At 67.7% G+C, this 56,726-nt stretch carries 51 protein-coding genes, 2 tRNA genes and 1 pseudogene (2 of these 54 cut by a window edge); 41 read left to right on the top strand and 13 right to left on the bottom strand.

What is annotated here, in order from left to right; translation table 11 throughout:
• A protein-coding gene (ccsA, locus tag D1793_RS15830) for a cytochrome c biogenesis protein CcsA (protein ID WP_119023000.1) crosses the window boundary here: on the bottom strand, window positions 1-28 show its start. Its footprint begins 773 nt before the window's first position; the window shows 28 of its 801 coding nt (coding positions 1-28); it begins with the start codon at window positions 26-28; its stop codon lies off the left edge, out of view.
• A 205-nt stretch (window positions 29-233) separates the two neighbouring features.
• Between ccsA and ffh the strand changes: the two genes are divergently transcribed.
• The 11 genes from ffh (at window position 234) to D1793_RS15775 (ending at window position 11,277) form a co-directional block, all read left to right on the top strand.
• Window positions 234-1,643, top strand: a complete 1,410-nt coding sequence (gene ffh / locus D1793_RS15825) for a signal recognition particle protein (RefSeq protein ID WP_119022999.1) — start codon at window positions 234-236, stop codon at window positions 1,641-1,643.
• A gap of 122 nt (window positions 1,644-1,765) precedes the next feature.
• On the top strand, window positions 1,766-2,014 hold the full coding sequence (gene rpsP / locus D1793_RS15820; RefSeq protein ID WP_110069981.1) for a 30S ribosomal protein S16: 249 nt from the start codon (window positions 1,766-1,768) through the stop codon (window positions 2,012-2,014).
• 37 nt (window positions 2,015-2,051) lie between these two features.
• A complete protein-coding gene (rimM, locus tag D1793_RS15815; RefSeq protein ID WP_119022998.1) occupies window positions 2,052-2,603 on the top strand; it encodes a ribosome maturation factor RimM in 552 nt (183 codons plus the stop codon).
• 29 nt (window positions 2,604-2,632) lie between these two features.
• Entirely contained in the window at window positions 2,633-3,394 is a 762-nt protein-coding gene (gene trmD / locus D1793_RS15810; RefSeq protein ID WP_119023722.1) for a tRNA (guanosine(37)-N1)-methyltransferase TrmD, read from the top strand.
• Window positions 3,395-3,550: 156 nt separating this feature from the next.
• Entirely contained in the window at window positions 3,551-3,907 is a 357-nt protein-coding gene (gene rplS / locus D1793_RS15805) for a 50S ribosomal protein L19 (protein WP_110069983.1), read from the top strand.
• 113 nt (window positions 3,908-4,020) lie between these two features.
• On the top strand, window positions 4,021-4,920 hold the full coding sequence (xerD, locus tag D1793_RS15800; protein WP_119022997.1) for a site-specific tyrosine recombinase XerD: 900 nt from the start codon (window positions 4,021-4,023) through the stop codon (window positions 4,918-4,920).
• Window positions 4,921-4,923: 3 nt separating this feature from the next.
• Entirely contained in the window at window positions 4,924-5,676 is a 753-nt protein-coding gene (locus D1793_RS15795; RefSeq protein ID WP_119022996.1) for a DsbC family protein, read from the top strand.
• Between the two features lie 163 nt (window positions 5,677-5,839).
• Window positions 5,840-7,156, top strand: a complete 1,317-nt coding sequence (locus tag D1793_RS15790) for a homoserine dehydrogenase (protein ID WP_119022995.1) — start codon at window positions 5,840-5,842, stop codon at window positions 7,154-7,156.
• A 3-nt stretch (window positions 7,157-7,159) separates the two neighbouring features.
• Window positions 7,160-8,548 carry a threonine synthase gene (gene thrC, locus D1793_RS15785; protein ID WP_119022994.1) on the top strand — a complete coding sequence of 463 codons (1,389 nt, stop codon included), beginning with the start codon at window positions 7,160-7,162 and terminating at the stop codon, window positions 8,546-8,548.
• 230 nt (window positions 8,549-8,778) lie between these two features.
• A complete protein-coding gene (locus D1793_RS15780) occupies window positions 8,779-10,581 on the top strand; it encodes a DHH family phosphoesterase (RefSeq protein WP_119022993.1) in 1,803 nt (600 codons plus the stop codon).
• Window positions 10,582-10,659: 78 nt separating this feature from the next.
• Window positions 10,660-11,277: a YitT family protein gene (locus D1793_RS15775; protein ID WP_119022992.1), complete on the top strand. Its 618-nt coding sequence runs from the start codon at window positions 10,660-10,662 to the stop codon at window positions 11,275-11,277.
• A gap of 3 nt (window positions 11,278-11,280) precedes the next feature.
• Here the strand turns inward: D1793_RS15775 and D1793_RS15770 are convergent, their stop codons facing one another.
• Entirely contained in the window at window positions 11,281-11,874 is a 594-nt protein-coding gene (locus tag D1793_RS15770; protein WP_119022991.1) for a GspH/FimT family pseudopilin, read from the bottom strand.
• Window positions 11,875-11,969: 95 nt separating this feature from the next.
• Between D1793_RS15770 and thiO the strand changes: the two genes are divergently transcribed.
• Window positions 11,970-13,073, top strand: a complete 1,104-nt coding sequence (thiO, locus tag D1793_RS15765; protein ID WP_119022990.1) for a glycine oxidase ThiO — start codon at window positions 11,970-11,972, stop codon at window positions 13,071-13,073.
• 8 nt (window positions 13,074-13,081) lie between these two features.
• Here thiO and D1793_RS15760 read toward each other — a convergent pair whose 3' ends face one another.
• Window positions 13,082-13,366, bottom strand: coding sequence for a PP0621 family protein (locus tag D1793_RS15760; protein ID WP_119022989.1), 285 nt, complete (start codon window positions 13,364-13,366; stop codon window positions 13,082-13,084).
• Between the two features lie 101 nt (window positions 13,367-13,467).
• Here D1793_RS15760 and D1793_RS15755 point away from each other — a divergent pair.
• Window positions 13,468-15,098: pseudogene (locus tag D1793_RS15755) on the top strand (NAD+ synthase).
• Window positions 15,099-15,181: 83 nt separating this feature from the next.
• On the opposite strand, the gene D1793_RS15750 reads toward D1793_RS15755, so the two are convergent.
• Window positions 15,182-17,050: a sensor domain-containing diguanylate cyclase gene (locus D1793_RS15750; protein ID WP_162899988.1), complete on the bottom strand. Its 1,869-nt coding sequence runs from the start codon at window positions 17,048-17,050 to the stop codon at window positions 15,182-15,184.
• 132 nt (window positions 17,051-17,182) lie between these two features.
• Window positions 17,183-18,007 carry an outer membrane protein assembly factor BamD gene (locus tag D1793_RS15745; protein ID WP_119022987.1) on the bottom strand — a complete coding sequence of 275 codons (825 nt, stop codon included), beginning with the start codon at window positions 18,005-18,007 and terminating at the stop codon, window positions 17,183-17,185.
• Between the two features lie 138 nt (window positions 18,008-18,145).
• Here D1793_RS15745 and rluD point away from each other — a divergent pair, with 138 nt between their 5' ends.
• The 5 genes from rluD to ilvN all read left to right on the top strand — a co-directional run bounded on the left by rluD (window position 18,146) and on the right by ilvN (window position 25,321).
• Window positions 18,146-19,105, top strand: a complete 960-nt coding sequence (rluD, locus tag D1793_RS15740) for a 23S rRNA pseudouridine(1911/1915/1917) synthase RluD (protein WP_119022986.1) — start codon at window positions 18,146-18,148, stop codon at window positions 19,103-19,105.
• A 24-nt stretch (window positions 19,106-19,129) separates the two neighbouring features.
• A complete protein-coding gene (gene pgeF / locus D1793_RS15735; RefSeq protein WP_110069996.1) occupies window positions 19,130-19,885 on the top strand; it encodes a peptidoglycan editing factor PgeF in 756 nt (251 codons plus the stop codon).
• A 151-nt stretch (window positions 19,886-20,036) separates the two neighbouring features.
• Complete coding sequence (gene clpB, locus D1793_RS15730; RefSeq protein ID WP_119022985.1) at window positions 20,037-22,619, top strand: ATP-dependent chaperone ClpB; 2,583 nt, start codon at window positions 20,037-20,039, stop codon at window positions 22,617-22,619.
• A 486-nt stretch (window positions 22,620-23,105) separates the two neighbouring features.
• The gene (locus D1793_RS15725; protein ID WP_119022984.1) at window positions 23,106-24,830 is read left to right on the top strand and encodes an acetolactate synthase 3 large subunit; all 1,725 of its coding nucleotides are present in this window, start codon (window positions 23,106-23,108) and stop codon (window positions 24,828-24,830) included.
• Window positions 24,830-25,321, top strand: a complete 492-nt coding sequence (gene ilvN, locus D1793_RS15720; protein WP_110070877.1) for an acetolactate synthase small subunit — start codon at window positions 24,830-24,832, stop codon at window positions 25,319-25,321. The genes D1793_RS15725 and ilvN overlap by 1 nt, the downstream gene beginning before the upstream one ends.
• Before the next feature lie 65 nt (window positions 25,322-25,386).
• Here the strand turns inward: ilvN and ilvY are convergent, their stop codons facing one another.
• Entirely contained in the window at window positions 25,387-26,274 is an 888-nt protein-coding gene (gene ilvY / locus D1793_RS15715; protein WP_119022983.1) for an HTH-type transcriptional activator IlvY, read from the bottom strand.
• A gap of 172 nt (window positions 26,275-26,446) precedes the next feature.
• On the opposite strand from ilvY, the gene ilvC reads away from it, so the two are divergent.
• From ilvC to D1793_RS15685, 5 genes are all read left to right on the top strand, one after another.
• Window positions 26,447-27,463: a ketol-acid reductoisomerase gene (gene ilvC / locus D1793_RS15710; protein WP_119022982.1), complete on the top strand. Its 1,017-nt coding sequence runs from the start codon at window positions 26,447-26,449 to the stop codon at window positions 27,461-27,463.
• A 156-nt stretch (window positions 27,464-27,619) separates the two neighbouring features.
• Window positions 27,620-28,501 (top strand): CDP-diacylglycerol--serine O-phosphatidyltransferase, encoded by an 882-nt coding sequence (pssA, locus tag D1793_RS15705; protein ID WP_119022981.1) that lies wholly within the window; start codon window positions 27,620-27,622, stop codon window positions 28,499-28,501.
• Window positions 28,502-29,390: 889 nt separating this feature from the next.
• Entirely contained in the window at window positions 29,391-30,413 is a 1,023-nt protein-coding gene (gene gap, locus D1793_RS15695) for a type I glyceraldehyde-3-phosphate dehydrogenase (protein ID WP_119022979.1), read from the top strand.
• A 164-nt stretch (window positions 30,414-30,577) separates the two neighbouring features.
• Window positions 30,578-30,654: transfer RNA gene (locus D1793_RS15690), tRNA-Val, on the top strand.
• Window positions 30,655-30,675: 21 nt separating this feature from the next.
• Window positions 30,676-30,752, top strand: a tRNA-Val gene (locus tag D1793_RS15685).
• Window positions 30,753-30,910: 158 nt separating this feature from the next.
• Here the strand turns inward: D1793_RS15685 and D1793_RS15680 are convergent.
• The 4 genes from D1793_RS15680 to D1793_RS15665 form a co-directional block, all read right to left on the bottom strand.
• On the bottom strand, window positions 30,911-31,378 hold the full coding sequence (locus D1793_RS15680) for a GAF domain-containing protein (protein ID WP_119022978.1): 468 nt from the start codon (window positions 31,376-31,378) through the stop codon (window positions 30,911-30,913).
• A gap of 104 nt (window positions 31,379-31,482) precedes the next feature.
• A complete protein-coding gene (locus tag D1793_RS15675; RefSeq protein ID WP_119022977.1) occupies window positions 31,483-32,277 on the bottom strand; it encodes a MetQ/NlpA family ABC transporter substrate-binding protein in 795 nt (264 codons plus the stop codon).
• Between the two features lie 238 nt (window positions 32,278-32,515).
• On the bottom strand, window positions 32,516-33,169 hold the full coding sequence (locus D1793_RS15670; protein WP_119022976.1) for a methionine ABC transporter permease: 654 nt from the start codon (window positions 33,167-33,169) through the stop codon (window positions 32,516-32,518).
• The gene (locus D1793_RS15665) at window positions 33,150-34,208 is read right to left on the bottom strand and encodes a methionine ABC transporter ATP-binding protein (protein WP_119022975.1); all 1,059 of its coding nucleotides are present in this window, start codon (window positions 34,206-34,208) and stop codon (window positions 33,150-33,152) included. The genes D1793_RS15670 and D1793_RS15665 overlap by 20 nt, the downstream gene beginning before the upstream one ends.
• A gap of 406 nt (window positions 34,209-34,614) precedes the next feature.
• On the opposite strand from D1793_RS15665, the gene D1793_RS15660 reads away from it, so the two are divergent.
• From D1793_RS15660 to D1793_RS15595, 14 genes are all read left to right on the top strand, one after another.
• Window positions 34,615-35,244, top strand: a complete 630-nt coding sequence (locus D1793_RS15660) for a riboflavin synthase subunit alpha (protein WP_119022974.1) — start codon at window positions 34,615-34,617, stop codon at window positions 35,242-35,244.
• A gap of 228 nt (window positions 35,245-35,472) precedes the next feature.
• The gene (locus tag D1793_RS15655) at window positions 35,473-36,774 is read left to right on the top strand and encodes an NCS2 family permease (RefSeq protein WP_119022973.1); all 1,302 of its coding nucleotides are present in this window, start codon (window positions 35,473-35,475) and stop codon (window positions 36,772-36,774) included.
• 42 nt (window positions 36,775-36,816) lie between these two features.
• Window positions 36,817-37,362, top strand: a complete 546-nt coding sequence (locus D1793_RS15650; protein ID WP_119022972.1) for an adenine phosphoribosyltransferase — start codon at window positions 36,817-36,819, stop codon at window positions 37,360-37,362.
• 4 nt (window positions 37,363-37,366) lie between these two features.
• On the top strand, window positions 37,367-37,846 hold the full coding sequence (gene gpt, locus D1793_RS15645; RefSeq protein ID WP_119022971.1) for a xanthine phosphoribosyltransferase: 480 nt from the start codon (window positions 37,367-37,369) through the stop codon (window positions 37,844-37,846).
• 18 nt (window positions 37,847-37,864) lie between these two features.
• Window positions 37,865-38,548 carry a uracil-DNA glycosylase gene (gene ung, locus D1793_RS15640; protein WP_119022970.1) on the top strand — a complete coding sequence of 228 codons (684 nt, stop codon included), beginning with the start codon at window positions 37,865-37,867 and terminating at the stop codon, window positions 38,546-38,548.
• 117 nt (window positions 38,549-38,665) lie between these two features.
• Complete coding sequence (gene upp / locus D1793_RS15635) at window positions 38,666-39,295, top strand: uracil phosphoribosyltransferase (protein ID WP_119022969.1); 630 nt, start codon at window positions 38,666-38,668, stop codon at window positions 39,293-39,295.
• A 312-nt stretch (window positions 39,296-39,607) separates the two neighbouring features.
• Window positions 39,608-40,699 carry an ABC transporter ATP-binding protein gene (locus D1793_RS15630; protein WP_119022968.1) on the top strand — a complete coding sequence of 364 codons (1,092 nt, stop codon included), beginning with the start codon at window positions 39,608-39,610 and terminating at the stop codon, window positions 40,697-40,699.
• Window position 40,700: 1 nt separating this feature from the next.
• Entirely contained in the window at window positions 40,701-41,801 is a 1,101-nt protein-coding gene (locus D1793_RS15625; protein WP_119022967.1) for an ABC transporter ATP-binding protein, read from the top strand.
• On the top strand, window positions 41,794-42,678 hold the full coding sequence (locus tag D1793_RS15620) for a sugar ABC transporter permease (RefSeq protein WP_119022966.1): 885 nt from the start codon (window positions 41,794-41,796) through the stop codon (window positions 42,676-42,678). The genes D1793_RS15625 and D1793_RS15620 overlap by 8 nt, the downstream gene beginning before the upstream one ends.
• Window position 42,679: 1 nt before the next feature.
• Complete coding sequence (locus D1793_RS15615) at window positions 42,680-43,573, top strand: carbohydrate ABC transporter permease (RefSeq protein WP_119022965.1); 894 nt, start codon at window positions 42,680-42,682, stop codon at window positions 43,571-43,573.
• A gap of 13 nt (window positions 43,574-43,586) precedes the next feature.
• Window positions 43,587-43,859 (top strand): DUF2160 domain-containing protein, encoded by a 273-nt coding sequence (locus tag D1793_RS15610; RefSeq protein ID WP_119022964.1) that lies wholly within the window; start codon window positions 43,587-43,589, stop codon window positions 43,857-43,859.
• A gap of 62 nt (window positions 43,860-43,921) precedes the next feature.
• Window positions 43,922-45,658, top strand: coding sequence for an ABC transporter substrate-binding protein (locus D1793_RS15605; protein ID WP_119022963.1), 1,737 nt, complete (start codon window positions 43,922-43,924; stop codon window positions 45,656-45,658).
• Between the two features lie 188 nt (window positions 45,659-45,846).
• Complete coding sequence (locus tag D1793_RS15600; protein WP_119022962.1) at window positions 45,847-47,490, top strand: glycerol-3-phosphate dehydrogenase/oxidase; 1,644 nt, start codon at window positions 45,847-45,849, stop codon at window positions 47,488-47,490.
• 76 nt (window positions 47,491-47,566) lie between these two features.
• On the top strand, window positions 47,567-48,811 hold the full coding sequence (locus tag D1793_RS15595) for a uracil-xanthine permease family protein (RefSeq protein WP_119022961.1): 1,245 nt from the start codon (window positions 47,567-47,569) through the stop codon (window positions 48,809-48,811).
• Window positions 48,812-48,894: 83 nt separating this feature from the next.
• Here the strand turns inward: D1793_RS15595 and D1793_RS15590 are convergent, their stop codons facing one another.
• Both D1793_RS15590 and D1793_RS15585 read right to left on the bottom strand, forming a co-directional pair.
• Window positions 48,895-49,797: a carbon-nitrogen hydrolase gene (locus D1793_RS15590; RefSeq protein ID WP_119022960.1), complete on the bottom strand. Its 903-nt coding sequence runs from the start codon at window positions 49,795-49,797 to the stop codon at window positions 48,895-48,897.
• 162 nt (window positions 49,798-49,959) lie between these two features.
• The gene (locus D1793_RS15585) at window positions 49,960-51,003 is read right to left on the bottom strand and encodes an agmatine deiminase family protein (protein ID WP_119022959.1); all 1,044 of its coding nucleotides are present in this window, start codon (window positions 51,001-51,003) and stop codon (window positions 49,960-49,962) included.
• Window positions 51,004-51,168: 165 nt separating this feature from the next.
• Between D1793_RS15585 and D1793_RS15580 the strand changes: the two genes are divergently transcribed.
• The 4 genes from D1793_RS15580 to D1793_RS15565 all read left to right on the top strand — a co-directional run bounded on the left by D1793_RS15580 (window position 51,169) and on the right by D1793_RS15565 (window position 56,308).
• Complete coding sequence (locus tag D1793_RS15580; RefSeq protein WP_162899987.1) at window positions 51,169-51,969, top strand: hypothetical protein; 801 nt, start codon at window positions 51,169-51,171, stop codon at window positions 51,967-51,969.
• Window positions 51,966-54,224, top strand: coding sequence for an EAL domain-containing protein (locus tag D1793_RS15575; protein WP_119022957.1), 2,259 nt, complete (start codon window positions 51,966-51,968; stop codon window positions 54,222-54,224). The genes D1793_RS15580 and D1793_RS15575 overlap by 4 nt, the downstream gene beginning before the upstream one ends.
• A 97-nt stretch (window positions 54,225-54,321) precedes the next feature.
• Window positions 54,322-55,563 (top strand): lipoprotein-releasing ABC transporter permease subunit, encoded by a 1,242-nt coding sequence (locus D1793_RS15570; protein ID WP_119022956.1) that lies wholly within the window; start codon window positions 54,322-54,324, stop codon window positions 55,561-55,563.
• A 7-nt stretch (window positions 55,564-55,570) separates the two neighbouring features.
• Complete coding sequence (locus D1793_RS15565; protein ID WP_240407693.1) at window positions 55,571-56,308, top strand: ATP-binding cassette domain-containing protein; 738 nt, start codon at window positions 55,571-55,573, stop codon at window positions 56,306-56,308.
• A 116-nt stretch (window positions 56,309-56,424) separates the two neighbouring features.
• Here the strand turns inward: D1793_RS15565 and D1793_RS15560 are convergent, their stop codons facing one another.
• On the bottom strand, window positions 56,425-56,726 hold the 3' portion of the coding sequence (locus D1793_RS15560; RefSeq protein WP_119022954.1) for a DUF2062 domain-containing protein. 241 nt of this gene lie beyond the right edge of the window; the window shows 302 of its 543 coding nt (coding positions 242-543); its start codon lies off the right edge, out of view; the stop codon is at window positions 56,425-56,427.

Genomic DNA, 56,726 nt, shown 5'->3' with positions numbered 1-56,726 from the left:
CCAGGAAGGCCAGGGAGAGCGCCTGCATCGATTGCGTTCCGTGCGCCGGTGGAAATGAATGACGTGAGCGTTAATGGCGAGGGCTACTATAACCAATCCCTCGGGCAGCGCACAGCGTGGCGGGTGCGTCACCCTGCCGCCAGGGTCCGCGGCGGATGGCGCGCGCATGGAGACTGCCGGCCACAGCGCGTATAATCGGCGCCACTTTCGGGCCGTCGTCTCTGGAGAGGCCAATGTTTCAGAATCTCAGCGAGCGTCTGTCGCAGACGCTGAAGTCGATCAAGGGTCAGGCGCGCCTGACCGAGGAGAACATCAAGGAGACCCTGCGCGAGGTGCGCCGGGCGCTCCTCGAGGCCGATGTCGCCCTGCCGGTGGTCAAGGACTTCATCGAGCGGGTACGCGAGCGCGCGGTGGGGCAGGAGGTCTCCAAGAGCCTCTCGCCGGGCCAGCAGTTCGTCAAGATCGTCCAGCAGGAGCTCGAGGCGACCATGGGCGAGGCCAACGAGGGGCTGACCCTCAAGGGCTCGCCCGCGGTGGTGCTGATGGCCGGCCTGCAGGGCGCGGGCAAGACCACCTCCGTGGCCAAGCTGGCGTGCTACCTGAAGGAGCGCGAGAAGAAGAAGGTGCTGGTGGTGTCGGCGGACGTCTACCGTCCGGCGGCCATCGACCAGCTCGAGACCCTGGCCAGGGAGGTCGGCGTCGACTTCTTCCCGTCGCGCTCCGACCAGAAGCCGGTCGATATCGCCGAGGCGGCGATCAAGCACGCCAAGATCCAGTTCCACGACGTGCTGCTCGTCGATACCGCCGGCCGCCTGGCCATCGACGAGGCGATGATGGCCGAGATCCAGGCGCTGCATAAGGCGGTGGCGCCCCAGGAGACGCTGTTCGTCGTCGACGCCATGACCGGCCAGGATGCCGCCAACACCGCCAAGGCCTTCCACGAGGCGCTGCCGCTGACCGGGGTGATCCTCACCAAGGCGGACGGCGACGCCCGCGGCGGCGCGGCGCTGTCGGTGCGCCACATCACCGGCAAGCCGATCAAGTTCATGGGCGTGGGCGAGAAGGTCGACGCCCTGGAGCCCTTCCACCCGGATCGCATCGCCTCGCGGATCCTCGGCATGGGCGACATGCTGTCGCTGATCGAGGAGGCCGAGCGCACCGTCGACAAGAAGAAGGCGGAGCAGCTGGCGAAGAAGGTCAAGAAGGGCGAGGGCTTCGACCTCGAGGACTTCCGCGACCAGCTCCAGCAGCTCAAGAAGATGGGCGGCATGGGCGGCCTGCTTGGCAAGCTGCCCGGCATGGGCCAGATGGCCGAGCTGGCCCAGGGCCCCGGCCCGGAGAAGGAGCTGGGCAAGCTCGAGGCGTTGATCAACTCCATGACGCCCCAGGAGCGCCGCCGCCCCGAGATCATCAACGGCTCGCGCAAGCGGCGCATCGCCGCCGGCGCCGGCCTGCAGGTGCCCGACCTCAACCGCCTGCTCAAGCAGCACAAGCAGATGCAGAAGATGATGAAGAAGGCGGGCAAGAAGGGCGGCATGCAGAAGATGATGCGCGGCATGTCCGGGATGATGGGCGGCGGCGGCCCCGGTGGTCCCGGTGGCATGGGCGGAATGGGCGGCCCCGGCGGGATGCCCTGGCGGTAGGCCCGAAAAAGGTTCCCAAGCGGGGCTGTTTTCCGTAGAATGCTGCCTCTTCACTGGCAGGACCGCGATGTCGCGGTCATTGTTGTGACCGAATTCAACTCAACCGAAGGACTGACTAGGCCATGGTTACCATTCGTCTGGCTCGTGGTGGCGCCAAGAAGCGTCCCTTCTACCACCTGACCGTTACCGATTCCCGCAACTCCCGCGACGGCCGCTTCATCGAGCGTCTGGGCTTCTTCAACCCGATCGCCCGCGGTCAGGAAGAGCGCCTGCGCGTCGACCTCGAGCGCGTCGCTCACTGGCAGAGCCAGGGCGCCATGCTCTCCGACCGCGTCGCCGAGCTGGTCAAGGAAGCCCGCAAGCAGGCCTGAGCCTGACTTGCTGTTGTCAGTGATCACGAGGTCGTCGATGAGCGAACACGCTACCGTGCAGCCCGCTGACGATCATGTGGTGCTGGGCAAGCTGACCAGCCCCTATGGTGTCAAGGGCTGGCTCAAGGTGTACTCGTACACCAGCCCCATGGAGGGCGTGCTCGACTACCCCGAGTGGGTGTTGCGGTGTGGCGAGCGTCTGGAGCGCCGGCGCCTGGTACAGGGGCGTCGTCACGGTAAGGGCCTGGTCGCGCTGCTCGAGGGGTGTGATACCCGCGAGGGCGCCGAGGCGCTGGCCGGGGCGGAGATCCTGCTGCCCAAGGCCGAGCTTCCCGACCTCGACACCGGTGAACTCTACTGGCACCAGCTCGAGGGCCTGCGGGTCGTGACCCGCGAGGGTGTCGTGCTGGGTCGCATCGACCACCTCTTCGAGACCGGCGCCAACGACGTCATGGTCGTGAAGGGTGCGCTGGACCCCGAGGCCGTCGACGGTGGAGAGCGGCTGCTGCCCTACCTGCCCGAGCAGGTGATCCTCGAGGTGGATCTCGAGGGTGGGGTGATGACCGTCGAGTGGGATCCCGATTTCTGATGGCCGAGGGCTCCCCCGAGCAGGCGGCGATGTGGATCGGTGTCGTCTCGCTGTTCCCGGAGATGTTCGAGGCGATTACCCGCCACGGCGTCACCGGGCGAGCGGTGGAGAAGGGGCGCATCGCGCTGGAGTTCTGGAACCCTCGCGACTTCGCCACCGACCGCCATCGCACCGTGGATGACCGCCCCTACGGCGGCGGCCCCGGGATGTTGATGAAGGTCGATACCCTGCGCGCGGCCATCTTCGCCGCTCGCGAGCGGGCCGAGCGGGCCACCGGGCAGCGCCCGAAGGTGGTCTACCTGTCGCCCCAGGGGCGACGGCTCGACCAGGTCGGCGTGCAGGAACTGGCGTCGGGTCCCCCCCTGGTGGTGGTGGCCGGACGCTATGAAGGCATCGATGAGCGCGTGGTGGAAGCGGATATCGATGAGGAGTGGTCGATCGGTGACTACGTGCTGAGCGGCGGCGAGCTGCCGGCGATGGTGCTGATCGACGCCGCGGCGAGGCTGGTGCCCGGGGTGCTGGGCCATCAGGACTCCGCGGTCGAGGACTCCTTCAACGACGGGCTGCTGGACTGTCCGCACTACACCCGCCCCGAGGAGATCGACGGGCGCTGCGTGCCGGAGGTCCTGCTCAGCGGCAACCATGGTGCCATCCGGCGCTGGCGGTTGAAGCAGTCCCTGGGGCGCACCTGGCAGCGTCGCCCCGACCTGCTCGAGGGCAGGACGCTGGACCGGGAGCAGCGCGAGCTGCTCGCCGAGTTCATCGAGGAACACGCCCTGTCGACCCGCTAGGACAGGGCGGAGGTGCGGGACACGACAAGCCCCCGAGGCCGTGGACCCGTGTCACCCATCATCTCCCGCGCTCTCGAGCTCGCTCGGGCGCCGGGATCACGATTCATCGGCACTCCAAGCCGACTGATGAATCAGGTTATCAAGGAGTTAGTTGTCATGAGCAGCAAGAACAAGGTGATCCAGGCGCTCGAAACCGAGCAGATGAGCAAGGAAATCCCGGCCTTTGCCCCCGGCGACACCGTCGTCGTCCAGGTCAAGGTCAAGGAAGGCACCCGCGAGCGTCTCCAGGCCTTCGAAGGCGTGGTGATCGGCAAGCGTAACCGCGGCCTCAACTCCGCCTTCACCGTGCGCAAGATCTCCCACGGCGTCGGCGTCGAGCGTACCTTCCAGACCTACAGCCCGCTGGTCGACTCCATCAGCGTCAAGCGTCGCGGCGACGTGCGCCAGGCCAAGCTGTACTACCTCCGCGAGCGCAGCGGCAAGTCTGCCCGCATCAAGGAAAAGCTGGCCTGAGGCTGCCGCCTCGGCCGCTGGTGGGTCGGGCGTTGCCCGGCCCCGCGAGACCCCGTCACCGCACCCGCGGGGCGGGGTCTCGTGCCATCTGGGCCACGCCTTCCTGACGCGCCATGCCCTCGCCCGACAACGCTTCCCGCATCGATGCCTTCCTCGACGCCCTGTGGCTCGAGCAGGGCGTGAGCGAGCATACCCTGGCGGCCTACCGCCGCGACCTCTCGGCCTGGGCAGGGCGTCTCGACGCCCGGGGCGAGGCGCTGCTGGCGCCGGCCCCGGAGGCGCTGCCTGGCTGGCTCGATGAGCGCCGCGAGGCGGGCTATCGCCTGACCAGCAACGCCCGGCTGCTCTCGAGCCTGCGGCGTTTCTACCGCTGGGCCCTGGAATCCGGGCTCGTCGAGGGCGACCCGCTGGCGGAGGTGCGCCTGCCACGGGTGCGGCCGGCCCTGCCGGACACCCTGGAGGAGGCCGAAGTGGAGCGGCTGATCGCCGCCCCCGATATCGCCACCGACCTGGGGCTGCGCGACCGGGCCATGCTGGAGGTGCTCTACGGCGCGGGGCTGCGGGTCTCCGAGCTGGTCGGCCTGACCACCGATGCGGTCAACCTGCGCCAGGGGGTGGTGCGGGTGCGCGGCAAGGGCGACAAGGACCGGCTGGTGCCGCTGGGCGAGGAGGCGGTAGAGTGGCTGTCACGCTACCTGCGTGCGGGGCGTGGCGGCCTGATGCGCGACGTCACTCGTCCGGCGCTCTTCCCGGGTCGGGATGATCGTGCCATGACCCGCCAGGCCTTCTGGTACCGGATCAAGGCCCACGCGCGCAGCGCAGGTATCGAGCGACCGCTGTCGCCCCACACCCTGCGCCATGCCTTTGCCACCCATCTGTTGAATCATGGGGCCAACCTGCGTGTCGTACAGCTGCTGCTGGGTCACAGCGATCTCTCGACCACGCAGATCTATACCCATGTGGCGCAGGCGCGCCTGGAGCGCCTGCACGCCGACCATCATCCCAGAGGCTGAACGATGAATATCCCTTTCCGGACCCTGCTTGGCGGCCTGCTGGCCACCACCCTCGGCGTTTCCCTGCTGGCTCAGGCCGACGCTCCACAGGGCCAGGCCGAACGGCTGGCCGAGCGCCTGGCGGTCAACGGCCAGCCGATGCCGGTGCAGAGCGTCAGCGAGACCCCCGTGGCCGGCTTCTTCGAGGTACGCCTGGAGACCGGCGAGCGCTTCTACAGCGACGCCGAGGGGCGCCACTTCCTGGTCGGCGACCTCTACGAGAACGGCGCGCAGGGGCTGGTCAACCTGACCGAGCAGGGCCGCAACGGCGAGCGCGCCGCGCGCCTGGCCGAGGTGCCGGAGGCCGAGCGGGTGATCTTCCGCGGCGCCGGTGAGAGCCGTGCCGAGGTGGTGGTCTTCACCGACACCACCTGCCCCTACTGCCGGCAGCTCCACGAGGAGGTGCCGCGGCTCAACGAGCTGGGCATCGAGGTGCACTACCTGGCCTTCCCGCGCACCGGCATGAATGCCCAGGGTGCCCGCACCCTGCAGCAGATCTGGTGTGACGCCAATCCCAGCGAGGCGATGAGCACCGCCAAGCGGCAGGAGTCGCTTTCCGGGGCCGCCAGCTGCGACAATCCGGTCGAGGCGCAGTATCATCTGGGCCTGGAGCTCGGCGTCCAGGGCACCCCGGCCATCGTGCTGCCCGATGGCCGTCTGGTCCCCGGCTACGTGCCGGCGGAGCGCCTGGCCGCCATGCTCGGCATCGAGGGCTGAGCCCCGCGATCCATTAAACGACAGACACCGGCTCGAGCCGGTGCAGCGGCCTGCCTCGGGGCAGGCCGCACCCGCTGAGACACAGCGTCCGGCCACCTGGCCTGGCCACAGCGCCAGGCCAGGTGGCCGGACCACAAAGAATCATCCGAGCAGGAGCGAGACATTGAAACCGGTGAGAGTAGGAATCTGTGGGCTGGGTACCGTCGGCGGCGGTACCTTCAACGTATTGACGCGCAACGCCGACGACATTGCGCGGCGTGCGGGCCGCCCGATCGTGATCGAGCAGGTGGCCTACCGTACTCCCAACCCCGAGTGCGACCTCACCGGCATCCAGACCACTGCCGATGTCTTCGAGGTGGCCACCAACCCCGACGTGGATGTGCTGGTGGAGCTGATCGGCGGCTATGACGTGGCCCGGGATCTGGTGCTCACCGCCATCGAGCACGGCAAGCACGTGGTCACCGCCAACAAGGCGCTGATCGCGGTGCACGGCAACGAGATCTTCGAGGCCGCCCACCGCAAGGGCGTGATCGTGGCCTTCGAGGCCGCCGTGGCCGGCGGCATCCCGGTGATCAAGTCGCTGCGCGAGGGCCTCGGCGCCAACCGCATCGAGTGGGTGGCCGGCATCATCAACGGCACCGGCAACTATATCCTCACCCATATGCGCGACGAGGGCCGCGCCTTCGAGGACGTGCTGGCCGAGGCCCAGGCGCTGGGCTACGCGGAAGCCGACCCCACCTTCGACGTCGAGGGCATCGACGCCGCCCACAAGCTCACCATCCTCGCCTCCATCGCCTACGGAGTGCCCCTGCAGTTCGAGAAGGCCTTCACCGAGGGCATCTCCCGGGTCACCGCCGAGGACGTGGAGCAGGCCGACAACCTGGGCTACGTGATCAAGCACCTGGGCATCTCCAAGCGCACCGACCAGGGCCTGGAGCTGCGCGTGCACCCGACGCTGATCCCCAAGGAGCGGCTGCTGGCCAATGTGCACGGCGTCAAGAATGCCATCGCCGTGATGGGCGATGCCGTGGGCCCGACCCTCTACTACGGCGCCGGCGCCGGCGCCGAGCCCACCGCCTCCTCGGTGGTGGCCGACATCCTCGACGTGGCCCGCGATATCGCCACCGACCACCACTATCGGGTGCCCTACCTGGCCTTCAGCGGCATCAGCGAGGACGTCAGCCAGCTGCCGATCATGCCCATGGAGGAGATCATCTCCGCCTACTACCTGCGGCTGCTGGCGGTGGACCGCCCCGGCGTGCTGGCCCGGGTGGCCACCATCCTCGCCGAGCAGGGCATCTCCATCGAGGCGCTGATCCAGAAGGAGGCGACCGAGGGCGAGCTGGTGCCGATCATCCTGATGACCCACCGCACGATCGAGAAGCAGATGAACGAGGCGATCCGCCAGATCGAGGCCATGGCCGATATCGCCGGACCGGTGACCCGGATCCGCGTGGAATCACTGGACGAGCAGGAATAACTCATGCGCTACATCAGCACCCGCGGGCAGGCGCCCGCGCTCTCCTTCGAGGAGGTCGTGCTCACCGGCATGGCCAGCGACGGCGGCCTCTACGTGCCGGAGACCGTGCCTCAGCTCTCCCACGACGACCTGGCCGCCATGGCGGGCCTGTCGTACGCCGAGATCGCCTTCCGGGTGATGCAGCCCTACGTCAACGGCGAGATCGATGACGAGACCTTCCGCACCATCGTCACCGAGGCCTATGCCACCTTCAGCCACGACGCCGTGGTGCCGCTGAACCAGCTCGACGCCAACCACTTCCTGCTCGAGCTCTTCCACGGTCCGACCCTGGCCTTCAAGGACGTGGCCCTGCAGCTGCTCGGCCGGCTGCTCGACCACTTCCTGAAGAAGCGCGGCGAGCGTGCGGTGATCATGGGCGCCACCTCCGGCGATACCGGCTCCGCGGCCATCGAGGGCTGTCGCCACTGCGACAACCTCGACATCTTCATCCTCCACCCCTACCAGCGGGTCTCGGAGGTGCAGCGCCGCCAGATGACCTCGGTGCTGGCCGACAATGTCTTCAACGTCGCCATCGAGGGCAACTTCGACGACGCCCAGGCCATGGTCAAGGCGAGCTTCGCCGACCAGTCCTTCCTGAACGGCACCCGGCTGGTGGCGGTGAACTCCATCAACTGGGCGCGCATCATGGCCCAGATCGTCTACTACGTGGCCTCCGCGGTGGCGCTGGGCGCGCCGCACCGCAAGGTGAGCTTCTGCGTCCCCTCGGCCAACTTCGGCAATGTCTTCGCCGGCTACATGGCCTACCGCATGGGCCTGCCGGTGGAGCGCTTCGTGATCGCCACCAACGCCAACGACATCCTGCACCGCACCCTGGCCGCCAACGACTTCTCCAAGCAGGAGCTCAAGGCGACCCTGGCGCCCTCCATGGACATCGTGGTGTCGTCCAACTTCGAGCGCCTGCTGTTCGAGGCCTACGGTCGCGACGGCGCCGCCGTGGCGGCGCTGCTGGAGCGCTTCCAGGCCGAGCCGACCGCCCTGGCGGACGCGCCCCTGGCCCGGCTGCGCGAGCTCTTCGCCAGCCACAGCGTGGATGACGCCAGCATCCTCGAGGTGATTCGCGAGGCGCACCACCGCACCCAGGAGATCCTCGACCCCCACACCGCTACCGGCTACCGCGCCGCCGAGCGCGAGCGGGGCGAGGCGAGCGTGCCGATGGTGACGCTGGCCACCGCCCACCCGGCCAAGTTCGCCGAGGCGGTGGTCAAGGCGGGCTTCCCGGGCGTGCCGCTGCCGCCGCACATGGACGACCTGCTGGAGCGCGAGGAGCGCTACACCGTGCTGCCCGCCGAGCTCTCCGCGGTTCAGCAGTTCGTGGTCGACAACCGCCGCTAGCTTTTCCTTGCGGAGTTGATCCGAGCTCGCATCACCGTCACCAGGGGTGGCCTTAGCATCAGCGAAGGGCGCCGGGGACAGGTCTGGAGGGGGTCTTTTTCCAGGGAAGGAAAAAGTAGCGTACAGGGAAGTATTCACAGCGCCCCCGAACAGGCCTGTCGCCGGATCAGCCCCGAGCGGGCTGCTGCCTCTGCGCTCTTAACTGCCAGCACTATCTGCAGGAGTCAGGCGTGAACGCCGCAAGCGATCCCATCGAACTGAGTGAGCGCCTGAGGCCGCGCATCCTGCCGCGGCCCCGGGACGCTGCCCTCTACGCCCGCGCCCAGCGCGAGGGGCTCACCGAGCTCCAGGCGCGGATCCTCGCCGGGCGCCTGGCGGGCTTCACGGGCGAGATCGGCCCCCTGGTCGCGCCCAGCCTGCGCCACCTGGCCCACCCCGACCGGCTCGCCGATGGCCGCCGTGCCGCCGAGCGCATCGCCCGCGCGGTGGTCGACGGCGAGCATATCGGCATCCTCACCGACTACGACGTGGACGGCATCACCTCCCACGTGGTGATAAGGCGCACCCTGGTGGAGCTCTTCGGCGTGCCGGAGGCGAAGCTGCACAGCCTGATCGGCCACCGCATCCATGACGGCTACGGCATCAGCCTGCCGCTGGTGGAGCGCACCCTCGCCCTCTCGCCCCGCCCCAGCCTGGTGATCACCGCCGACTGCGGAAGCTCCGATGAGCCGCGCATTGCGCGACTCGCCGCGGCGGGCATCGACGTGGTGGTCAGCGACCACCACGCCCTGCCGGTGGAGGGGCCGCCGCCCTCGGCTCACGCCGTGGTGAACCCCACCCGGGAGGACTGCGCCTACCCCGACCCCACCATCGCCGGCTGCATGGTGGCCTGGCTGGTGATGTCGCTGGCCCGCGGCGTGCTGATCGAGTGGGGCGTGCTTGCTGAAACCACGCCCAAGCTATCGCCCTGGCTCTCCTATGTGGCGCTGGGCACCGTGGCGGACTGCGTCTCCCTGGGCGGCAGCCCCGCCAATCGCGCCGTGGTGACCCACGGGCTGGCCCTGATCAACCGCATGGAGGCCGCCTGCTGGCGGGCCATGGCCGAGCGCCTGGGCGCCGACAGCGTGCCCTTCGACGCCGAGACCCTGGGCTTCCAGATGGGGCCGCGGATCAACGCCCGCTCGCGGCTCGACGACCCCTATGCGGCGCTGCACTTTATGCTCGCCGAGCAGGATCATGTCGCAAGCCGCTACCTCGACGTGCTCGACCAGGACAACCAGTCGCGCAAGGCGATCGAGGCCGACATGGCCGAGGAGGCGAGGGCGCTGGCGCTGCCGGCGCTGGCCGCCGACGAGCCCGCCGTGGTGGTCTTTCTGGAGAGCGGCCACCCCGGCGTGCAGGGCATCGTGGCGTCCCGCCTGGTGCAGGCCTACGGGCGCCCGGCGCTGGTGCTGACCCCGGCGGCGGCCCCCGGCATGCTCACCGGCTCCGGGCGCTCCATCGAGGGGCTGCACCTGCGCGATGCCCTGCAGCGCACCTACGAGCTGGCCCCGGAGGCGCTGCCCCGCTTCGGGGGCCACCGCGGCGCCGCCGGCGTCGGCGTGCCGGTGGACCGGCTCGAGGCCTTCAGGGCGGCCTTCCTGCAGGCGGTGGGCGAGCAGCTGGGCGGCGCGGCGCTCTACCCGAAGATCCTCACCGATGGCGAGCTGGCGGCGGATCAGCTGAGCCTGGCGACCCTGGACGAGCTGCAGGCGCTGGGCCCCTACGGCCGCGAGTTCGAGGCGCCGCTGTTCCAGGGCGACTTCGTGGCGGAGGCGCTGCGGCCGGTGGGGGCCGATGGCACCCACCTGATGCTGGAGCTCTCCTCCGGGCCGGTCAGCCTCAAGGCGATCTGGTTCCGGGCCCTGACCCCCGGCGAGATCCCCGCCTTCGGCGTCGGGGATCGGCTGCGCTGCGCCTACAAGCTCAACCGCAACCGCTGGCGAGGCCGCGAGAGCCTGCAGCTGATGGTGGAGCACGCCGCGCCGAGCTGATCCCGGGATCTGGATCAATCACCCCCGGTCAGCGTTTCGCTACACTGCCCCTCCGTCATCCGCCGCCAGAGAGGCGCCATGGACCCGCAAGAACAGCCCACCGACCCCCATCGCCACTACGAGGATGCCCTGGCGCTGCTGATCGGCACCCTCTTCGTGGCCCTGGGCGTCACCCTCTACAGCCAGGCGCTGCTGCTCACCGGCAGCACCGCCGGTATCGCCTTCCTGCTGCAGTACGCCAGCGGCTGGTCCTTCGGGGTCTGGTTCTTCCTGATCAACCTGCCGTTCTACTGGCTGGCCATCCGCCGCATGGGGTGGTCCTTCACCCTGCGCACCTTCGCCGCCATCGGCCTGGTGTCGCTCTTCTCCGAACTGACCGGACGCTGGATCGTGATCGAGGCGGTGGCGCCGCTCTATGCCTCGCTGATGGGGGGCTGCCTGATCGGGCTGGGCATGCTGGTGCTGTTTCGCCATCGCGCCAGCCTCGGCGGGGTCAATATCCTGGTGCTCTACCTGCAGGACCGCCATGGCTGGCGTGCCGGCTATGTGCAGCTCGCCATCGATGGCGCCATCATGCTGCTGGCCCTCGCCCTGCTGCCCCTGGAGCGGGTCGGCCTGTCGGTGCTGGGCGCCGTGGCCCTCAACCTGATCATCGCGCTCAACCACAAGCCCGGGCGCTATATGGGGGTCAGCTGAGGCTCAGCATTCTGGTCGATCATCTTCAGGGACCCTGACGCGCCCCATATTGTTGACGATGATCTTGCGGCCATCGCCGTGGCGACCGCAGACGGTGAAGGTGCCGTTGTGGCCGCGGCTCCAGCCGGTGGCCTGGTAGCGCACCGGGTAGTCGCGGTTGAAGGTGATGGTCGGCCCGCGGCTGGGCTCGAGCACCCGCAGTACCTCGACGTCGGCCAGGTTGCCAGCGGTGGCGTGGCCGTCGAGGATGGCGATGGGCAGCGTCCAGTCATGCTTCTCGCAGTGGGTGGCCTCCGGGCCGGTGACCGGGCAGAGGGCGATCACCTGGCGCCGGGTGACCGCGGTATTGCGGGCCAGCGCCAGGGCGGTCTTGATGCGCATCACCTCGGCGGCCACCTCGTTGCGGGCGGTAAACTGCTGATAGCGGGGAATCGCCGCGGTGAACAGAATGAGCAGCACGGCGATGGCCACGATCAGCTCGATCAGCGTCAGGCCGTGCTGGTGGAGAGCGGGCCAGGGCGGCGCGGAGCGCCCTGCCTGGTGGCCGCTGGCTTCGACAGGGTAGCGGACGATGTGGCGAGGCGTGATGGGGCGCATGTGGCCCTCCCGGAGTGGACTCCCTGACCCGTGGGTAGTCTCTTCACCCTAGCCAAGCGACGCGTTCTCCCTGTCAGACAAAACGGACAATGACTGTGAGCGAATTCCTGATTGTGGGGGGCGGGGTCATCGGCATGATGACCACGCTGCAGCTGGCCGATGCGGGCCACTCGGTGACCCTGGTCGAGCGCCGCCGCTGCGGCCAGGAGGCCTCCTGGGCGGGGGGCGGCATCGTCTCGCCGCTCTATCCCTGGCGCTACGGCCCGGCGGTCTCGCGGCTGTCGCGCTGGTCGGAGGGCTTCTACCCCGAGCTGGCCGAGCGCCTGCGGGAGGAGAGTGGCATCGACCCGGAGTACCGCCAGAAGGGGCTGCTCTACCTGCGGGTGGAGGATGAGGCGCGCGCCCTTGAGTGGGCCCGGGAGCAGGGCAAGCGGCTCGAGCGCGTCGATGCCGACTTCCTCTATGCCCGGGAGCCCCAGGCGGCGCCGGGCTTCCGGGAGGCGCTGTGGATGCCGACCCTGGGCAGCATCCGCAACCCGCGGCTGGTGCGCTCGCTGCGGACGCGGCTGGCGGCGATGCCCCTGGTCACCCTGCGCGAGGAGGTCGAGGTGACGGGGTTCGAGGTGGCCGGCGGCCGGGTGCTGGCGGTGAAGACGACCCGCGACGACCTGGCCGGCGGCCAGGTGGTGGTGTGCGGCGGGGCCTGGGCGGCGGGGCTGCTCGAGACGCTGGGCGTTGCCCTGCCGGTGCGTCCGGTGAAGGGGCAGATGATCCTGTTCAAGGCGCCGCCGGGGCTGGTGCAGCGGGTGGTGCTGATGGACGGCCGCTACGTGATTCCCCGCGCCGACGGTCGCGTGCTGGCCGGCTCCACCCTGGAGGAGTGCGGCTTCGACAAGACGACGGATGCCGAGGCGAGGGCATCGCTGCTGACCAGCGCCACGGCGATCATCCCGGCCCTGGCCGACTGCGAGGTGGAGCACCACTGGGCGGGACTGCGCCCCGGCTCACCGGACGGGGTGCCCTTCATCGGGGCGGTGCCGGGCATCGACAACCTGCACGTCAATGCCGGCCACTACCGCAATGGCCTGGTGCTGGCGCCGGCCTCGACGCGGCTGCTGGTGGATCGGCTGCTGGGCCGCGAACCGATCCTCGACCCGGCGCCCTATACGCTGGAAGGGCGCCTCTGGGAGACGTCTTAAGCCAGAGCCTACTCTCGGTCGTCCGGCCCCTGCTCCTTCTGCTCCTGGAGGTAGCGATCGAGGTGGGCGCTGGAGCAGAACCACTCGCCCTGCTCGCGCAGGGCGTCGCTCTCGGGGACGTGCACCTTGCACCAGCTGCAGCGCACCATCTGGCCGCCCTCCTGGTGGGCGTCGTCGTCGTGCTCCAGCAGCTCCTCACGGTCGAGCTTCCACTCCCGGTACATGCGGTAGAGCTTGAGGCCGGCGAAGAACAGCACGGCGAAGATGATCAGGCGGATGATCAAGAGGTTCATTCCGTAGGGGACTCCCAGGTGGGGGCGGGACGGCTTTGCCAGCCGGCGGCCCTTGCGGGACAATGGGTGTATTCGTCGATTCTCGAGAGATTTCCAAGCCCATGCAAGACCTGACGCTGGTGATGGCTCAGCTGGACCCCCTGGTCGGGGACATTCCCGGCAACACCGATCGCGCCATCGAGGCGGTGCGCGAGGCGCGCATCGAGCATGGTGCCGATATCGTGGTGCTCCCCGAACTCTTCCTGACCGGCTATCCGCCGGAGGACCTGCTGCTGCGCCCCTCCATGGAGGCCCGCCTGCGGGCGGCGCGCGCGCGCATGGCGCAGAAGGTGGTGCGCGACGTGCTGGTGATCGTCGGCTACCCGGGGCGCCGCGAGGGGCGCACCTGGAACCTGGCCGGCGCCCTCTACAACGGCGAGTGGCTGGGCGAGTATGCCAAGCAGGCGCTGCCCAACTACCAGGTGTTCGACGAGCAGCGCTACTTCGCCGCCGGCAGCCAGCCGCTGGTGCTCGATCACAAGGGGGCGAAGCTGGGCCTGCTGATCTGCGAGGACCTGTGGGAGGAGGCACCGGCGCGCCAGGCCCGGGAAGCCGGCGCCCAGGTGCTGGTCAGCCTCAACGCTTCCCCCTTCCACCAGGACAAGCCCGCCGAGCGGCTGCGTCTGCTCGAGGCGCGGGCCGCCGAGGTGGGGCTGCCCATCGTCTACGTCAACATGATCGGCGGCCAGGATGAGCTGGTGTTCGACGGCGGCTCCGCCTGCGTGGATGCCAAGGGGAGCCTGATGATCCAGGCGCCCCACTGGCAGGTGGGGCTGATGCCGGTGCAACTGGTCAGGGAGAAGGGCCGCTGGGTGCCGCAGCCGGGCGAGACCGAGCCCGAGGTCGAGCCCGAGGAGACCCTCTACTGCGCGCTGGTCACCGGGCTTCGCGACTACGTCAACAAGAGCGGCTTCGAGGGGGTGGTACTGGGGCTCTCCGGGGGCATCGACTCGGCACTCTCGCTGGCCATCGCGGTGGATGCGCTGGGCCCCCAGCGGGTGCAGGCGGTGATGATGCCCTACCACTACACCGCGGACATCTCGAAGGAGGACGCCGCCAGGCAGGCCGAGCTGCTCGGGGTGCACTATGAGGTGCTGCCCATCGAGCCCATGGTGGAGGCCTTCATGACGACCCTGGCCGGGGTCTTCGAGGGCAGCGAGCGCGACACCACCGAGGAGAACCTGCAGTCGCGCTGCCGCGGCGTGCTGCTGATGGCGATCTCCAACAAGAAGGGCCTGATGGTGCTCACCACCGGCAACAAGAGCGAGATGGCGGTGGGCTATGCGACCCTCTATGGCGACATGGCGGGGGGCTACAACGCCATCAAGGACGTCTACAAGACCTGGGTCTACCGCCTGGCCCGCTGGCGCAATACCCAGTCGCCGGCGATCCCCGAGCGGGTCATCGAGCGGCCGCCCTCCGCGGAGCTCGCCCCGGCCAGCAGGACAGCGACTCGCTGCCGGACTACGACACCCTGGATGCCATCCTGGTGCGCTATATCGAGGGTGACATGAGCGCCGAGGCGATCATCGAGGCGGGCTTCGACCGCGACGCCGTCTACCAGGTGGTGCGGCTGGTGGACCGCTGCGAGTACAAGCGCCGCCAGGCCGCGGTGGGGGTGCGGGTCACCCGGCGCGGCTTCGGTCGCGATCGCCGCTATCCCATCGTCAACGGCTGGCAGCCCGGCGACTAGCCCCGCGCCTGCCGCGCATGACACCGGAACGCCACCTCCCTGCGGGAGGTGGCGTTGCCTTATCTGGGCGGATCGGGGGCGGCTCAGGAGGAAGCGCCGGTGCGCAGCACCTCGTCCAGGGTGCGATCGTGCAGGCGCCAGGTATTGCGCCCGGCGTCCTTGGCCCGGTACATGGCCACGTCGGCGGCCTTGAGCAGCGCCTCGCCGTCGGCGCCGTCCCCGGGGTAGAGGGCCACCCCCACCGAGACCCCGATCGCCACCCGCTCACCTGCCACCGTGAAGGGCTCGAGCAGCGCCTCGACGAGGCTCTCGGCCACCCGGGCGGCGGGTGCCGGCCGGCTCAGCCCCTCCAGCACCACCACGAACTCGTCGCCGCCCAGCCGCGCCAGGGTGTCCCGCTCACGCAGCCGCCCGCCGAGCCGCCTGGCGACCTGCTTGAGCAGGTCGTCCCCGGCCTGGTGGCCCAGCGTGTCGTTGACCGGCTTGAAGTGGTCCAGGTCCAGGAACAGCACCGCCAGGCGGTGCCCTCCCTGCCCGGCGCGGTGAATGGCGCGCTCCAGGCGGGCCAGCAGCAGGCTGCGGTTGGGCAGGCCGGTCAGCTCGTCGTGGAAGGCCTGATGGCGGATCTCCTCCTCGGCGGCCTTCTGCTCGGAGATGTCGTTGAAGATATGGATATGGCGCAGCAGGGTGCCGTCCGCGTCGCGCACGGCGCTGATCGTCTGCAGGGCCACCAGCGTCTCGCCGCTGGCGCAGCGGTAGCGTATCTCCCCCTGCCAGACATCCTCGCGGTCGAGGGTCTCCAGCACCTGCCGGGTCGCCATCGCGAGGTCCTCCCGGGGAGCCAGCAGCTCGGTCAGGGGGCGACCGATCAGCGGCCGGCAGGGGTGGCCGGTCAGTTGGGTGAAGGCCGGGTTGACCTCCACGATGGCGTGGTGCCGGTCGGTGATCAGGATCGCCTCGCGGGCGTGGCGGAAGACGCTGGCGGCCAGCCGCAGCTCCTGCTCCGAGTGCTCGAGCCTCTGGGCCTGGCGGGCCACGCGGGCCAGCACGGGGTGCAGGGCGCGGCTGACCAGCAGGGCGCCGCCGAGGGTCAGCAGCAGCACACCTAGCGCCGGCCACAGCAGCACGCTCAGGGCCTCGTCACGGAAGCGCTGGGCGGGGACGGAGACCAGCAGCCGCCAGTTCTGATCGCCCAGCGGCGCCTCGAAGGTCACCTGGGTCGCGGCGTCGCTCCCCGCGGCGGGATCGACGGCGATCAGGACGGGGCCAGACTCGTCGAGCGTCAGCTCGAGGTGGCCATTGGCCTCGCGCAGGTGCAGGCTGGCGTCCCTCCCCAGCCGCTCGCTGTTGGCCAGCAGGGAGAGCAGGTGCTCGGCGTGGAAGAACACCAGGTCGTAGCCGATCCGCTCGCCCTCTTCATCGAGGATGGGTGCGCAGGCCTGTACCAGCAGCTCGTTGTCGGCCGTGACCCGCAGGCGGCAGGGATAGCCGCTGCCGGTGCCCCCGTTGGGCGCCAGGGGCGTCTCCTCGGGCACCTGGCCGAGAATCGCCACCACTTCGCCGTCGGGGCCGAAGCGGATCAGCCCGGCCACCTCCGCCGCCTGGCCCATGGCGTCGGCGAGGCGCGGGGTGCTGAAGTCCGAGAGGGCCGCAAGCGACAGCTCTCCTCGGGCATAGGCTGCCAGGCGCTGGCGAATCTCGGTGCGGCTGGTGAACTGGTTCGCCACGTCCTGGTAGCGCCTCAGCTGGTGGTGCAGGGCCTCTGCCTGCGCCTCGGCGTTCAGTCGGGTCATCGACTCCAGGCTGTCCCGGGAGCTGAGATAGAAGGGCAGCGCGGTGGCGAGACCGGCCAGCAGCGCCGTGGCCAGGATGCCGAGGGCCGCCAGCACCCTGACCCGGCGGTGCAGGCGCTGGATGCGGTGAGAGGCAGAGGAGGAGGAGCGGATGGGCATCGGGTGGCCTCTGGTCGCCGCGCGGGTTCCCTCAGAATACCTAGATGGCGGGCTCGAGGCATCGTCCATAGGATCAAGAAGCCCCGTCAGCGGTGGCTGACGGGGCTTCCTGGTGGTGCCGGCGGTTCGCGATCAGGTGGAGAGCGACTGGGCCTGCACGTGCCGGGGCTGGAAGGTGCGGCCGCGCAGCTGGTCGTGGCGTGGGTCGTTGTCGATCAGCACCTCGAGCACCTCGCGGGCGCGGTCGCGCATCTCCAGGCCCAGATAGCCTTCGACCATCACCGCCAGGGCGTCGCGGGTCGCCTCGCTCTCCGGGTAGTTCTCGATCACCCAGCGGCCGCGTTCCACGGCGGCCAGGTAGGCGCCCCGGCGCAGGTAGTAGTCGGCCACATGCAGCTCGTGGCGGGACATCAGGTTGCGCAGGTAGACGATGCGCTGCTGGGCGTCCGGGGCGTACTGGCTGTTGGGGTAGAGCCTAACCAGTTCGCTGAAGTCGGTGTAGGCGTCGCGGGAGGCGCCCAGGTCACGCCGGGAGATATCGATCAGCTTCAGGCGCTCGAGGCTGAAGCGGCCGGCCTGCCAGGCGGCGAGCGCGCGCATGTAGAGCGCATAGTCGGCCTGAGGGTGGCTCGGGTGCAGGCGGATGAAGCGGCTGGCCGCGGCCCGGGTGGCCTCCCAGTCGCTGCTCTCGTAGTAGGCGTAGATCAGCTCCAGCTGCGCCTGTTCGGCGTGGCTGCCGAAGGGGAAGCGGGTGTCCAGGGCCTCGAGCCGGGTGATGGCCGCGGTGAAGTTGCGCCGCTCCAGGGAGCTGCGCGCCTCTTCGTAGAGCTCGCGTTCGGCGATCCCGGCGAACTCATCCTCTTCTTCATCGGTGGAGCCGCTGCTGGCGCAGCCCACCAGCAGGCTGGAGGCCAGCAGCAGGGCCGCAAGACGGGCGGTAGGGCGAAAAACGCGCATCGTGATCCTCGTGGCAAACAACGCGAACGGGCCGTGATAGAATCGACCAAAACCCGCTCACTATAAAGCACTGTGCGTCAAAACGCAGTCACCGCGCGGTGTTCCCCTCTCACCCTGCTGACTGGCCGCCCCTCGACCATGCCCCAGACCCTGGAAGCCCAGCACCGCATTCCCGATGCCATGGCCGGCCTGCGCCTCGACCAGGCCGCCGCCGAACTCTTCGCCGACTACTCCCGCGAGCGCCTCAAGGCCTGGATCAAGGCCGGCGACCTGACCCTGGATGGTCGGCCCGCCAAGCCCAGGGAGAAGGTCTACGGGGGCGAGTGGCTGCGGCTGGCCACCGAGATCGAGGAGGAGACCCGCTTCGCGCCCGAGGAGATCCCGCTGGACGTGGTCCACGAGGACGACGAGGTGCTGGTGGTCGACAAGCCGGCCGGCCTGGTGGTGCACCCCGCGGCGGGCAACCCCGACGGCACCCTGCTCAATGCGCTGCTGCACCACTGCCCCAGGCTGGCCGGCGTGCCCCGGGCCGGCATCGTGCACCGCCTCGACAAGGACACCACCGGCCTGATGGTGGTGGCCAAGACCCTGGCCGCCCAGGCGGCCCTGGTGGCGCAGCTCCAGGCGCGCACGGTCTCCCGCGAGTACGATGCGGTGTGCGTGGGGGTGATGACCTCCGGCGGCACGGTGGATGCCCCCATCGGTCGCCACCCCAAGGATCGCAAGCGCCAGGCGGTGACGGTCTCCGGCAAGCCGGCGGTGACCCACTACCGGGTGGTGGAGCGCTTCCGCGCCCATACTCATGTTCGCTGCCGGCTGGAGACCGGACGCACCCACCAGATCCGCGTGCACCTGGCCCACCTGCGCTACCCCCTGGTGGGGGACCCCACCTACGGCGGTCGCCTCAAGCTGCCGCCCGGTGCCGCCGAGCCCCTCAAGGAGATCCTGCGCGAATTCCCGCGCCAGGCGCTCCACGCCCGCAAGCTGGCCTTCGTGCATCCCGGCAGCGGCGAGACCGTGACCTTTCGCTCGCCGCTGCCGGATGACATCCTGATGCTGCTGGACTACCTGCGCGATGACCACGAGACCATGCGCTGACCCCTCCTTGCCGAGGACCCGCCGATGAGCGATGCCCCCGACCTGCGGCCGACCCTGATCCTGCCCGACTGGCCGGCGCCCACCTCCGTGGGCGCCTTCGTCACCACCCGCGAGACCGGCCCGAGCCAGGGCGACTTTGCCTGCTTCAACCCGGCGGACCACGTCGGCGACAACCCCGACCACGTGGCCCTGTGCCGGCGCCTGCTGCAGAAGCAGGTCGACGAGGAGCGGCCGCTGCTGTGGCTCAACCAGGTCCACGGCGCCCGGGTGCAGCAGCACTTCGAGGCGACGCCGCCCGAGGCCGATGCCGCGGTGGCGGTCAATCGCGACTACGCCTGCGTGGTGCTCACCGCCGATTGCCTGCCGGTGTTCTTCAGCGACCTTCGCGGCACGCGGGTGGCGGTGGCCCACGCCGGCTGGCGCGGGCTGGCCGGCGGGGTGCTCGAGGCCACGGTGGCGGCGCTGGGCGTGCCGCCGGAGGAGCAGTTGGCCTGGCTGGGGCCGGCGATCTCCAATGCCCAGTTCGAGGTGGGGCCCGAGGTCTACCAGGCCTTCGCCGGCGTGCACCCCGAGGCGGCCGACGCCTTCGACCCGAGCCCCTATCGCCTGGGCCACTACATGGCCGACCTCTACCGCCTGGCGCGCCTGCGCCTGGAGCGGCTCGGCGTCGCCCACATCAGCGGCGGCCACTTCTGCACCGCCTGCGAACCGCGCTTCTACTCCCATCGCCGCGACGATGGCCGCACCGGGCGAATGGCCAGCGTGATCTGGCTGCGCTGACGCGGGCTTGATCCGCGTCAACTTGCCACGTGCTTCCCCTGGCGGCCGACTTGAAAGCCGGCCAGCCTGACTCCATTGAGTGTGTCAAGACGAATTGACCGGGCCGAGCGGGGCGTCCGACCGCCTCGCCACCCCGATGGAGGAAGTTCTCATGCGTTTCGACAAGTTCACCGCCAAGCTGCAGAGCGCCGTGGCGGATGCCCAGTCCCTGGCGGTTGGCCGCGGCCACAACCAGCTGGAACCCGGCCACCTGCTGCTGGCGCTGCTGGACGCCCGCGATACCGGCGTGAAGGCGCTGGTCCAGAAGGCCGGCGGCGACGCCGCCCGGCTTCGCGACGCCCTGGTGGGCCACCTCGACGACCTGCCGAAGGTCGCCCACTTCGACGGCGAGGTGCAGCCCTCCCGCGAGCTGATCAAGCTGTTCAACCTCACCGACCGCGAGGCCCAGAAGCGAGGCGACCAGTACATCGCCAGCGAACTGGTGCTGCTGGCCGCCCTCGAGATGGGGCACGCGGTCACCCGTCTGCTGACCCGGGCGGGGGTGACCCGCAAGGCCCTGGAGGCCGCCGTCGACGGCGTGCGCGGCGGCGAGCGGGTCGATGATCCCAACGCCGAGGAGTCCCGTGAGGCGCTGGAGAAGTACACCCTGGACCTCAACGAGCGCGCCGCCAGCGGCAAGCTCGACCCGGTAATCGGCCGCGACGACGAGATCCGCCGCACCATCCAGGTGTTGCAGCGGCGCACCAAGAACAACCCGGTGCTGATCGGCGAGCCCGGCGTGGGCAAGACCGCCATCGTCGAGGGGCTGGCCCAGCGCATCGTCAACGGCGAGGTGCCCGAGGGCCTCAAGAACAAGCGCGTGCTCTCGCTGGACATGGGCGCGCTGCTGGCCGGCGCCAAGTTCCGCGGCGAGTTCGAGGAGCGTCTCAAGTCGGTGCTCAAGGAGCTGGCCCAGGAGGAGGGCCGGGTGATCCTCTTCATCGACGAGCTGCACACCATGGTGGGCGCCGGCAAGGCCGAGGGCGCCATGGATGCCGGCAACATGCTCAAGCCGGCCCTGGCTCGTGGCGAGCTGCACTGCGTGGGGGCCACCACCCTGGATGAGTACCGCCAGTACATCGAGAAGGACGCCGCCCTCGAGCGCCGCTTCCAGAAGGTGCTGGTGGATGAGCCCAGCGAGGAGGACACCGTGGCGATCCTGCGCGGCCTCAAGGAGCGCTACGAGGTGCACCACGGCGTCGATATCACCGACGGCGCCATTATCGCCGCGGCCAAGCTCTCGGCACGCTACATCACCGACCGCCAGCTGCCCGACAAGGCCATCGACCTGGTCGACGAGGCCTCCTCGCGCATCCGCATGGAGCTCGACTCCAAGCCCGAGGAGATGGACCGTCTCGATCGCCGGCTGATTCAGCTCAAGATGGAGCGCGAGCACCTCCGGAAGGAGACCGACGAGGCCTCGAAGAAGCGCCTCGAGGTCCTCGAGGAGCAGATCGAGGCGCTGTCGCGGGAGTACGCCGACCTCGAGGAGATCTGGAAGGCCGAGAAGGCCAGCATCCAGGGGGCGGCCCAGTTCAAGGACGAGCTCGAGCGCGCCCGGGTCGAGCTGGAGCAGGCCCGCCGCCAGGGCGACCTGGCGCGGATGTCCGAGATCCAGTACGGGGTGATCCCGGCGCTCGAGAAGAAGATCAGCGAAGCCGGCGAGGGCGAGGCCGATACCTCTCGCCACCAGCTGTTGCGCTCCAACGTCACCGAGGAGGAGATCGCCGAGGTGGTCTCTCGCTGGACCGGCATCCCGGTGGCCAAGATGCTCGAGGGCGAGCGCGACAAGCTGCTGCGCATGGAGGAGGCGCTCCACGAGCGGGTGATCGGCCAGGAGGAGGCGGTGACCGCGGTGGCCAACGCCGTGCGGCGCTCCCGGGCCGGGCTCGCCGACCCCAACCGCCCCAATGGCTCCTTTCTGTTCCTCGGCCCCACCGGGGTGGGCAAGACCGAGCTGTGCAAGGCGCTGGCCCATTTCCTCTTCGATACCGAGGAGGCGATGGTGCGCATCGACATGTCGGAGTTCATGGAGAAGCACTCGGTGGCGCGGCTGATCGGCGCGCCTCCCGGCTACGTGGGCTACGAGGAGGGCGGCTACCTGACCGAGGCGGTGCGCCGCAAGCCCTACTCGGTGCTACTGCTCGACGAGGTGGAGAAGGCCCACCCAGACGTCTTCAATATCCTGCTGCAGGTGCTCGAGGATGGCCGGCTGACCGACGGTCAGGGCCGCACGGTGGACTTCCGCAACACCGTGATCGTCATGACCTCCAACCTGGGCTCGGAGATCATCCAGCGCCTGGGCGGGGACGACGCCGACTACGAGGAGATGAAGAGCACGGTGATGGAGGTGGTGGGCACCCACTTCCGCCCCGAGCTGATCAACCGTATCGACGAGGTCGTGGTGTTCCACGCCCTGGGCCAGGAGCAGATCCAGGCCATCGCCGCCATCCAGCTTGCGCGGCTGCGCGCGCGGCTGGCCGAGCATGACCTCGGCCTCGAGGTCAGCGATGCGGCCATGGCGCAGCTCGCTGTGGTGGGCTTCGACCCGGTCTACGGCGCCCGTCCGCTCAAGCGGGCGATCCAGGCGCGGCTCGAGAACCCGCTCGCCCAGGACCTGCTGGCCGGCAAGTTCCTGCCGGGAGATGTCATCCACGTGGAGGCCGAGGGCACCCAGCTGGTGTTCCAGAGCTGAGGCGAACAAAGCGTTACGCTGACGGCCGGGTGCGAACCCGGCGACGGTCTACACTGAGGTCAGGTTGCGTCCTGTAACCCCCTTGCCCGCCCGGTGTTCTACCCGGCGGGCTCTTTTATGCCCATGCCCTCCGCGGACTCTCACACTTTTTATGCGGTTGACACCGTTGCGTCGCTAATGGAATCTTGGCCCTTCCTGATTTGCGGGCGCGGAACTCTGCGGGCAACCCCCTCATCCCCGCGCGATGGGTAGGCCAGAGGGCCTCTACCCGCCGAAGGACTTCCGGGCACGGGCCAACCGCCCGTCCCGGCCAACGCCCCGACGCGGCGATCCGCCGCGATGAGAGTGCAGGCCCCAACAGGGTCTTTAACTGCCAGGGTTTGGCATCAGGTGCCGGCATGTCCGGCAGCGGCATACCGCCGCACTCGACCCCGCGCCCGCTTCGGGCGCGGATCGCACTCGAGACCTCCAGGGGAGAAACACAACGTGGAACTGCTTTCCGGCGCGGACATGATCGCCCGCTTCCTGCAGGATGAGGGCGTCGAATACATCTACGGCTATCCAGGCGGGGCGGCGCTGCATATCTACGACGCCCTGTTCCGTCAGGACAAGGTCAAGCACATCCTGGTGCGCCACGAGCAGGCGGCCACCCACGCCGCCGACGGCTATGCGCGCGCCTCGGGCAAGCCCGGCGTAGTGCTGGTCACCTCCGGCCCCGGCGCCACCAACGCCGTCACCGGCATCGCCACCGCCTACATGGATTCGATCCCGATGGTGGTGCTGTGCGGCCAGGTGATGAGCCACCTGATCGGCGACGACGCCTTCCAGGAAACCGACATCATCGGCGTGACTCGCCCCATCGTGAAGCACAGCTTCTCGATCAAGCATCCGACCGAGATTCCCGAAGTCCTCAAGAAGGCCTTCTACCTGGCCTCCACCGGTCGTCCCGGCCCCGTGGTGGTGGACATTCCCAAGGACATGACCGCCCCCACCGAGCGCTACGAGTACGTCTACCCGAAGAAGGTCAAGATGCGCTCGTACAACCCGGTCACCCGCGGGCACACCGGCCAGATCAAGAAGGCCGTGGAGATGATGCTCAAGGCCAAGCGCCCGGTCTTCTATACCGGCGGCGGCGTGGTCACCGGGCGGGCCAGCGAGGGGCTCACCGATCTGGTCAAGCAGCTGGGCTTCCCGATCACCACCACCCTGATGGGCATCGGCGCCTATCCGCAGGGCGACAGGCAGTGTCTGGGCTGGCTGGGCATGCACGGCTCCTATGAATCCAACATGGCCATGCACCATGCCGATCTGATCATCGCCATCGGCGCGCGCTTTGACGACCGGGTCACCAACAACACCTCCAAGTTCTGCCCCACGGCCAAGATCATCCATGTGGACGTCGACCCGAGCTCGGTCTCCAAGACGGTGCGCGCCGACGTGCCCATCGTGGGGCCGGCCGGCAGCGTGATCAGCGAGATGATCAGCCTGGTGCAGGGCAAGGAGATCGCCAACCCTGAGGCCCTGGCCGAGTGGTGGCAGAAGATCGACGGCTGGCGCGAGGAGCGTGCGGGCAAGCTCTACGAGCCCTCGAAGCCCGGCGAGAAGATCAAGCCTCAGGAGGTGGTCGAGGCGCTGTGCCGGGTGACCCGCGGCGAGGCCTATGTCACCACCGACGTGGGGCAGCACCAGATGTTTGCCGCCCAGTACTACAAGTTCGACAAGCCCAACCGCTTCATCACCTCCGGCGGCCTCGGCACCATGGGCTTCGGCTTCCCGGCGGCCATGGGCATCAAGCAGAACTTCCCGGAAGAGCAGGTGGTCTGCGTGACCGGCGAGGGCAGCTTCCAGATGATGATGCAGGAACTCTCCACCTGTAAGCAGTACGGGGTGGGCGTGAAGATCATCAACCTGAACAACGCCTCGCTCGGGATGGTGCGCCAGTGGCAGGACCTGAACTACAAGTCCCGCCATGCCCACTCCTACATGGAGTCGCTGCCCGACTTCCAGAAACTGATCGAGTCCTATGGCTTCACCGCGCTGAAGGTCGAGACCCTCGACGAGCTTGAGCCGGCCCTGGAGCGCTTCCTGGCCGACAAGCACGAGCTGGTGTTCCTCGACGTGGCGGTCGACCCGCACGAGCACGTCTATCCGATGCAGGTGCCCCTGGGCGCCATGCGTGACATGCTGCTTTCCAAGACGGAGCGGACCTGATGCGCCATATCATCTCGATTCTGATGGAAAACGAACCGGGCGCCCTGTCTCGCGTGGTGGGGCTCTTCTCTCAGCGCAACTTCAACATCGAGACGCTGAACGTGGCGCCCACCGAGGAGCCGACCCTGTCGCGCCTCACCGTCACCACCGTGGGCGATGACCGGGTGATCGAGCAGATCACCAAGCACCTCAACAAGCTGATCGACGTGGTCAAGCTGGTGGACCTCACCGAGGGCAACCACATCGAGCGCGAGCTGATGCTGGTGAAGGTCAAGGCGCTGGGCGCGGCCCGCGACGAGGTGAAGCGCACCGTGGATATCTTCCGCGCGCAGATCGTCGACGTGTCGCCGAGCCTCTACACCGTGCAGATCACCGGCGATGCCGGCAAGCTGGACGCCTTCCTGCAGGCCATGGCCCCGGTGGGCATCCTGGAGGTGGCGCGTACCGGGGTTTCCGGTATTGCCCGTGGCGACAAGGTGCTGTCGCTGTAGATCGGACGGTTGCCAGACCGCCAAGGCCGCCCCTCGGGGCGGCCTTGCTGTTTTCGGGGGAAGCGTCAGCGCTCGATCACCTCATCCCATAGCGCCTGGATCAGCGGGCTTCGCAGGCGTCGCTCCAGCACGCAGAGGCCCACGTCGTAGTGGGGCAGCTCCGGCTTCACCGGCAGCACCCGCACCCGCTCCTGGAGCGGGCTGTTGTCGAGCACGATCTTCGGCACCACGCCGATGCCGAAGCCCAGTCCCACCATGCTGACGATCGCCTCGTGGCCCGCCACCTGGGCGTAGATGCGTGGCGCCACCCCCAGTGCCTTGAACCAGGTGTCGGCAAACTCCCGGGAGAGGCCCGCCTCGGAGAGGATCATCGGCACCTCGCGCCACTGCTCGGCGCTGGGCGACTCCGGGGTAGAGGGAATCCACGGGGCGGCCTCCCGCGGCGCGATGAACACCAGCGGGGCACGGGTCAGCGACTTGAAGGCCAGCGCCTCGGGGGTGCGTCGCGGGCGGGGGGTGATCGCCATGTCCTCCTCGCCGGCCAGCACCCGCGCCATGGCCTCGGCGGGGTCGCCGGTATGCAGCTTCAGCTCGATGCCGGGGTGGTGGGTGCGAAACTCGCTGAGCAGCGCGTAGAGGAAGCTGTAGCTGGCGGTCACCGAGCAGTAGACGCTGATCTCCCCGGTGAGTCGCAGCGCCTCGCTCTGCAGCGAGAGGCGCAGCTGCTCCCACTGCTCGAGGGCCTCTCGGGCGTATGCCTGGAAGGTCTCGCCCTGGCGGGTGAGGGCCACGTGACGGTTGTCGCGCTCGAAGAGCGTGACCCCCAGGCTCTCCTCGAGCTGGCGGATCGAGCGGGAGAGGGTCGAGGGGCTGACGTGGCAGGTCTCGCTGGCGCGGCCGAAGTGCAGGCTGTCGGCCAGGGCGAGGAAGTGCTTGAGGAGGCGCATGTCCATGGGGTCAGTATTGCACGATCTGGTATGTCACGTTGCAAATATCGCGTTTTACGCAATGGTGGGGCTGGCGTATGGTGTCCCCATCGGATGCCGCGAACTCAGTCCCGCGTCAGACGGGGCGGGTGGCCATCAACGCTGACACCCACATTCATCGACGTTCCAGGAGCCTCACATGCACGTTTACTACGACAAGGATTGCGACCTCTCCCTCATCCAGAGCAAGAAGGTCACCATCGTGGGTTACGGCTCACAGGGCCACGCCCACGCCAACAACCTGAAGGAGTCCGGCGTCGACGTCACCGTCGCCCTGCGCGCCGGTTCTTCCTCCGCCGCCAAGGCCGAGGCCGCCGGCCTCAAGGTCGCCAGCGTGCCCGAGGCGTGCAAGACCGCCGACGTGGTGATGATCCTGGCCCCGGACGAGAACCAGAAGGCGATCTACGAGAACGAGGTCGAGCCGAACCTGAAGCAGGGTGCCACCCTGGCCTTCGCCCACGGCTTCAACATCCACTACAACCAGATCGAGCCGCGCAAGGATCTGGACGTGATCATGATCGCGCCCAAGGCCCCGGGCCACACCGTGCGCTCCGAGTTCGTCAAGGGTGGCGGCATCCCCGACCTGATCGCCATCCACCAGGACGCCTCCGGCACCGCCAAGGAGCTGGCGCTCTCCTACGCCGCCGGCGTCGGCGGTGGCCGCAGCGGCATCATCGAGACCACCTTCAAGGATGAGACCGAGACCGATCTGTTCGGTGAGCAGGCCGTGCTGTGCGGCGGCGCCGTCGAACTGGTCAAGGCCGGCTTCGAGACCCTGACCGAGGCGGGCTATGCCCCCGAGATGGCCTACTTCGAGTGTCTGCACGAGCTCAAGCTGATCGTCGACCTGATGTACGAGGGCGGCATCGCCAACATGAACTACTCCATCTCCAACAACGCGGAGTATGGCGAGTACGTGACCGGCACCGAGGTGATCAACGAGCAGTCCCGCGAGGCGATGCGCAACGCCCTCAAGCGCATCCAGACCGGCGAGTATGCCAAGATGTTCATCCAGGAAGGCAACAGCAACTACCCGTCGATGACGGCGCGTCGCCGCCTGAACGCCGAGCACCAGATCGAGATCGTGGGTGCCAAGCTGCGCGGCATGATGCCGTGGATCGCTGCCAACCAGCTGGTGGACAAGTCCAAGAACTGATCACGATCGGTTGTCGGACAGACGAAGAGGGCGCGGGCATCCGCGCCCTCGTTCATTGTGAGGCCGGGCCGATGCGTGGCGTTGTGGGGGCGTGCCGGGCGTGTAGAATGAGGGTGCGCCCTCGCGGCGCCTCAATTTCGGCAATGGACGAGACGCATGAGTCAGGACCCCCGTACTACCGACCACGACCCTGCCCGGCCGGATGCCGAGCCGGACGCCCAGGCGTCACCCGAGCGGGTGCCCCAGGCCGAGGAGGATCTGGCTGCGGCCTTCGTGCGCGAGACCGAGGTGATCGAGGAGGCCGTGGAGGATGGCAAGAAGGTTCGCCGCAAGGGAATCTATCTGCTGCCCAACCTCTTCACCACCTCGGCCCTGTTCGCGGGCTTCTTCGCGATCGTTGCCGGCATCAACGGCGACTTCACCGCAGCGGCGGTGGCGATCTTCATCGCCATGGTGCTCGACGGCCTGGATGGCCGTGTGGCGCGCATGACCAACACCCAGAGCGCCTTTGGTGCCGAGTACGACAGCCTCTCGGACATGCTCTCCTTCGGGGCGGCGCCGGCGCTGGTGGCCTTCACCTGGATCCTCCAGGACATCGGCAAGACCGGCTGGGTGGTGGCCTTCCTCTACGTCGCCTGTGCCGCGCTGCGCCTGGCGCGCTTCAACGTGCAGATCGGCAGCGTCGACAAGAAGTGGTTCATCGGCCTGCCCAGCCCCTCGGCGGCGGCGCTGGTGGCCGCCAGCATCTGGACCTTCCACAGCTTCGATGCCGAGGCCTTCGGCTTCAAGCTGCTGATGCTGCTGATCGTGGCCGCCGCCGGCGTGCTGATGGTCAGCAATATCCGCTATTACAGCTTCAAGGAGGTGGACCTCAAGGGGCCGGTGCCCTTCGTGGTGCTGTTGGCCATCGTGCTCGGGTTCGTGGTGATCTCGATGCAGCCCTCGGTGATGCTGCTGCTGCTGTTCGGTGCCTACGTGGCCTCTGGCCCGGTGATGGCCGTGATGCGCAAGATGAAGCACGCGCCACCGGCCGGCTGATCGCCAGCGTCTGGTAGCCACAGCGCCCGCCCCGTGCGGGCGCTGTCGTCTCGGTGCCGTGGCTTGTCCACAGCCCCTTTCGCCGCGGCGCTGTGGATGGTTTGGGTCGGCGCGCTGACTCTCCGGATTCGCCGTTATGCCATCATCCTGAAACTTTTTTACAGAGAGGGCTTGCCCCGGGCCGGGGGAAGCCGTAAAGTACGCATCCGCTGCCGGTGACCAGCAAGGTTGCAGGCGGTAACAGGTGGTAGAAGTGGTTGTTCTGCTTGGGGTTTTTGACAGTTTCGAAAATCTACTCGCTTGACACTCGCCGCGGATGCGCTAGAATGCGCACCACTTGTTCTGCAGGGCTCGCTGAGGGCTCTATTCGCAGCGCCTCGGCAAGATGAGGTGAGCAGTCAGCGAAAGTCGGACGGGGTGCCACGCGCCGCCAACCGCCGCTTGACACGCAGAAGCGAATCGGTAGAATACGCCTTCCTCGCAGGGCGCTGGCGACAGGGAGTTCACTCTCACCAGCACGCCCTCGCGGTCGCTGGCCGGGCCCAGGGTGGCAACGATCTTGGTGCGGCGGATGGGGGGCGTGGGGAGCTGGCTCGGCATTGCGACCTCCGGTCGGCTGGGTGAGAGTTAAACGTAAACTTACAACCTAAATGGTCGTTAGTGAAGATTGATGGCTAAATTTACGAACATATTCTCGGTTTTCCAAGTAGTTTTTTGCTAAAAATAACAAAAATTGCTTGAGCGGCTCTCTTCCATCGGGCATATTGAGGGGCAAGGACGAGCCCGTGGGCACAGCGAACGGCCTCTGGTCGCCATCCGCGCCGGTCGGGCTCCCTCCGTCTCATGACAACACAACACAGCGCATGGCAGCGCCATGGAGGAGAGACCCATGACCCTGAAGATCGCCATCAATGGTTTTGGACGTATTGGCCGCAACGTGCTGCGGGCCCTCTATGAGAATGGCTATCGCCATCGTGTGGAGGTGGTGGCCATCAATGATCTCGGTGCGCCGGCTCTTAACGCCCATCTGCTACGCCACGACACCGTGCACGGGCGCTTCCCCTGTAAAGTGGAGCACGATGAAGCGAGCATGAGCGTGAATGGCGACCGCATTGCCATTTTTTCCGAGCGCGATCCGGCCGCTCTGCCCTGGAAGTCGCTTGGCGTTGACCTGGTGATGGAGTGTACTGGGCTCTTCACCAGGCGGGCCGCTGCCGCTAAGCATCTTGAGGCCGGTGCCAAGCGGGTGCTGATCTCAGCACCGAGCCCCGACGCCGACGCTACCGTGGTCTATGGGGTCAACGAGACTGTGCTCACCGCCGAGCACAAGGTGGTTTCCAATGCCTCCTGCACCACCAACTGCCTGGCGCCGGTCGCCCAGGCGCTCCACGCGGCGGTGGGCATCGCGAACGGCCTGATGACCACGGTGCACGCCTACACCAACGACCAGAACCTCTCAGATGTCTACCACAGCGACCCCTACCGGGCGCGCAGTGCCACCCATTCGATGATTCCCACCAAGACCGGGGCTGCCGCTGCTGTCGGGCTGGTGTTGCCGGAGCTTGACGGCCGCCTAGACGGCCTGGCGGTGAGGGTGCCGGTGATCAACGTCTCGCTGGTGGACCTGGTGTTCACCGCGGGCCGCGACACCACCCGGGAGGAGATCAACGCCATCGTCGCCAAGGCCGCCGAGGCCTCTCCTGTGCTCGCGGTCAACGCCCAGCCGCTGGTGTCAATCGACTTCAACCACGACGCCCACTCTTCCACCTTTGACGCCAACCACACCCGGGTGAACGGCCGGTTGGTCAAGGTGATGGCCTGGTACGACAACGAGTGGGGTTTTTCCAACCGGATGCTGGATACTGCGCTGGCCATGCAGGCAGCATGCGAGGCTGGACACGAAGCAGCCTGACTGACCGGATTTGGCAAGTTCAGCTCCCGGCCTCCGTCTCAATGCTGGCGGGTGCCGATGGAGCGGACCAGGAGTGGCGCTGAAGGCTTGCAAAAACCTGTCGGATAGGTAATATATGCATCCGTTGCCGAGGCGAGCACACCTCGGCAATCTGCTGCTGAAACAGGACCATAGCTCAGTTGGTTAGAGCGCTACCTTGACATGGTAGAGGTCGGCGGTTCGAATCCGCCTGGTCCTACCAGTACGCAGAAGGCATCACCAGAGGACCATAGCTCAGTTGGTTAGAGCGCTACCTTGACATGGTAGAGGTCGGCGGTTCGAATCCGCCTGGTCCTACCAGATTCCGGAACGCCCCCGCAGCCCTGCTGCGGGGGCGTTCTGCTTATGGTTTCCCGCTGTGTCGTCATCCCCTTTTCGGGTGCTTCCCTTCTCGGCTGCCGCCTCATCCTCTCCTCTCGGCTACCGCCTCATCCGGCGCCGTCGGCATGGCCTTGCCGCTACGCCGACGCCGTCAGGTCGGTGCGCTCGATGAAGATCGCCACCAGGCCCTCGATGCCGGCCTGGTCGTCGGCGCTGAAACGCCCGCGCCTCGGGCTGTCCAGGTCCAGCACGCCCCACAGCCGGTCGCCTGCCACGATGGGTACCACCAGCTCGGCCCTGGAGGCGGCGTCGCAGGTGATATGGTCGGCCACGGCGTGGACATCCTCGATGCGCTGGGTGCTGCGGGTGCGCGCCGCGGCGCCGCACACCCCCCTGCTGAAGGGAATGGGGTGGCAGGCGGGTTTGCCCTGGAAGGGTCCGAGGCAGAGCGTCTCGGGCGCGCGCTGCAGATAGAAGCCCACCCAGTTGAGCTCGGGGATTTCCTGCATCAGGAAGGCGGCGGTCTGGGCGCTGTTGGTCAGCCAGTCGCGGGTATCGAGCAGTGCGGCGAGCTGGCGGGCCAGCAGGGGATAGTCAACGGTCATCACGGCTCCTGAAATGGCAGAGGCCGGCTAAGGCCGGCCTCCAATGCTCTATGGGTCATCATGAAAATTCGGAGATGCGTTACGCACTAGCATCTCCGTTTTTCTTATTCCCAGCCGGGCACTGCCGCCGGTCCAAACAGCTCGGCCGCCTTGGCCTTCACTTCCTCGGTCTGGTAGCTGCGCACCAGCTGCTGGATCGCCTCACGCTCCTCGTCGCCGCCGCGCACCACGATCAGGTTGACGTAGGGGGACTCCGGGCCCTCCTTGATCAGGGCGTCGTCCAGGCTCAGGCCGGCGGGCTGGGCGAAGGTGTTGTTGATGAAGGCCATGTCCACGTCGGGCAGCACGCGGGGCAGCTGGGCCGCCTCGATCTCGCGGAAGCGGAAGTTGCGCGGGTTCTCCACCACGTTCAGGGGGGTGGCCTCGAGGTTTTCCGGGTCGTCGAGCTGGATCAGCCCCTCGTTGTGCATCAGGATCAGCGAGCGGCCCTCGTTGGAGGGGTCGTTGGGCAGGGCGATCTGGGCGCGCTCAGGCAGCTCGTCGATGCTCGCGTACTTCTCGGAGTAGGCGCCGATGGGATAGACGAAGGTGCGTCCGGCGATGGCGAAGTCGTAGCCGCGGTCGTTGACCATGGCCAGCATGTAGGGCTCGTGCTGGTAGGCGTTGGCATCCAGGCTACCGTCGGCCAGGGCCGCGTTGGGCGTCACGTAGTCGGTGAACTCGATGATCTCCACGGTGAGGCCGTACTCGCGCAGGGCGATCTCGGCGGCCACCTGCATCACGTCGGTCTCGGGGCCGGCCACGGTGCCGATCTTGATGCGGTGCTCGTCGGCCAGGGCGCTGCCGGCGCCGAGGGCCAGGCTGGAGGCGAGCAGGGTGCTGAGTAGTGTCTTGCGCATGGCGGGTCTCCTGTGATGATGGTGCGATACTAATGGAATAAAAAAAATATTTTAAATATAAAATAGCTATTAACGGTGGCGGAAAAGCTACCGATTTACGTTGCGAGCGAAGTCAGGCCGGCTGCCGCCGCAGCGCAGCTTCCGGAATGTAGCCTGCTACATGAGGACAGCGACCGGGCCGGCGCACCGGCAGCGCCGGCGGCCGGGATGTCGAGCGCAGCAGGAAATCGGTGTCTTTTCATTTATGATCGCTCTTGCGGACCAGATAATCCCCGATGCTCTGAAAGCCCTGCACCATGACCACCAGGATCGCCACGGTGATCAGCATGATGGTGGGGTTGAAGCGGTTGTAGCCGTAGCGGATGCCCAGATCACCCAGGCCGCCGCCGCCCACGGCGCCGGCCATGGCGGAGTAGCTCACCAGGGTCACCACGGTGACGGTCAGCGCCGTGAAGATACCGCCGCGGGCCTCGGGCAGCAGCACCTTGTGGATGATCTGCCAGGGGGTGGCGCCCATGGACTGGGCGGCCTCCACCAGGCCCGGGTTGATCTCGTTCAGCGCGCCCTCCACCAGGCGGGCGATGAAGGGGATGGCGGCAATGGTCAGCGGCACGGCGGCGGCATTGGTGCCGATGGAGGTCCCCACCAGCATGCGCGTGAAGGGGATGATCGCCACCATCAGGATGATGAAGGGTATCGAGCGGCCGATGTTGGTGACGATGCCGAGCACGCCGTTCACCGCCGGTTGGGCCAGCACCTGGCCGGGGCGGGTCACGTAGAGCAGCACCCCGAGGGGAATGCCCACCAGAGCCGAGAGCACCCCGGAGATGGCCACCATGTAGAGGGTGTCCAGGGTGGCTCGGAGGATCAGGTCAATCATCGCGCTGGACATGGCCGAGCACCTCCACGTGCAGATCATGGGATTCGAGGTAGTCGATGGCCTCGCGGGTCTTGACCGGCGGGCCCATCAGTTCGGCGATCATCAGCCCCAGGGTGCGCTCCTGTATCGACTCCACCTTGGCCTGCAGGATGCTGACGTCGACGCCGCACTCCCGGGCAAGCCTGGAGATCAGCGGGGTGGAGACGGCATCGCCCGAGAAGGCCAGGCGCACCACCGGATGGGTTTGCTCGCCGGGCGTCGCCTCCAGGCGCTCGAAGAGCGCCCGGGGCGGTTCCAGCTGGAGGAAGTCGTTGAGGAACTCGCGGCCCAGCTGGGTCCTGGGCGAGGTGAAGAAGTCGCCGACCTCGGCCTCCTCCACCAGCTCGCCATCGGAGATCAGGCTGACCCGGTGGCAGATCGCCTTGACCACCTCCATCTCGTGGGTGATCAGCAGGATGGTCAGGCCGAGTTTCTGGTTGATGTCGCGCAAGAGCGCCAGGATCGAGGCGGTGGTCTGGGGATCCAGCGCCGAGGTGGCCTCGTCACACAGCAGCACCTTGGGCCGGCTGGCCAGCGCCCGGGCGATGGCCACCCGCTGCTTCTGGCCGCCGGAGAGCTGGGCCGGGTACTGGGCCGCCTTGTCGGCCAGGCCCACCAGCTCCAGCAGCGGCGTGACCCGGCTGCGGATCTCGGCGCGCTTCATGCCCATCAGCTCCAGGGGCAGGGCCACGTTGGCGAACACCGTGCGGTTGGTCAGCAGGTTGAAGTGCTGGAAGATCATGCCGATCCCGTGGCGCGCCTGGTTGAGCGCCTGGCGGGAGAGCCCGGTGAGCTCCTGGCCGTCCACGCTGACGGTGCCGGTGGTGGGGCGTTCGAGCAGGTTGACGCAGCGGATCAGGGTCGACTTGCCGGCCCCGGAGAGGCCGATCACGCCGTGGATCTGTCCGGCGGGCACGTGGAAGTCGATATCCTTCAGCGCCTGGACGGTCCGGGCGCTGCCGCGCCGGCCCTTGAGGGCATAGGTCTTGGAAACGTTCTGGAGTCGGATCATGGAAGCACCGCAAACGGGGCGCCGGGGCGGGCGGGGCAGGCCAGGGTGGGGTGCAAAAAAAGGCCACCCTTACGGGTGGCCATCAACGCTGGACACACCCTTTTAGCTGCACTTCACACGCTGGCCGCTCCGAAGAGCGTGCCACCGCGCTGGCGCCCGCAAGCCGGGTACAAATCGGCGCCGTTCAATGTAGCCGGGAAGCTTAGGCGCGGCGGGCGTCGCTGTCAATCGACCTGGGTGTTGTTGTGGTCTTCTCGCCCATTGTGCAGAATAATTTCCTGTTTATTCGTGATTGGCAGGTGAAGGCGCTGGTTCGTGGAGTGCCGGCGTGGACGCGGCGGGGCAGAGTTCTCTACACTCGTGACCCTTGGCCCCGCCCGGGGCCCATCCCAGTCGAGGAGACGCCATGTTCACCGGTATCGTGCAGGGCACCGCCGAGGTGGTCGCCATTGAAGAGGCAGAGCAGTTCCGCACCCATGTCATCGCCCTGCCAGAGGCGCTGCGCCAGGGGCTCGAGATCGGTGCCTCGGTGGCCCACAACGGGGTCTGCCTGACGGTGGCCGCCATCGACGGCGAGCGGATCAGCTTCGACCTGATGCGCGAGACCCTCAGGGTGACCAACCTTGGTGCACTGGCGGTCGGCGACAGCGTCAATATCGAGCGCGCCGCCCGCTTCGGCGACGAGATCGGCGGGCACTCGATGTCCGGCCACGTGATGGCGGTGGCCGAACTGGTGGAGCTCGATGAGGCACCCAACAATCGTCGCCTGTGGTTCGAGCTGCCCCACGCCCTGGGGCGCTTCCTGTTCGACAAGGGCTACATCGGCGTCGATGGCGCGAGCCTGACCATCGGCGAGGTGCGCCCGGCCACCGCCGCCCACGGCCCGCGCTTCTGCGTCAACCTGATCCCCGAGACCCTGGCCCGCACCACCCTGGTGGACCGGGTGCCGGGTGACCGCGTCAACATCGAGATCGACCCCCAGACCCAGGCCATCGTCGAGACCGTGGAGCGGGTGCTGGCGGCCCGAGGCATCTGAACGCGGCGGGTGATTGACCACTTCGTCAGGTCTGCGTTGGCGGCGCGGCTGGCGCCTGGCCCGGCCTTTGCTTATACAGTGTGACGAGCAGCGTGAAGAGTCTGAATCGGCGGCCTTCCGGTCTCTCGCATCCCGTCGGGGATGCGGGTACCATAGGCCGCTTTTCTCGTGACCCTTCTCGCCCCCCAAGGGACCGTCGCACCGTCCACGCGCGCAGGAATGAGCCTCATGAAGAGCCTGATCGACAAGCAGTTCAAGCTGTCCGAGCACAACACCAACGTGAAGACCGAGGTCATCGCCGGGATCACCACCTTCCTGACCATGGCCTACATCATCTTCGTCAACCCCAGCATCCTCTCCGAGGCGGGCATGGACTATGGCGCGGTCTTCGTCGCCACCTGCCTGGCCGCGGCCATCGGCTGTCTGATCATGGGGCTGTGGGCGAATTACCCCATCGCCCAGGCGCCGGGCATGGGCCTCAATGCCTTCTTCACCTACGGCGTGGTGCTGGGCATGGGCTACACCTGGGAGGCGGCGCTCGGCGCGGTCTTCTTCTCCGGCCTCTGCTTCTTCCTGCTCAGCATCTTCAAGGTGCGCGAGTGGATCATCCACTCGATCCCGCTCTCCCTGCGCCTGGGCATCGCCGCTGGTATCGGCCTCTTCCTGGCGATGATCGCGCTGAAGAACGCCGGTATCGTGGTCTCCAACCCGGCCACCTATGTTGCCCTGGGGGATCTCTCCCAGCCGGCGGCCATCTATGCGCTGCTGGGCTTCTTCGTGATCACCGCCCTGGCCTACCTGAAGGTCACCGGAGCGGTGATGATCGGCATCCTCGGCATCACCGTGATGGCCATGCTGCTCGGCCACAACGAGTACGGCGGCATCATGTCCATGCCACCCTCCATCGCGCCCACCTTCATGGCGCTGGACCTGTGGGGCGCGCTGGACATCGCCATGCTCAGCGTGATCTTCGCCTTCCTGTTCGTCGACCTCTTCGACACCTCCGGCACCCTGGTGGGCGTGGCCCATCGCGGCAAGCTGCTCGACAAGGACGGCAAGCTGCCGCGCCTCGGTCGCGCCATGATGGCCGACAGCGGTGCCTCCATGGCCGGTGCGGTGCTCGGCACCTCCACCACCACCAGCTACATCGAGTCCACCGCGGGCATCGCCTCCGGCGGGCGCACCGGTCTGACCGCCGTGGTGGTCGCCGCGCTGTTCCTGATCAGCCTCTTCTTCGCCCCGCTGGCGGGCTCCATTCCGGCCTACGCCACCGCCGGCGCGCTGCTCTATGTGGCGGTGCTGATGGCCGGCAGCCTGGCCCACGCCAACTGGGAGGATCCCACCGACGCCGCGCCGGTGCTGATCGCCGCCCTGGCCATGCCGCTGACCTTCTCGATCGCCGAGGGCATCGCCCTGGGCTTCATCAGCTATGCGGCGATCAAGGCGCTCTCCGGGCGCTTCCAGGACCTCAATCCGGCGGTAGTCGTGCTGGCGCTGCTGTTCGCGCTGAAGTTCCTGTTCCTCGACTGATCTCCGACCACCGCTTGCACCCACTCACCGAGACACGTATCGATGAGCATCTACGGCGACTACATCAAGTCCGTCATCCGCACCGTCCCCGACTGGCCGCAGCCGGGGGTCAACTTCCGCGACATCACGCCGCTGCTGCAGAACAGCGCGGCCTTCCGCAAGCTGATCGACAGCTTCGTGCACCGCTACCAGGAGATGGAGGTCGATGCCGTCGCCGCCATCGACGCCCGCGGCTTCATCGTCGGGGCGCCGTTGGCCTACGAGCTCGGCTGCAGCTTCGTGCCGGTGCGCAAGAAGGGCAAGCTGCCGTTCCGTACCATCAGCGAGACCTACACCCTGGAGTACGGCGAGGCCGAGGTGGAGCTCCACTCCGACGCCTTCAAGCAGGGCGATCGCATCCTGATCGTCGATGACCTCATCGCCACCGGCGGCACCATGCTGGCCGCCGCCAAGCTGATCACCCGCAGCGGGGGCCAGGTGGTGGAGACCGCCACCATCGTCGACCTGCCGGATCTCGGCGGCTCTGCGCGCATCCGCGAGGCGGGCTTCAACGTCTTCGCCGTCTGTTCCTTCACCGAGGACGAGTGACCCCATGAGCAGCAACCGCTACCACAAGCACTTCACCGTCTCCTGGGACCAGCTGCATCGCGACGTCCGCGAGCTCTGCCACCAGCTGGTGGAGCGCGACTTCAAGGGCATCATCGCCATCACCCGCGGCGGGCTGATCCCCGCGGCCCTGATCGCCCGTGAGCTCAACGTCCGCCTGATCGATACCGTCTGCATCAAGAGCTACGACCATATGGACCAGGGCGGCCTGGATGTCATGAAGGGCGTCGACCATGACGGCGACGGCTGGCTGCTGGTCGACGATCTGGTGGACACCGGCAAGACCGCCCGCAAGGTGCGCGAGCTGCTGCCTCGGGCGCACTTCGTCACCGTCTATGCCAAGCCGGAGGGCCGCCCGCTGGTGGACCAGTACCTCACCGAGGTGGCTCAGGACTGCTGGATCCAGTTTCCCTGGGACATGGGCGTGGCCTACGTCGAGCCGCTGGTCGACCAGGTCAAGCGCTGAGGCGCGAGGAGGGCAGGGATGGCGGCACCGCTTCCCGATAGCTGGCAGCAGTGGCTGGGCGAGGAGTTCCAGGCGCCCTACATGCAGTCGCTGCGCGACTTCCTGGCCGCCGAGAAGGCGGCCAGGAAGGTCATCTATCCCCACTCGTCGGACTGGTTTCGGGCCTTCGAGCTCACGCCCCTGCCGTCCGTCAAGGTGGTGATCCTCGGCCAGGATCCCTACCACGGGCCCGGCCAGGCCCATGGCCTGTGCTTCTCTGTGAAGCCGGGGGTGCGCATTCCGCCGTCGCTTGCCAACATCTACAAGGAGCTGGCCACCGACGTCGGCTTCCGCCCGGTGGCCCATGGCCACCTGGAGCACTGGGCGCGCCAGGGGGTGCTGCTGCTCAACACCTCGCTGACGGTGGAGCAGGGCAATGCCGGCTCCCACCGCGGGCGCGGCTGGGAGGCCTTCACCGACCGCGCCATCACCGCGGTCAGCGAGCACGGCGAGCCCACGGTGTTCCTGCTGTGGGGCAGTCACGCCCGCCAGAAGAGGGCGCTCATCGATGCCGGCCGGCACCTGGTGCTGGAGTCGCCGCACCCCTCGCCGCTCTCCGCCCATCGCGGCTTCTTCGGCAACCACCACTTCTCCCGGGCCAACGCTTTCCTTGTCGAGCAGGGGCGCACCCCTATCGACTGGCAGCTGCCCGAGGTGCCCTGAGCCGCCTACACCTCGAGGCGGGATGCGGGTAGAATGGCCGTCAATTTACCGGCCGGGTCCATGCGGCCAAGGTCGGTATCGTCTCCCGCCGCCCCGAAGAGTGAAGAGGTTCCGCCCATGAGCGTCCATGCCATCCAGCACCCCCTGGTCCAGCACAAGTTGGGTCTGATGCGTGAAGCCGGCATCAGCACCAAGAGTTTCCGTGAGCTGGCCGGCGAGCTGGCCAAGCTGCTGACCTACGAGGCGACCAAGGATCTCGAGCTCGAGGTTCAGGAGATCGACGGCTGGAGCGGCAACAAGATCCCCGTGAACCTGCTCAAGGGCAAGAAGGTCACCATCGTGCCGATCCTGCGCGCCGGCCTCGGCATGCTCGACGGCGTCACCGACCTGATCCCCAGCGCCAGGATCAGCGTGGTGGGACTCTACCGCGACGAGGAGACCCTCGAGCCGGTGCCCTATTTCGCCAAGTTCGCCAACGACCTCGACGAGCGCCTGGCCATCGTCATCGATCCCATGCTGGCCACCGGGGGCACCATGGTGGCGACCCTGGACATGCTGCGCGAGCGCGGCTGCAAGCAGATGAAGGTGATCGTGCTGGTGGCGGCGCCCGAGGGAATCAAGCGGGTCCAGGACGCCTACCCGGACATCGAGATCTACACCGCCGGCGTGGACGAGCGGCTAGACGAGCACGGCTATATCGTGCCCGGCCTCGGGGATGCCGGCGACAAGATCTTCGGTACCCGCTGAGTCCCACCTCCTCCAGGCCAGCGTCCGGCGACGCTGGTCGCTGCCAGCGGAGCCATGTTCACCTGTGAACATGGCTCCGCTTCGTTTCCGCCCCTCTCACTCCCATCTGTCGACCCCTTGTCGTTAGCCTAAGGTCTAATTCTGGTAATTTTCTTTTGAAAGTCATTGTCTTGCCGGAGTTTTCCCGGGCGATCCAATGAATTCCTGGATTTTCGTTAAGTGACAGGGGTGCCAGTAAAGCGCGCATCATCTATAGTGACATGACGTCGACACGGCTCGTCGTAATACAATAACGAACAATCGAGATTCGATATGTCACTGATCCTGGATAACATCGGCCTGACGGTCGCTGGTGACACCCATATAGCGGACGTGAACCTCGAGCTGTCGCCAGGCTCCTTCAACGTCCTGCTGGGCAGGACACTGGCCGGCAAGACCACACTGATGCGACTGATGGCAGGCCTCGACCGACCCACCCGGGGCCGGATCATGATGAACGGCCTGGACGTCACGGGGATGTCGGTGCGCCATCGCAACGTCTCCATGGTCTACCAGCAGTTCATCAACTACCCCGCGCTGACCGTCTACGACAACATCGCCTCCCCCCTGCGCCTGGCCAAGGTGGCACGGGCCGAGATCGATCGACGGGTGCGCCAGACCGCCGAGATGTTGCATATCGAGCATCTCCTCGATCGCCTGCCCCTGGAGTTGTCCGGCGGTCAGCAGCAGCGCACGGCCATGGGGCGCGCCCTGGTCAAGGATGCGGATATCGTGCTCTTCGACGAGCCGTTGGTGAACCTCGACTACAAGCTGCGCGAGGAATTTCGCGAGGAGCTGCGCACGCTGTTCAGCGAGCGCAATTGCATCGCGGTCTATGCCACGACGGAGCCGGCAGAAGCGCTGGCCCTGGGCGGCAACACGGCGGTACTGCATGAGGGACGTCTGCTGCAGTACGGGCGCACCGAGGACGTCTACCATCGTCCGCTGGACCTGCTTACCGCGGAGATGTTTTCCGAGCCGCCGATCAATGTCATGCACGGCATCATCTCGGGGTCGGAGGTGACCTTCGACACGCGTGTGCACTTTCGCCTCAATGAGGAGCTGCGCACCCTGGCACCCGGCGAATACCGCTTCGGCGTGCGTCCTTCCCACATCGCCCTGCAGCGCCGCAGCGGCGATGACATCGAGATCGAGATGTGGGTCGACATGGCCGAGATCAGCGGCTCCGAGACCTTCCTGCATGTGCGCAACGACCGCTTCCAACTGACCGTGCACCTCGAAGGGGTCCACGAGTTCGAGGCGGGGCAGGGCGTTGCGCTCTTCATTCCGCCCCACAAGGTCTATGCCTTCGACCGCAGCGGCAGCGTGGTGCATATCCCGACCCAGCACGCGGGGAGGGCATGAGATGGCCGAGATAACCCTGAAGGGCCTGGCCCACTCCTACTTGCCCAACCCCTCGGCCCCCGAGGACTATGCCATCCGCGAGATGAACCACGTCTGGCACCAGGGGGGAGCCTATGCGCTGCTCGGGCCCTCCGGCTGCGGCAAGTCGACCCTGCTCAACATCATCTCGGGGCTGCTCGAGCCCTCCAGTGGCGACGTCCTGTTCGACGGCGAACGGGTCAATTCGCAGCCCCCCGAGGCTCGCAATATCGCACAGGTGTTCCAGTTCCCGGTGGTCTACGACACCATGACCGTCTACGACAACCTGGCCTTTCCCCTGCGCAACGTGGGGACGCCTCCTGACCGAGTGCACGAGCGGGTCCTGGAAGTGGCCGACGTGCTGGACCTGACCCCGCAGCTCAGGCGCAAGGCCAAGAACCTCACCGCCGACGAGAAGCAGAAGGTCTCCATGGGACGCGGGCTGGTGCGCGATGACGTCTCGGCCATCCTCTTTGACGAGCCCCTCACCGTCATCGACCCCCAGTTGAAGTGGAAGCTGAGGCGCAAGCTCAAGGAGATCCATCGGCGCTTCAACATCACCATGGTCTATGTGACCCATGATCAGCTCGAGGCCTCCACCTTCGCCGACAAGATTGCCGTCATGTACGAGGGTCAGGTGGTGCAGTTCGGTACCCCGAGGGAGCTGTTCGAGCGCCCCAACCACACCTTCGTCGGCTACTTCATCGGCAGCCCCGGCATGAACTTCCTCGACGTCGAGGTTCGCGATGGCCGGCTGATGGCCGGCGACCTGCCTCTCGAGCTCCCCGCGATCGTCCGTGAGGCCGTCAGCGGCGCCCGGTCGGACAACGTCAAGCTGGGCATCCGGCCGGAGTTCGTCGAGGTCCATGCGGCGCCGGTGGAGGGCGGCATGCCGGCAAGGCTGGAGGACGTCCAGGACCTCGGTACCTACTCGATCCTTCAGCTCACCCTGGGCGAGGTGCCCATCAAGGCGCGCCTCGAGGAGGACGCCCCGATGCCGGTCGGCACCGCCTGGCTGCGCTTTCCCCTGGCGCGGGTCGGGCTCTATGTCGACGAGTTCCGCGTGGAGATTCCCCATGAATAACAAGGTCTACAACAACCGCGCCTGGTGGCTGATCCTGCCCATGCTGCTGCTGGTGGCCTTCTCGGCGATCATTCCGCTGATGACGGTGGTCAACTACTCGGTGCAGGACGTCTTCGATGCCAACACGCGCTTCTTCACCGGGACCGAGTGGTTCCAGACGATGCTCAACGACCCGGCGCTGCAGTCGGCCCTGCTGCGCCAGTTCGCCTTCTCCCTGACCATCCTCGCCATCGAGGTCCCGCTCGGCATCGGGATCGCCCTGCTGATGCCCAAGCGGGGCTGGCAGGCGTCGGCGGTACTGATCCTGATCACCCTGCCGCTGCTGATTCCCTGGAACGTGGTGGGCAGCATCTGGCAGCTCTTCACCCGGGGGGATATCGGCCTGATGGGGGTGGGCATCCGCGAGTTCGGCTACGCCTACAACATCACGCGCAACCCGGTGGACGCCTGGGCCACCATCATCCTGATGGATGTCTGGCACTGGACGCCGCTGATTGCCCTGCTCTGCTATAGCGGCCTGCGTTCGATCCCCGACGCCTACTACCAGGCGGCGCGCATCGATCGCGCCTCGCGCTGGGCGGTATTCCGCCATATCCAGCTTCCCAAGCTGACCAACGTGCTGGTGATCGGCATCCTGCTGCGCTTCATGCACTCCTTCATGATCTACGCCGAGCCCTTCGTGCTCACCGGCGGCGGGCCAGGCAGCTCCACCACCTTCCTCAGCCAGTCGCTGACCACCATGGCCATCGGCCAGCAGGACCTGGGACCCTCGGCGGCGTTCTCGCTCATCTACTTCCTGATCATCCTGCTGGTCTGCTGGATCTTCTACACCGCCATCATCAACACCCAGAAAGACAACCATCAGGGGGGAGCCTGAAATGACCAGTGCCGTGCCCACCACGCCCGACAGCGTCCGCGAACAGGCCGCGAAACAGGCGGCCCGGCGCCGCCGGCAGGCCCGTCCGGCCACCACGCGCTGGCGTCGCCGCACCTTGCTCGGGCTCTACCTGCTGTTCGTGCTGCTGCCGATCTACTGGCTGGTCAACCTCTCGTTCCAGACCAACAGCGAGATCCTGGGCTCCTTCTCGTTCTGGCCCCAGGACTTCACCGTGGCCAACTATGCCCGCATCTTCACCGATGCCAACTGGTACATGGGCTATGTGAACTCCCTGGCCTATGTGCTGATGAACATGCTGATCAGCATCTGCGTGGCGCTGCCGGCGGCCTACGCCTTCAGCCGCTTCCGCTTCATCGGTGACAAGCACCTGTTCTTCTGGCTGCTGACCAACCTGATGGCGCCCCCCGCGGTGTTCCTGCTGCCCTACTTCCAGCTCTACTACTCGGTGGGGCTGTTCGATACCCACGTCGCCGTAGCGCTGGCGCACTGCCTGTTCAACATCCCGCTGGCGGTGTGGATCCTCGAGGGTTTCATGAGCAGCGTGCCCAAGGAGGTGGACGAGACCGCCTATATCGACGGCTACAGCTTCCCGCGCTTCTTCGTGACCATCTTCATCCCGATGATCCGTTCAGGGATCGGCGTCACGCTGTTCTTCCTCTTCATGTTCTCCTGGGTGGAGCTCTTGCTCTCCCGGACATTGACCGCCACCAATGCCCAGCCGATCGCCTCCATCATGACGCGCACCTCGACGGCGTCCGGCATCGACTGGGGCACGCTGGCCGCCGCTGGGGTGTTGACCATCCTTCCGGGCATCGTGGTGGTCTACTTCGTACGCAATCACATCGCCAAGGGCTTCGCCCTGGGCCGCACCTGAGGAGGAAGAGGTCATGGACTGGATGGTATGGACCACGCCCACGGCGATCTTCTTCGCGGCCATTGCCGCCATCCTGGTGGGCATGACGGCCTGGGAACTCGCCTCGCCGACCGTGGAGCGTAGGGGCTTTCTCCCCATCGCCACCACCCGGGGGGATCGGCTGTTCATCGGGCTGCTCTCGGCCGCCTATATCCACCTGGCGGTGGTCGGTTTCACCGAGCTTTCGATTTGGTTGGCCCTGGGGGCATCAGTCCTCTGGCTGCTGGTGCTGATGCGCTGGGGCTGAACCAAGGCAGTACGGACGATATCCGTGTCACGGATGACAACCACACGCAGAACGAGGTCAACATGAAGAATAAAAGGATCCAACTGACGGCGGTCGCTGCGGGGCTGCTGCTCGCCTCTGCCGGGCTGCACGCCAACGACGAGGCTCGGGCCATCGCCGAGCGACTGGTAGACACGCACTTCCAGAACTCGACCCTCTCGCGGGAGGAGCAGATCGAGGAGCTGCTGTGGTTTGCCCAGGCCGCCGAGCCGTTTCGCGGCATGCAAATCAACACCGTGGCCGAGGGATTGACCACCCACGTCTGGGAGCGCGACGTGCTGGCCCCGGCCTTCGAGGAGCTGACCGGCATCCGGGTGACCCACAACATCATCGGCGAAGGTGATGTGGTAGATAACATGCAGACCCAGATGCAGACCGGACGCAACATCTACGACGGCTACGTCAATGATTCCGATGCCATCGGTACCCACATCCGCTACGGCACTACCATCAACCTGTCACAGGCGATGGAGAACGAGTGGGCCGACTACACGCTGCCGACGCTGGATCTCGACGACTTCATCGGCCTGCAGTACACCACCGGCCCCGATGGCAGTGTCTACCAGCTGCCGACCCAACAGTTCGCGAACCTCTACTGGTTCCGTTATGACTGGTTCCAGCGCGAGGACCTCCAGGAGCAGTTCCGCGAGATCTACGGCTATGACCTGGGGGTGCCGACCAACTGGACTGCCTACGAGAACATCGCCGAGTTCTTTACCGATCATGTGGGGGAGATCGATGGCGTGAGGGTCTACGGGCACATGGACTATGGCCGACGCGACCCCTCGCTCGGCTGGCGTTTCCATGATTCCTGGCTCTCCATGGCCGGCATGGGCAGCCCGGGCATTCCCTTCGGCAACCCGGTGGACGACTGGGGGATTCGCGTCGATGAGGAGAGCCGGCCGGTCGGCGCCAGCGTGACGCGTGGTGGCGGTACCAATGCCCCGGCCTCGGTCTTCGCCATGCAGAAGGCGGTGGACTGGCTGCGTGACTATGCACCGCCCGAGGCCCAGGGCATGACCTTCGGTGAGGCGGGACCGGTGCCGGCCCAGGGCAACATCGCCCAGCAGATCTTCTGGTACACCGCCTTCACCGCCGACATGATCGACCCGAGCGTGGCGGTGACCGACGACGAGGGCAACCCCAAGTGGCGGATGGCGCCGTCGCCGGTTGGTCCCTACTGGGAAGACGGCATGAAAGTGGGCTATCAGGACGTGGGCTCCTGGACCTTCTTCGACTCCACCCCGGAGGATCGCCGCACCGCCGCCTGGCTGTTCGCCCAGTTCACCACGGCCAAGACGGTGTCGCTCGAGAAGCTGATGGCAGGCCTCACCCCTATTCGCGAGTCCGACATCTTCTCCGAGCAGATGACCGAGATGGCGCCGAGGTTGGGCGGCCTGGTGGAGTTCTACCGCAGCCCCAACGAGTCCATGTGGACGCCCACCGGCACCAACGTGCCCGACTATCCGCGCATGGCGCCGCTGTGGTGGCAGAACCTGGCGCCGGTGATCAGCGGCGAGATCACTCCCCAGGAGGGCCTCGACAACCTGGCTGCCGCCCTCGACAACATCATGGCGCGCCTGGCCCGAGCCAACGTCTTCGAGTCCTACGCGCCGATGCTGAACGAGGAGCGTGATCCGGAGTACTGGCTCTCTCAGGAGGGAGCGCCCAAGCCCAGGCTCGACGACGAGATGCCCCAGGGCACCACCGTTCCCTATGACCAGCTGATGGAGGAGTGGATGGCTGTCGGTACACGCTGAGACGACACCGGCGGCGTGAGCCGCCGGCCCCGGCGCGGCCGGGAGACAAGCCAAGTGTGACCGGTCGCCCGAACGGGATCCAGGCCCCGCTCGGTGATGCCGAGCGGGGCCCCATTGTTTTAAAGGCTGGTTTTCAAGACGTGCTTTCAAGACGGATTGTCAGGAAGGGCTTTCAGGAAGGGCAACAGATGCAACTGAGACAGAGCAACCTTTGCAAGCTTGCCGACCGCTGCTTCGATGTGCTGGTGGTGGGCGGCGGCATCAACGGGGCCTCGGCCGCGGCGGCGCTGAGCGGCAAGGGGGTCAGCGTGGCGCTGATCGACCGTGGCGATTTCGCCGGCAGCACCAGCATGCACTCCTCCAACCTGGTGTGGGGCGGCATCAAGTACATGGAGAGCGGCGATTTCGCGCTGGTGCGCAAGTTGTGCCGCAGCCGCAACCATCTGATCAAGAGCTACCCGTCGACCGTTCAGGAGATTCGCTTCCTGACCACCATCAACCGAGGCTTCCGCCACCATCCGCTGGTGCCCTGGGCCGGGGCCTGGCTCTACTGGCTGATGGGCAACGCCTTCACGAGACGCCCGCTGTTCCTCGGGCCCACGGCCATCAAGGCACGGGAGTCGATCATCGAGGTGGCGTCGGCGCTGGGGGGCTTCGAGTACTCCGATGCCTACCTGCACGACAATGACGCCCGTTTCGTCTTCAACTTCGTGCGCGGCGCCATGGACTTCGGTGCCGTGGCGGCCAACTACGTGGAGTGCCTGGCGTCCCGGCGTGACGGTGACACCTGGGTAAGCCAGGTGCAGGACCGTATGTCCGGCGAGACCCTCGAGATCCGCTCCCGGGTGCTGATCAATGCCGCCGGGCCCTGGGTGGACCATCTCAACAGCCAGTCGGGTCAGAGCACCGAGCACCAGCATGTCTTCTCCAAGGGCATCCACCTGGTCGTCCCCCGGCTGACCCGGGAACGGCGGGTGCTGGCCTTCTTCGCCGACGACGGACGCCCCTTCTTCGTGATCCCCATGGGGCCGCGCACCTGCATCGGCACCACCGACACCCGGGTGGAGCGCCCGGAGGTGGAAGCCACCGACGAAGACATCCGCTTCGTGCTGGACAACATCAACAAGCGGCTGGATCTGGCCACGCCGCTCGGCAAGGGGGATATCATTTCGACGCGCTGCGGTGTGAGGCCGCTGGCGGTCAAGTCGCGGGGCGGGGAGGGGCGCGACTTCCTCAACCTGTCGCGCAAGCATGCCATCGACCTGGACGCCGAGCGCCAGCACCTGAGCATCTTCGGCGGGAAGCTGACCGACTGTCTCAACGTCGGCGAAGAGGTGGTGGAAGCGGTTCGGGGGCTGGGGGTCGAGGTGCCCTATCCCAGGCAGCGCTGGTACGGTGAGCCGGATGCCTCGGTGCGCGAGGCCTTCCTGCATCAGGCGCGGCTGATGAACCTGGACGCCATGACCGCGGAGAACGCCTCGGAGCCGCTGAGCCAGCGCCTGTGGCGACGCTATGGCGTGCAGGCCATCGAGATGCTCGAGGCAATTCGCGAGGACGAGAGGCAGGCGGAGGTCCTCATCGAGGGCACCGAGTACCTACGGGTCGAGCTCGAGCAGGCGCGACGGCGGGAGATGGTCACCCGCCTCGAGGATTTCCTGAGGCGGCGTTCCAAGATCTCCCTGGTGGTCTCGGAAGCGAGCATCCGCGAGTCGCCCGGACTCCGTGAGGCCTGCCAGATCCTCTTCGGAGAGCTGGCTCAGCAGCGTCTGGCAGAGTACCTGGGGGAGGCCCCGACCGAGTCGCGAGAGGCGAAGGTGGAATCGGGGAGCTGAGGGATGGCTCGTTCACGGCGGGGCGGACTGCTAGAATGCCGCCCGGTTCCCTCTTCCTGACCCCCCGGAGCTCCCCATGACTGACACCTCGGCGGCCGCCCACCCCGCGGCCGAATCGCTGCCCAGGACCCTGCTGACCGGGGCCCAGATGCTCTTCGTGGCCTTCGGCGCTCTAGTACTGGTGCCGCTGCTCACCGGGCTCGACCCCAGCGTGGCGCTCTTCACCGCCGGCGTGGGGACCCTGGTGTTCCACGGCGTGACCCGGGTCACCGTGCCGGTCTTCCTGGCCTCGTCGTTCGCCTTCATCGCCCCCATCCAGGGCTCGGTGGTCAACTTCGGCATCCCGGCCACCATGGGCGGCCTGATGGCCGCGGGCCTGGTCTACGTGGCGATCTCCCAGGCCGTGCGCCTCAAGGGCACCGCCTGGCTGCATCGGCTGCTACCGGCCGTGGTGGTGGGACCGGTGATCATGGTGATCGGCCTGGCACTGGCGCCGGTGGCGGTGAGCATGGCCACCGGCGAGACCAGCGACAACATCGGCTATGCCCCGGCGATCTTCCTCTCCATGGTGAGCCTGCTGGTGACCCTGGTGCTGGCGGTGTTCGGCCGCGGCCTGATCCGCCTGATCCCGATCATGGGCGGCATCGTCACCGGCTATGTGCTGGCGCTTGCGATGGGCATGGTGGACTTCACGCCGGTGCGCGAGGCGGCCTGGCTGTCGATCCCGGCGTTCACCGCGCCGAGCTTCCACTGGGCGGCGATCCTCTTCATGATCCCGGTGGCCATCGCGCCGGCGGTGGAGCATATCGGCGACATGGTGGCCATCGGCTCGGTGACGCGGAAGAACTACCTGGAGAAGCCGGGTCTGCACCGCACCCTGCTGGGCGATGGCCTGGCTACCACCACCGCGGCGCTGTTTGGCGGTCCGCCCAACACCACCTACTCCGAGGTGACCGGGGCGGTGACCCTGACCCGCGCCTTCAATCCGAAGTACATGGTGGTGGCGGCCTGTCTCGCCATCGGCCTGGCCTTCGTGGCCAAGCTCGGCGCCCTGCTGCAGACCATCCCGGGTCCGGTGATGGGCGGCATCATGACCCTGCTGTTCGGCTCCATCGCCGTGGTGGGCATGAACACCCTGGTGCGCGCCGGCCATTCGCTGACCGCGCCGCGCAACCTGGTGGTGATCTCGCTGATCCTGGTCTTCGGCATCGGCGGCATGCAGTTCGGCGGCGGCCAGTTCACCCTGCAGGGAGTGAGCCTCGCCGCCCTGGTGGGCATCGTGCTCAACTGGGTGCTGCCGCGGGCAGAAGAGGACGAGTAGGGCGTCGCCTGGACACCCCTCCTGACGCAGGCGGGGCGCTTCTCATGGAAGCGCGCCGCCTTATTGTCGTGGGTGCGTCTGGTTCAGTCCCGATAGCGCCGGGTGAGGTCGCCGTAGGCGTCGATGCGGCGGTCTCTCAGATACGGCCAGATCCGGCGCACGTCCTCACCGCGCGCCATGTCCAGGGTCACCAGCAGGCGCTCGGCATTGACGCCGCCGTGGGCCAGCAGCTCCCCCTGGGGGCCGGCGATGAAGCTGCCGCCCCAGAAGTCGATGCCGCGGCCGACCCCGGAGTGATCCGGCTCGTGGCCGACCCGGTTGGCGACGATCACCGGCACGCCATTGGCCACTGCGTGGCTTCGCTGGATCAGCGTCCAGGCGTCCTTCTGGCGGCTCTTCTCGGCGTCGTCGTCGGCGGGGTCCCAGCCGATGGCGGTGGGGTAGAGCAAGAGCTCCGCCCCGGCCAGCGCCATCAGGCGCGCCGCTTCCGGGTACCACTGGTCCCAGCACACCAGCACGCCGAGCCGGCCCACCGAGGTGTCGATGGGGTGGAAGCCCTGGCCGCGGGCGTCGTCGGCGTCCCCCGGGGTGAAGTAGAACTTCTCATAGAAGCCCGGATCGTCGGGGATATGCATCTTGCGGTAGTGGCCCACGGCACCGCGTTTGCGGTCGTAGACCACGGCGGTGTTGTGGTAGAGCCCCGGCGCGCGGCGCTCGAACAGCGAGCCGACCAGCACGATATCGAGCTCGGCGGCGAGCGCCGCCAGGCGGGTGCCGGTGGGGCCGTCCAGGGGCTCGGCCAGGTCGAAGAGCTCGGTGTCCTCGTACTGGCAGAAGTAGTGGGTGGCGTGCAGCTCCTGGAGCATCACCAGCTCGGCGCCGGCGGCGGCCAGCTCGCGGATGCCGGCCTCGCTCTCGGCGAGGCTCCTGGCCTTGTCGGGCCAGGCGGGCTGCTGGACCAGGCCGACCTTCAGTTGGCGGGGCATGATCGACTCTCCTCTTTATTCATTTTCTCGGGGCTTGTCTGGCGACAAGCCTGCGAGGAGGCGCTGTGAATACTTCCCTGTACGCTACCGACGCCATCCCTGGCGTAGGACCTCCTCTTCGGCTTGTCCCCAGCGCCCCTAATCTCGTGGTTCCAATTTCCTTCAGGCCCGGTTGGCCAGGCTGCCCTGGGGCAGCTGCATGGTCAGGCAGTGCAGGCTGCCGTGCTGGCGGATCACGCTCAGGCAGTCGATGGGGATGATGTCACGCCCCGGGAAGGCACCGGCCAGGGCGGTCAGCGCCCGGGTGTCGGCGGCATCGCCGTAGGTGGGCACCAGCACCGCGCCGTTGATGATCAGGAAGTTGGCGTAGGTGGCCGGCAGGCGGTGGCCGTCCACCGGGTCGAAGCAGGGGCGCGGCCAGGGCAGCGGCACCAGCCGGTAGGGCTCGCCGTCCCGGCGGCGCAACGCCTTGAGCTCCGCCTCCATGGCGGCCAGCGCCGGGTAGTGGGGGTCGCTCTCGTCGTCGCAGCGCACGTAGGCGATGGTGGCAGGGTCGCAGAAGCGCGCCAGGGTGTCCACGTGGCTGTCGGTGTCGTCACCCTCCAGGTGGCCGTGGGCCAGCCACAGGACCCGGGTCACCCCGAAGTCCTCGTGCAGCCAGTCTTCCACCGCCGTCCGGTCGAGCCCGGGGTTGCGGTTGGGGTTGAGCAGGCACGCCTCGGTGGTAAGCAGGGTGCCGGCACCGTCGCTCTCCAGCGCGCCACCCTCCAGCACCAGGCCGCGCTCGCTCACCGGGCAGGCGTAGGCGCCGGCCTGTGCCAGCCGCCGGGTCAGGGTATTGTCCCGGGCGGCGGGGAACTTGCCGCCCCAGCCGGTGAAGACGTAGTCGTGAAGGCGCAGTTCGCCGTTCTCCTCCACGGCCAGCGGGCCATGGTCCCGGGCCCAGGTGTCGTCGGCGGGCGCTACCACCAGGGTCACTCGCTCTTCCGGCACGCCGAGGCTGGCGAAGCGGCCGGCCAGGTGGGTGCGGGTGGCGGTATCGGGCACGCTGACCAGCACCCGCTGATAGCGGGCGATGGCGACCACCATGGCCTCCAGGGTGGCCTCGATGCGCTCGAGCAGGGGCGCCCAGTCGCTGTCGGGACCGGGCCAGGTGAGCTGGACGGCATCCTGAGGGTACCATTCGGGAAGCAGGCGTTTGGCCATGGTCAGTGAAAGCCCCGCTGGGTGGATCGGTGGGTCAGGTCGCGAATGTAGGCATCAATGCACGACGATGCAAGTGGCGAGCGTGAGAGGGTTGGCCTCGGCACGGTGGTGCGCATCGATGATATTCTTGGAGCATTGCAGATTGCCGGCCCGCCGAGGAGCCCCATGCGCCCTTTGACTCGACCCCTCTTTCCCATGGCCATGGCGTTGCTGCTCGGCGGCTGTGCCGCGCTGCCCTCGGGCGATGCCATCGTCACCTCCTCGGGAGAGTGGCTGTCTCGCACCGGGGAGGCGATCGGCGCCCAGCGGGAGCGCCTGGCCGAACGCTTTTCCCGGGATGACGACGACCTGGCGGCGCAGGAGGCCGAGGTCGAGGCGCTGCTGGCTCAGCCCTGGATCGACCCGCTCACGGACTTCCTCGAGGCGAACGCCGGGGAGGCCCGGCTCGCCGAGAGCCTGGTGATCCTGTCCCGTGAACGTGACCGCCGCTGTGCGGCCATCGCCGAGGAGTACGCCGAGCGTCCCGCGAGTCGGGAGGCCCTCGCGCGCTACCGCCGCGGCTATCTCCACTCCTGCCCCGCCGATGTGAACGCCTTCCATGCCAGGGTCCGCGAGGAGGAAGCGCGCCTGGCCGCCGTCTCGACCCCCGCTCCCGAATCCCGCGAGGATGAGTCCGAGTCGCGCCGCGAGGCTCAGGCCATGGCCCGCCGCGACGCCAGCGACTGCTACCTCTATTTCACCATTCGCAACCTCCAGCAGGCCCGCGAGGCCTGTGCCGCGCCGGCGGAGCAGGGGGATGCCCGGGCCCAGCACCATATGGGCAGCCTGGCGGAGCTGGCGGGGGAGCGCGAGGAGGCGCTGGGCTGGTTGCGGCTCGCCGCCGACGGCGGCGATGACTCCGCGGCGGCTCGCCTGGAGCAGCTCTCCCGGGCCGGTGGTGGCGAGACCGCCGAGGCCGCCCGATGAAGCCGCCCGCCTTCGGACTGGGCGGGCGCCCCGTCATCATGCTGCTGCTGGCCCTGCTGGTGGCGCTCTTCCTCGGCGGCATGTGGCTGCTCTCGGGGCTGAACCTGCGCATGGCCGAATCCTCCCTGGCCGAACTGCGCGAGCGCCAGATTCGCGAGAGCTTCGAGGCCAACCTGGGGCGCATCAACGCCCACCATAGGCGCATGGAGCAGAACACCCAGGACCTGGCGCGGGTCGGCCAACTGTTGATCGAGCTGAACGGGGGGGCAGCAGCGGCCGAGGAGGCCCTGCGCCAGGCACTGACCGACTTTCCCGATGCCCAGGGGGTTACCCTGTGGCTCACCGGCGTGACGTCGCCGCTGGGCATGCACGCCTGGCGTCGGGGAGGCGAGCTGCGGGTCGCCCCTCTGGAGCCGGGCTGGGAAGCGGCCGACTGGCTGACCCGGCGGCTCGACACCTGGCGCGAAGGGGCGACGCCCATGCACTGGACCGCCGCCTACTTCAAGGAACGCATCGACGACGTGGTGATCAGCGCCAGCGCCCCGGTGCGCGACGCCGAGGGGCGCGTGCTCGGCATGGCGGCCAGCGACTGGGTGGCCGGGGACATCATCGGCCTGATCAGCGAGGTGGAGCTGACGCCGCGCGCCTTCACCTTCCTGGTGGACCGCGAGAACCGCAACCTCTCGAGCCTGGCCCGGGCCGAGGACCAGGCCCGCGCCCAGCCGCTGATCGAGGCGGTCATCGACCAGCAGTTGCACCGCGAGACCAGTCCCGAGATGACCCTGAGCCCCCTGGTCCTGCAGGGGGAGGCCTGGGTCCTGCTGCATGCGACCACCCGGGCCGGCATGGTGTTCGGCATCGGCGTGCCCCAGGCCGAGATCGACGCGGTGCTCACCCCGATGCGCCAGGCCAACCTGCACATCATGGCCACGGTGGGGGCGGGGGTGTTGCTGCTGGCGCTGGTCATCCTGCTGCTGGTGGCCGGCATGCTGCGCCAGCTGCGCACCCTCTATACCGATCCCCTGACCGGCCTGCCCAACCGGGCCCGGCTGCTGGCCGACCTGGAGGGGCACAAGCCGGGCGCCCTGGTGCTGGTCAACGTGGATGGCTTCAAGCAGTTCAACGGCGTCTTCGGCCAGGCCTGCGGCGACCAGGTGATCCGCCACATGGTGTCGTGCCTCGCCGCCGAGCTGCAGGGGGTGGAGTGGCGCGGCAGCCGGCTCTACCGCATGCCTGCCGACGAGCAGGCGATCTGGCTGCCGGGGCGCTTCTCGCACGAGGCGCTGGCGCGACGGCTCGCGGCCCTGCAGGCGGCAGTGGGCACCTCGCGCCTGACCTGGCGGGGGCAGGAGCTGGCGCTGCACGCCACCCTGGGGCTGGCCGCTACCTGGCAGCTCGCGGACGAGGGACGCGAGGCGCTGATCTCCGCCGCCGGGATGGCGCTGCGCCAGGCCCGCGAGCAGCAGACGGGCAGTGGCCTCCATGACCCCGCCAAGCGGGTGCGGGAGGGCTACGAGCAGAACCTGGCCTGGGCCAACCGCCTCTCCGCCGCCCTGGAGGAGGGACGCATCGTCGCCTATTTCCAGCCGATCCTCGAGCTTGCCAGCGGCCGGATCACCAAGCACGAGTGTCTGATGCGCCTGATCGACGAGCAGGGCGAGGCGGTGAGCCCCGCCCAGTTCCTGGAGGTGGCGCGGCGCAGCCGGCTGCACCGGCGCCTGACCCTGACCATGCTCGAGTGCTGCCTCTCGGCCATGGCGCAGAGCGACCACTCCTTCTCGCTTAACCTCTCCGCCGAGGACCTGGTGGATCCCGAGGTGAGCGAGCCGCTGCTCGCCCGGGTGGCCGAGAGCGGCCTGGGCAGCCGGCTCGTCCTCGAGATCCTCGAGTCCCACAGCATCGACAATTATGTGGCGGTCAGCGACGCCATCGCCCGTGCCCGTGCGCTGGGGGTGCGGATCGCCATCGACGATTTCGGCACCGGCTATGCCAACTTCGAGCACCTGCTGCGCCTCGACGTGGACCTGCTGAAGATCGACGGCAGCCTGATCCGCCACCTGGACAGCGACCCCCAGGCGCTGACCCTGACCCGCGGCATCGTGCGTTTCGCCCGGGAGCTAGGCATCGAGACAGTGGCGGAGTTCGTGCATAGCCCCGAGGTGCTGGCGCAGGTGCGCGAACTGGGCATCGACCATGCCCAGGGCGCCTGGATCGGCATGCCCGAGGCGCAGCCGATGAGCGAGCCTCGGCGGTGAGCGACAGTCGTGCAAATCCGCGGCAAGGCGCCGCCGCCCCGGTGCAGCGGCGTTCAAAAAGCCGTACCATGGGCGCCCGCTGACAAGGAACGCCTCCATGCTTGACCGTCTGCCATTCCTGATCGGGCTGCGCTACGTGCGCGCCAAGCGCCGCAACCACTTTATCTCCTTCATCTCGCTGACCTCCATGCTGGGCCTGATGCTGGGCGTGGCGGTACTGATCCTGGTGCTCTCGGTGATGAACGGCTTCGACCACGAGCTGCGCACCCGCATCCTCGGCATGGTGCCGCACACCAAGATCGAATCGCGCACCGGCATGGTGGAGTGGGAGTCCCTGGCCGCTCGGCTGATGGAGCGCGAGCGGGTGATCGGCGCCGCGCCCTTCGTGGAGCAGCAGGGCATGTTCTCGGTGGGCGGGCGCAACGAGGGCGCCATGGTCAACGGCATCCACCCCGATTGGGAGGATCGCGTCTCGATCATCGGCCGGCACATGCAGCAGGGCGGGCTCGACGACCTGCAGCCCGGCGAGTGGAACATCGTGCTGGGCTCCATCCTGGCCCGTCGGCTGGGGGTCGGCGTGGGTGATACCGTGACCCTGCTGGTGCCCGAGGCCTCGATCACCCCGGCCGGGGTTTTCCCACGCCTGAAGCGCTTCACGGTGAGCGGGGTGTTCAGCGTCGGTGCCGACCTGGACGCCGCCCTGGCCTACGCCAATATCGAGGACATGCAGACCCTGGCGCGCCTCGGCGACGCCGTGGGCGGCCTGCGCCTGGAGCTCGACGACCTCTTCCTGGCCGCCGCCGAGACCCGCAGCATCGTCAACGAGCTGGGGCCGGGCTACCGTGGCATCGACTGGACCTTCTCCCACGGCAACCTCTTCCAGGCGATCCAGATGGAGAAGCGCATGATCGCGTTGCTGCTGACGGTGATCATCGCCGTGGCGGCCTTCAACATCGTCTCCACCCTGGTGATGGTGGTCACCGACAAGCACGCCGACATCGCCATCCTGCGCACCATCGGCGCCACGCCGCGCTCGATCATGGGCATCTTCATCGTCCAGGGGCTGGCCATCGGGGTGATCGGCATCCTGGTCGGGGTGGCGCTCGGGGTGCTGCTGGCGCTGACCATCTCGGACATCATCGACGGGGTCGAGAGCCTGTTCGGCATCCAGTTCCTCGACGCGGGGGTCTACTTCATCAGCAATCTGCCGTCGCGCCTCGACTGGACCGACGTGCGCGACATCGTCGCCGCGGCCCTGGGCCTGACCTTCCTTTCCACCCTCTATCCGGCCTGGCGGGCGGCCAAGGTCCAGCCGGCCGAGGTGCTGCGCTATGAGTGAGACGACCATGCAAGCCACAGCCGAGCAGGGCGCCGCCACGGCGCCGGGGGCACCGATGCTGGAGTGCCGAGACCTGACCCGCATCTACCGCGAGGGTCCCCAGGACGTCACCGTGCTGGACGGCCTCGAGCTCACCGTGCACGCCGGCGAGCGGGTCGCCATCGTCGGCAGCTCCGGCTCCGGCAAGACCACCCTGCTCAACCTGCTGGGCGGCCTGGACCAGCCCACCCGAGGCGAGGTGCGCATCGCCGGCGAGTCGCTGCTGGCGCTGGGCGACGCGGCCCTCGGCCACTTCCGCAACCGCCATATCGGCTTCGTCTACCAGTTCCACCACCTGCTGGCCGAGTTCACCGCCCTGGAGAACGCCGCGCTGCCGCTGATCGTGCGTGGGCAGCGAAAGAAGGTTGCCGAGGCGCGCGCGCGCCAGTTGCTGCAGCGGGTCGGCATGGCCCCCCGCGCCGACCACAAGCCGGGTGAGCTCTCCGGCGGCGAGCGCCAGCGGGTGGCCATCGCCCGGGCCCTGGTCACCGACCCGAGCCTGGTGCTGATGGACGAGCCCACCGGCAACCTGGACCAGCACACCGCGGCGAGCATCCTGGCGCTGATGGATGAGCTGGCGCGCACCTCCGCCTGCGCCTTCGTGATTGTCACCCACGACCCGGGGCTGGCGGCCCATCAGGACCGGGTCATGCGCCTGGACGAGGGACGCCTGAGCGAGCAGCCGCGGCCCACGCCGGTGGAGTGAGCCCGGAGGCGCGACGTCGCCATCGTCCGGCAACCGCGAACGGCCGGCCCCAAGGGGGTCGGCCGTTCGCTTATGGTCAGTCGAAAGGACAACGACAGGAAGGGAGCTGCGGCGTCTCAGCGCAGGTCCTTGTCGCAGGGCGCCTGGCGCCGCCGGCGCCGCCGGGCCTTCCAGCTGCGCGAGACCTGCCAGCGCCAGATCAGCCGGATCACCAGGTTGCCGAGCAGCGCCAGGACGACGGCGGTGACCACCGAGCCCACCGCCAGGGCGGGCAGGATATCGGCCATCTGTTCGGCGATCCAGCGGGTGGAGAGGCGTTCGGGCACCTCCCGCGCCGGCATGTTCATCAGCCAGGCGCCGAGGCGGTAGTTGGCGTAGAAGATCACCGGCATGGTCAGCGGGTTGGTGATCCACACCA

Source organism: Halomonas sp. JS92-SW72 (assembly GCF_003547075.1).
Classification (GTDB): domain Bacteria; phylum Pseudomonadota; class Gammaproteobacteria; order Pseudomonadales; family Halomonadaceae; genus Halomonas; species Halomonas alkalicola.
The sequence above is the reverse complement of the archived record's forward strand: the minus strand, read 5'-3'. Positions and strand labels throughout refer to the sequence as shown.

Excerpts from the sequence above, each read along its gene's own strand:
- ffh (WP_119022999.1), top strand. The coding sequence starts at position 234 with ATGTTTCAGAATCTCAGCGAGCGTCTGTCGCAGACGCTGAAGTCGATC.
- rpsP (WP_110069981.1), top strand. The coding sequence starts at position 1,766 with ATGGTTACCATTCGTCTGGCTCGTGGTGGCGCCAAGAAGCGTCCCTTC.
- rimM (WP_119022998.1), top strand. The coding sequence starts at position 2,052 with ATGAGCGAACACGCTACCGTGCAGCCCGCTGACGATCATGTGGTGCTG.
- trmD (WP_119023722.1), top strand. The coding sequence starts at position 2,633 with ATGTGGATCGGTGTCGTCTCGCTGTTCCCGGAGATGTTCGAGGCGATT.
- rplS (WP_110069983.1), top strand. The coding sequence starts at position 3,551 with ATGAGCAGCAAGAACAAGGTGATCCAGGCGCTCGAAACCGAGCAGATG.
- xerD (WP_119022997.1), top strand. The coding sequence starts at position 4,021 with ATGCCCTCGCCCGACAACGCTTCCCGCATCGATGCCTTCCTCGACGCC.
- D1793_RS15795 (WP_119022996.1), top strand. The coding sequence starts at position 4,924 with ATGAATATCCCTTTCCGGACCCTGCTTGGCGGCCTGCTGGCCACCACC.
- thrC (WP_119022994.1), top strand. The coding sequence starts at position 7,160 with ATGCGCTACATCAGCACCCGCGGGCAGGCGCCCGCGCTCTCCTTCGAG.
- D1793_RS15775 (WP_119022992.1), top strand. The coding sequence starts at position 10,660 with ATGGACCCGCAAGAACAGCCCACCGACCCCCATCGCCACTACGAGGAT.
- D1793_RS15770 (WP_119022991.1), bottom strand. The coding sequence starts at position 11,874 with ATGCGCCCCATCACGCCTCGCCACATCGTCCGCTACCCTGTCGAAGCC.
- D1793_RS15760 (WP_119022989.1), bottom strand. The coding sequence starts at position 13,366 with ATGAACCTCTTGATCATCCGCCTGATCATCTTCGCCGTGCTGTTCTTC.
- D1793_RS15750 (WP_162899988.1), bottom strand. The coding sequence starts at position 17,050 with ATGCCCATCCGCTCCTCCTCCTCTGCCTCTCACCGCATCCAGCGCCTG.
- D1793_RS15745 (WP_119022987.1), bottom strand. The coding sequence starts at position 18,007 with ATGCGCGTTTTTCGCCCTACCGCCCGTCTTGCGGCCCTGCTGCTGGCC.
- rluD (WP_119022986.1), top strand. The coding sequence starts at position 18,146 with ATGCCCCAGACCCTGGAAGCCCAGCACCGCATTCCCGATGCCATGGCC.
- pgeF (WP_110069996.1), top strand. The coding sequence starts at position 19,130 with ATGAGCGATGCCCCCGACCTGCGGCCGACCCTGATCCTGCCCGACTGG.
- clpB (WP_119022985.1), top strand. The coding sequence starts at position 20,037 with ATGCGTTTCGACAAGTTCACCGCCAAGCTGCAGAGCGCCGTGGCGGAT.
- ilvN (WP_110070877.1), top strand. The coding sequence starts at position 24,830 with ATGCGCCATATCATCTCGATTCTGATGGAAAACGAACCGGGCGCCCTG.
- ilvY (WP_119022983.1), bottom strand. The coding sequence starts at position 26,274 with ATGGACATGCGCCTCCTCAAGCACTTCCTCGCCCTGGCCGACAGCCTG.
- ilvC (WP_119022982.1), top strand. The coding sequence starts at position 26,447 with ATGCACGTTTACTACGACAAGGATTGCGACCTCTCCCTCATCCAGAGC.
- pssA (WP_119022981.1), top strand. The coding sequence starts at position 27,620 with ATGAGTCAGGACCCCCGTACTACCGACCACGACCCTGCCCGGCCGGAT.
- gap (WP_119022979.1), top strand. The coding sequence starts at position 29,391 with ATGACCCTGAAGATCGCCATCAATGGTTTTGGACGTATTGGCCGCAAC.
- D1793_RS15680 (WP_119022978.1), bottom strand. The coding sequence starts at position 31,378 with ATGACCGTTGACTATCCCCTGCTGGCCCGCCAGCTCGCCGCACTGCTC.
- D1793_RS15675 (WP_119022977.1), bottom strand. The coding sequence starts at position 32,277 with ATGCGCAAGACACTACTCAGCACCCTGCTCGCCTCCAGCCTGGCCCTC.
- D1793_RS15670 (WP_119022976.1), bottom strand. The coding sequence starts at position 33,169 with ATGTCCAGCGCGATGATTGACCTGATCCTCCGAGCCACCCTGGACACC.
- D1793_RS15665 (WP_119022975.1), bottom strand. The coding sequence starts at position 34,208 with ATGATCCGACTCCAGAACGTTTCCAAGACCTATGCCCTCAAGGGCCGG.
- D1793_RS15660 (WP_119022974.1), top strand. The coding sequence starts at position 34,615 with ATGTTCACCGGTATCGTGCAGGGCACCGCCGAGGTGGTCGCCATTGAA.
- D1793_RS15655 (WP_119022973.1), top strand. The coding sequence starts at position 35,473 with ATGAAGAGCCTGATCGACAAGCAGTTCAAGCTGTCCGAGCACAACACC.
- D1793_RS15650 (WP_119022972.1), top strand. The coding sequence starts at position 36,817 with ATGAGCATCTACGGCGACTACATCAAGTCCGTCATCCGCACCGTCCCC.
- gpt (WP_119022971.1), top strand. The coding sequence starts at position 37,367 with ATGAGCAGCAACCGCTACCACAAGCACTTCACCGTCTCCTGGGACCAG.
- ung (WP_119022970.1), top strand. The coding sequence starts at position 37,865 with ATGGCGGCACCGCTTCCCGATAGCTGGCAGCAGTGGCTGGGCGAGGAG.
- upp (WP_119022969.1), top strand. The coding sequence starts at position 38,666 with ATGAGCGTCCATGCCATCCAGCACCCCCTGGTCCAGCACAAGTTGGGT.
- D1793_RS15630 (WP_119022968.1), top strand. The coding sequence starts at position 39,608 with ATGTCACTGATCCTGGATAACATCGGCCTGACGGTCGCTGGTGACACC.
- D1793_RS15625 (WP_119022967.1), top strand. The coding sequence starts at position 40,701 with ATGGCCGAGATAACCCTGAAGGGCCTGGCCCACTCCTACTTGCCCAAC.
- D1793_RS15620 (WP_119022966.1), top strand. The coding sequence starts at position 41,794 with ATGAATAACAAGGTCTACAACAACCGCGCCTGGTGGCTGATCCTGCCC.
- D1793_RS15615 (WP_119022965.1), top strand. The coding sequence starts at position 42,680 with ATGACCAGTGCCGTGCCCACCACGCCCGACAGCGTCCGCGAACAGGCC.
- D1793_RS15610 (WP_119022964.1), top strand. The coding sequence starts at position 43,587 with ATGGACTGGATGGTATGGACCACGCCCACGGCGATCTTCTTCGCGGCC.
- D1793_RS15605 (WP_119022963.1), top strand. The coding sequence starts at position 43,922 with ATGAAGAATAAAAGGATCCAACTGACGGCGGTCGCTGCGGGGCTGCTG.
- D1793_RS15600 (WP_119022962.1), top strand. The coding sequence starts at position 45,847 with ATGCAACTGAGACAGAGCAACCTTTGCAAGCTTGCCGACCGCTGCTTC.
- D1793_RS15595 (WP_119022961.1), top strand. The coding sequence starts at position 47,567 with ATGACTGACACCTCGGCGGCCGCCCACCCCGCGGCCGAATCGCTGCCC.
- D1793_RS15590 (WP_119022960.1), bottom strand. The coding sequence starts at position 49,797 with ATGCCCCGCCAACTGAAGGTCGGCCTGGTCCAGCAGCCCGCCTGGCCC.
- D1793_RS15585 (WP_119022959.1), bottom strand. The coding sequence starts at position 51,003 with ATGGCCAAACGCCTGCTTCCCGAATGGTACCCTCAGGATGCCGTCCAG.
- D1793_RS15580 (WP_162899987.1), top strand. The coding sequence starts at position 51,169 with ATGCGCCCTTTGACTCGACCCCTCTTTCCCATGGCCATGGCGTTGCTG.
- D1793_RS15575 (WP_119022957.1), top strand. The coding sequence starts at position 51,966 with ATGAAGCCGCCCGCCTTCGGACTGGGCGGGCGCCCCGTCATCATGCTG.
- D1793_RS15570 (WP_119022956.1), top strand. The coding sequence starts at position 54,322 with ATGCTTGACCGTCTGCCATTCCTGATCGGGCTGCGCTACGTGCGCGCC.
- D1793_RS15565 (WP_240407693.1), top strand. The coding sequence starts at position 55,571 with ATGCAAGCCACAGCCGAGCAGGGCGCCGCCACGGCGCCGGGGGCACCG.